Below are 57,671 nucleotides of genomic sequence, written 5' to 3'. Positions count from 1 at the left end.
AGGGAAGGCTAAAATGATATCAAATGTACGAGAGATAAGCATGTCAATCCATCTTCCATAGTAGCCAGCAATCAGTCCAAGCAGCGTTCCTATGATGATAGAGCCTACTACCGAGAATGTTCCTACCCATAAAGAGATTTGTGCTCCATATACTACACGAGTATATACGTCTCGACCATTGTAATCCGTTCCAAACCAATGCTCGGCAGAAGGCGGCATATTTCTCTCTTTTAAGGCACCTTCATCAAAAGGATACGTAGTGATAAGAGGGGCAAGAATTGCAATCAGAACAAAGAAGATGATGATCCCAAACCCTAACAAAGCCATCTTATTTTTCCGTAACGTTCGCCAGGCATCTCGCCAAGGAGACGTTGCTTTTTCAACTTGCTCTTTAGAAGGGACAACTTGAATCTCTGGGGTTACTTGTGCCACTGTTGAAAAACCTCCTTAGCGATATTTAATACGTGGATCAACATAGGCATAGAGTAAATCTACAATCAAGTTGATCAATACGAAAATGAAGGCAATCACAAGAATGCCGGATTGGATAACAGGATAGTCACGGTTACCGATCGCTGTATAAATGTAACGCCCAATCCCCGGCCATCCAAAAATAGTCTCCGTCAGAATTGCACCGCCTAAAAGCATTCCTAATTGTAAGCCAATCACTGTCAATATAGGAATCAGGGCATTTTTTAAAGCGTGCTTGTACACCACGAAAAACTGGGCCAAGCCTTTAGCTCGGGCGGTACGAATGTAATCAGAACGCATCACTTCCAGCATGCTTGAACGGGTAATTCGAGCAAAGATTGCCATTGGAATGGTTCCTAGTGCAATACCAGGTAAGATAAGGTGCAAAATCACATCCTTGAATTGGTCCCATCTCCCTGCCAATATCGTATCGAGCATATAGAAATGAGTAATGGCCTCAACAGCATCTCGTGGATTATCTCGCCCTACTGAAGGCAACCATTTCAATTCTTGTGCAAAAAACCATTGCTCCATTAAACCGAGCCAAAACACGGGCATAGAAACACCAATTAAAGCAATTAGCATGCACACATAGTCAAACCAAGAGTTTTGTTTCCAAGCAGATATAATTCCGGCATTAATCCCTACAATAAGAGCGAACAATAAGCTAATAATAGCTAACTCTGTAGTAGCAGATAGATAAGGAACGATCTCCTTGGCAATAGCTGCTTTGGTATGGAGTGATACACCTAAATTACCTGTAATCACATCTTTTAGATAGGAAAAATATTGAACGTACCATGGATGATTTAATCCCAATTGTTCACGTAGCTCTTCAACGGCACTCGGACTCGCCTTCTCTCCTAAAATCGTTAAGGCTGGGTCCCCGGGGATGGCGTGAATAATGGAAAACACGATAATGGACATGCCCAAAAACACAGGGATCAGCATGAGCAATCGTCGTATAGTGTAAGCTAGCAAATGCCATCTCCTCGCTTTCCTTGCTTATTTATTAACAGGTTGCAATGTATAAAGGATTGGTAAAGGAAAAGGGTAAGAGGAAAGCTCAGCTCCTACCCTTTTGAATATGAATGCTTATTCGATATCTACCTCTTCTAAACTTTCATTACCTTTTGGATGCGGGACATAGCCTTTAACGGTTGCTTTTGCTGCGATTGGAGGCGTCGAGTGCACCAACGGGATAAGAATAGCTTGATCAAAGATGATTTGTTGAACTTCGTTGTATATCTCAGTACGTTTTGCCACGTCTACTTCAGATTGTGCTTTCACAAGCAGGTCAGTAACTTTCTCATCCTTGTAGAAGGAACGGTTACTACCGCCTATGTTATTTTTATTAAAGTGGTTGTTTAAGAAGTTGTCAGGGTCGCCATTATCTCCCGTCCATCCAAGCAGATAAAGCTCCTGCTCCCCTTTTTTGGTTTTATCTAGATAAGTTGCCCAATCCATGGAAACGATCTCGGCATCAATACCAATTTTCTTAAAGTCCTGTTGTATTGCTTCTGCCATTTTTTGTCCATTAATAATGTATGGACGAGGTACTGGCATCGCCCAGAATTTCACTTTGAAACCATTTGGATAACCTGCTTCTGTCAATAATTGCTTCGCTTTTTCTAGGTTATATTCACGATCCTTAATCTGATCGTTATGGCTCCAAATAGAAGGTGGCAATGGATTGGTAGCAGGCTGGGCGAAACCGCTGTAGAAGGCTTCAATCATTCCTTGTTTATCTACGGCATGCCCCATTGCTTGGCGCACTTTCACGTTATCCAACGGTTTTTTCTCAATGTTAAAACCTAACCACCCAGCATTCATAGAAGGACGTACAAATAACTGTAGGTCTTTATTTTCTTTCACAGATTTGGCATCATCAGGATTTAAACCATCCATAATATCTATCTCACCGGATGTAAGCGCTGTTAAACGAGCAGAGTTATCTGGAATCACTTTAAAAATAACCTTGTCTAGCTTGGGAAGACCTTTTTGCCAATAATCTGTATTTTTTGAAATAGTAATACTATCATTGCGGTTCCATTTTTCGAATTTGAATGGGCCAGTTCCAACAGGCTTCTCATTAAATTCCTTCATCCCCTTCTTCACAGCATCTGGTGAAGCGATAGCAAACGGGAACATGCCTAAATTCTGCATGAGAGGTGCTAGAGGGCGATTTAATGTAAGGACCACAGTGTACTCATCTTTCACATCTACAGACGCGATGACATGATCCTTGTCACCCTTATAGCCGCCGAACATGTCATTGTAATATTCATAGCCTTCTTTATCGTGGTACGGATTGTTTTTATCCATCCAACGCTCAAAGTTAAATTTAACAGCTTCTGCATTAAAAGGTGTACCATCGTGGAATGTAACACCTTTTCGCAAATGGAAAGTATATTCCTTACCATCTGGTGTAATGTCCCACTTTTCAGCAAGTCCTGGTATTACTTCCGTATTTTCTTTTTTGTATTTCACTAATGTTTCCATAATGTTCTCTGTAACACGTGCTGACTCTCCATCGGTAATTGTGATGGGATCAAGGCCTACAGAATCTCCACCCCGACCTACAATTAAGGTTTTTCCACCTTTTTTATCTTCTTTTTTTGTTTCTGCTGTCTTCGTTTCACCCTGTTTAGCGGCGTCATTTGTATTACCGCCACACCCGGTTAATGCTACAGAAAAAGCCATTATTCCTGAAAGAGCTGCTACCAGCTTCCTTTTCTTCATATTTTAATCCCCCTTGTTTTCTATATTCATGAAAAGAAAGCAACATATAGGAACTGCTTCCTTCTTCATGCATTCATAACGTTTTCAGCTTGTAACAAATCAATTTGAAAAAGTGGTTTTGTCAAAACAGTACGTTCTTTTTATAAAAATATGCTCAATTATTTTCATAAAATTTAGAATATTAACTATATAAGTGACAAGCTACCAGATGATCTTCCCTTAATTTGAGCATCTCAGGACGTTTTTCCCTGCACACGTCCATCACATGTGGACATCGTGTATGAAATGTACAACCAGACGGTGGATTAGCTGGACTTGGTAAATCACCTTGCAAAATAATCCTTTCCTGCTTTTTATCAGGATCTGCTACAGGAACCGCTGATAACAATGCCTTTGTATACGGGTGATGTGGATTAGCGTATAGCTCATCTTTATCCGCAATCTCCGCAATGCGGCCCAAATACATTACACCTACACGATCACTGATATGCCGAACAACACTCAGATCATGAGCAATGAACAGGTACGTCAGGTTATATTCTTTTTGTAAATCCTGCATGAGATTAAGCACTTGTGATTGAACAGATACATCCAAGGCTGATACTGGCTCATCAGCCACAATTAATTTGGGATTTAAAATCAGGGCACGAGCAATTCCGATTCGCTGACGCTGTCCTCCACTAAATTGATGGGGATAACGTCCAGCATGATAAGTCGATAAACCAACTACCTCTAGTAATTCATGAACACGCTTACTTCGTTCTTTTAAGGAATTGACACCATGGACAATCAAAGGTTCTTCTAAAATTTTTCCAACTGTATGTCGTGGATTTAGAGACGCAAACGGATCCTGAAAGATAATTTGCATATCCTTTCGAATCTCCCGTACTTCCTCCCTTTTCATCCTGGCGACATCTTTTCCTTCAAACAACACTTCACCACTTGTTGGTTCTATTAATCGGAGAATAGATCTACCTGTTGTAGACTTTCCACAACCGCTCTCTCCTACCAATCCTAGGGTTTCGCCTCTCTTAACATGAAAAGAAACATCATCAACTGCTTTTACAGCACCGATCTCCTTGGCAAAAACTCCACCCGTGATCGGGTAATATTTTTTCAAACGATTAACTACTAATAAATCCTCCACCAATCTGCACCCCCTTCAGCTGTTATTATTCATGTTGAAAACAACGCGCTCGATGTCCTGTCCCCACTTCCAGCAGCTCTGGCATCGCTATCCGACATTTGTCCATTACATGCTCACAACGCGGTGCAAACCGGCAGCCTTCTTTAATAGTGCCTGGGAGTGGAACATTACCTGGAATAGAGTAAAGGCGCTCCTTCTTTTCTTCTAAATGTGGGATGGATTGAAGTAAGCCTTGCGTATATGGGTGTTTCGGATTTTTCAGAATATTTCTGACATTTCCTTCTTCCACCACATTTCCGCTATACATAACAACCACTCTGTGGCACATTTCTGCCACCACACCAAGGTCATGGGTGATCAACATGATTGCGGTCCCCATATCCTCATTTAGACTGCGCATCAAGTCAAGTATCTGGGCCTGAATGGTAACATCAAGAGCGGTAGTAGGCTCGTCTGCAATCAATAGCTGCGGACTACAGGCCATCGCCATCGCAATCATGACCCGCTGACGCATACCGCCAGATAATTGATGCGGATACTCATGAATAATTTCCTCTGCACGGGGAATTCCCACACATTTTAGCATATCGATGGCACGCTTTGTTGCTTCTTTTTTAGAAACCCTTTTGTGTAGGATGACTGCTTCTCTAATCTGGTCCCCAATTTTGTAAACAGGGTTCAGAGAGGTCATTGGCTCCTGAAAAATCATGGCGATTTCATTTCCACGAATCTCTCGCATTCGTTTTTCACTAGCAGTTAAAAGATTCTCACCCTTAAACAAAATGTTACCGCCCACAATTTTTCCTGGAGGATTAGGTACTAATCGCATGACGGAAAGTGATGTAACGCTCTTGCCACAGCCTGACTCGCCCACAATACCTAACACTTCACCTTGGTTGATAGATAAAGTAATTCGATCAACGGCCGGAACTCGTCCACGATCCGTAAAAAAATGGGTCTCTAGATTCTCAATGTGTAAAATCTTTTGCGTCAAAGTGACCGTACCTCTCTATACCATTGTTCTTATGGGTTATTTTTTGATAACTTAGATAATTATTGCATTTATTTATAAAACTAGCAATATCAAAATAATATAGTATGAACAAAAATTAATTTTGTATAATTAAACCAGTTATTTTTTTCCTAAAAAACTTGTTTTCTAGCTAAAAAGGCAACTTGCGAGCACATCAGCACAAATTGCCTTTCCAGTCAATCCTATTGGCTCCCCACTAGTTTCATCTCTTCGCATTATGGTTCAAAAAATCCAGAAATCCAACTTACAGTAGCTTCTGTCCCCTTTTTTACCCACTTTCCTACTGATTCTCCTGCTTCACTTACATAATTAACGACTCGCTTCGGTTCCGTTCGCACTTGTTTACCCATAACCGCTATCTCTACTTGATTGTTATCAACTTTAGTAATAGCAAACGTCTGGGATTGTTCTCGTAAGCTTCCATCCACTTTATTTATGCCCCGTTCAGCGGTTTGCATGCCGAGCACAATGCCAATTAACAGAAGAATAACCATACCTACAAATCGTATCGTATGCGCCATTCAAAGTCTCACTCCTTACTCTTACTACTTTTTGGCGTTTGCTCCTTGTTCACTCTCTCTGCTTTTTGGTAATATTCCGCAAAAACATCAGCAAATGCTTCTGCTGTATTGTAAGATTCCTCAAGCGTGTTGTTGATTCCGCCAACCTCTAGTAATAGACTACCCGGAGAGATAGACTGGTTATACTCGGCATTTCCCTCATGTGCACCTTTTGCGATTACACCACGAGATAATCCTGGGTATTTTTTCTCTACCAAAGCGTTTAATTCTTTAGCCATGCGTTCATTTTGCATGAAATTACGATTACGTGTTCCGATGACAAATAGGATTCGAGCGTACGTTTTTCCGTTTATCGTTATTGCCGTTTTGCTACGTGACACATTCCCATCCCTATGGATATCAAAATAATACTCCAAGGCAGGATATTGTTTAGCAGCAGCTTTCACAGCTTTAAATGACTCAGCATATGCCATCGGATATGTCTTTTTCTGATCGATCAACTGTTGAATAAAATCATTCTCACTTACAATGTTATTTACCCCTTTTTCTTGCAGTAACTTTCCAAATCGTTTGCCAACTAACTGAATATTTTTTGTTGGATGGTCAACTGACGTTCCTACGGTAGGTGCGACATGCGTCCATGATTCTCGATTATGTGTATTGTAAATAAAAACACGTTTTTCTCCAGTTATACTAGGTGGACTTGGCGTTTTCGTTTCATCCTTTTCGATTTGTCCTGGCTGTACTGCGTCTCTTGATTTCGTACCTTCTTCTCTATTCACATCCTGAACAACTGCATTCGGTGCCGCAGATTCCACGTACAAATCCACTAGCTCTAGTCCTTGACCTGGCACAATAATGCGTGCATCATCATAAGTAAGCAATCCTGGCAACTCTCTGCCTAACAGACTGCGTAAATCTCCGGGATAAATACCAGTAATAAGTTGAAAGAAGAAGCTTTGCATCGTGGAGCTCTCAGGTTCTCCCTGCGCCTGAACGGTACGATGCAAGCTAGGGATTTCCATGCCCATCGCATCTAGAAACGTAATGCTTGATACGTTGGAAGCGGCTCGTTGAATACTACTAGAGTACAGAAAATTCTGGTGATTGGAGCTTACAAGCAAAAGACTCACAAGCACAAATAACAGAGCTGTACCGGCAGAGAGCGCAAAAAAATAGCGTTGTAAAAGGGTGACCATTTCATTTCTCCTCCTCTGACGTTTCTCTGCATATGCTTTATAGTATGCATGTCATAGAGTAGATAGAACGATCACCCTAGTAAAATAACGTTTAATTTGTGAAGCTTTTTTATTAGTTGTTATTATATGGAAGCAACCTGCTTTTTTTAATGTGTATAGGCACTCACATTATCCTCTGAAACTGCTCTATGCAACGCTTGATTAAGTCCTGTTGCTACTATATTAGAAATCCCTTCCATAAAATCATCTATTTCCTTAGGTGTTACAACTAATTCTTGCCCAAGTGGCCGCAGTACCTCATGAATTAACTGTCGTTTCTCATCCTCAGATAGCTGCCCAACTAATCCCATGAAGGTTCCCCTTTTTTCCATATCAGGCAAGTCTTCCTCCGTATAAGGTTCCTTACGCTCCGGCATTTCCGAGGCAGTGAGTCGATTGAATGCACGATTTTGCTCTTGCATCGATTGATTAAAATGGCCTAATAAATAGGTAATCGCGTCATTTACGATGGTGGAAGCAAATACCACCGTTGGAACTCCAATAGAGATGACGGGAACCCCTAATGTGTCTTGGTCAATGGATTTACGCTTATTTCCTACACCCGATCCTGGATGAATTCCCGTATCCGCAATCTGAATGGTTGTATTGACACGATGTAGAGCACGGGAAGCAAGGGCATCAATCGCAATCACAAAATCTGGCTTGCTCTTCTCTACCACGCCAAAAACAATCTCACTAGTCTCAATACCCGTAATACCTAATACACCAGGAGACAACGCGCTAACTTCACGATATCCCTCTTGAACTGATTCTGGTGCTAGTTCAAACAAATGGCGAGTCACCAATAAATTTTCAACAACCTGCGGGCCTAGTGCATCAGGCGTTACATTCCAATTTCCAAGACCAATGACTAACGCCTTCTTCTCCTCTGTTAATCCGAGTTCATGTAGAAATCTAGCAAACTCTCGGGCAAATCGCTTGGTCACTCCCCCCTCCAGCTCGGAGTCATTATCTCTTAGTTTTGGCACCTCAATCGTCACGTAATTCCCCGGTAGCTTACCGATTTGTTTACCTGCATCTTCATTCTCAACCTGTACTCTTGTCACGGTAATACCAGGCTCAGAACTATCTGTTGATAGGAAAACCCCCGGAATATCACTTTGATTCTGCTCACGAGCTATCTCATGTGCTTCTACTGCCAAATCAGTCCGGATTGCATACTTTGATAAATCAATGTTATGTACATTCATTTTATTCGCCTCCAAGTAGGGAAAAGTAACCGTACAATAAGCTAATTTGGCTCATTTTTAAGTCCTTCTTGTTAAGAACCAGATTATCGTGAGTTCTCTTCTTATTTCTTAGTACTAGGTTGCTTGCTTCTGTCATTTTTATTCGCAAAATCATTCCTTGCAAATGCACCAAACGCATGCTAGAATACTATTTGTTGCATTTCTTTTGCTATGGTCTTTTCTATTGTTTTAAGGAGGTGAAAGTATGCCAAACATTAAATCCGCTATCAAACGTACAAAGACGATTGAAAAACGCCGTGCTCAACGCGCTTCTCAAAAATCTGATCTTCGTACAACAATCAAGAACTTTGAAAAAGCAGTTCTTGCTACTGACGTGGAATTAGCTAAAACAACCCTTCTTGCAGCTGTTAAGAAAATTGACAAGGCTGCTACGAAAGGTCTTATTCATAAAAACGCAGCTAATCGTCAAAAATCTCGCCTGATGAAAAAACTTAACGTTCTTACTGCTCCTGTAGCATAATTTCGTTTTGACAGGCCAAAAAACCCCGCAACCTTTGGTTTGCAGGGTTTTTTTATTTAGTGGGAAAACACCTTCTAAGTAAGATCCCTCATATCTCGTTCAGTTGGTGGGCGAACCACGTCTACACAACACTCCTCACAAGCTCCATAGCTTAGATAGTTTTGTTGTGCCTGCCTCAATGACAAATCCCCATTAGCACATCCTACTTCATCTGGTCGTTCCCAGCAATTTGGATCGTCTTGCCAAAAGCAAATTTCACAAATATCATGAAGTTCACTCTTCAATGTGATATATCCACAGCATGGACATGTTTTTTTCATTTCCATTTTCCCCCGCACATCACTTGTAAACTCTACTTTGTCTTATTGGAATTCTATCATAAAAAAAAGCCCTACATCGAGTATACGCACTCTGTAGAGCCCTCTTGATTTAATTTCAATAACACTACTGACACTGTCAGCCATTTCCTACATACTAATAGCCGAGTCCTCGTCGTGGTTGTAAAAGCCCTGTCTACTCTTTATCGCTGCAACTCTTGCCCTACCTTCGTTATAAATACCTCCAGAGCTAATCTCTTATCAGTCTGTCCTGATTTCATCCGGTAATCTTCTTCTGCAAGAATCCCTAGCAATCGCCGTAAACTAGCTTCTGAAAAATGCCTCGATTGCTCCATCGCCTTTTTAATCGCATAAGGATGCATCTTTAGCATACCAGCTAGTTGCTGCTGCGTATAACCTAGTGGAGAACGGGTCTTAACATGATATATTAGTCTAAACTGTCTTGCTAATAACGCCATCAATTTAATCGGCTCTTCTCCCATCTTCAAGCAATCATATAGAGTACGAAACGCATCTGCTACCCTACCAGTAACAACAGCTTCAACGAGAAAAAAGACATCCTGCTCTAACGTCCGCGAGGCCAACAATTCAATTGTTCCACGGGTGATTTCTCCCGTTTGATTGTCAGTCGTCTTCACATAGAGCGCCATTTTTTCGATCTCTTTAACTAATAGCCGTAATTCTGAACCAACACGCTCTGCCAACAACATAGCATTCTCTCGTTCAATCTGTGCACCAAATCGTTGGGCAGTCCGTTCAATCCACCCATATAAATCGGCGTCTTGTAACGTTTGAAATCCAAGAACAACTGCGCGTTGTTGCAATTGCTTGGTTAATTTTTTTCGTTCATCCAGCTTATCTGCCTGTACGTCCAACACTAGTGAACTACTTGGTGTCGGGTCCTTTAAGTAATCTAGGAGGCCGTCTGTGTTATGTTCTACTTTACTTGGTGGTTTTGCCCCAGTTAAAAAATATGCATTACTGGCAATAACCAGACGATAGTCAGACAAAAAAGGCAATGTATTTGCTTCTAGTAATATATCTTCAAAAGGTGTTTGAGCACAGTCGTACATTCCTATATTTAAGTCAGCGTATGTCGGGTCAATCATCTCTTTACGAAGCAAGGCCATAAATTCCTCTTTTAGATAAGTCTCCGGCCCATACAGTACATATACCGGAGCAAATCGCTTCTGCTTAATCTCCCGCATCGCCGTGCGTAACGGCATTCCGATCTCCCCTTTGTTACTCGCAAGTCCCTGGATTTTTTCAGTTCCCTTATTATAACACGCTTAGGCTTGCACGCAAAAAAACCACGACCTTCTCAGTCATGGTTTAACCAAGCAACATTCGCTTTTATGTAAACGCTAGAGAGAAAACCCCGGATGTTTTCTCTCTACACGGGAAGCAGGGGGTGCTTGATACTTTATCTTACGCAAAACGCACTTTTTGGTGTCAGTCTTATGCAAAATTTGGCGTTCGTCCTATCTTTGCATGATGACTGAATCTAAGAAAAGGGAAGGAAGACTACGCTATCCCCAAGCTTCGAAATGCTTATCGTTCCATAAATGAGAAACATCCTATTTGTTAATACAACTGAGGTTTCTTTTTTTAGCCCGTTTTCTTTCACCCAATGGCCCCTGAATGCAAGAATATACTCTGCTGTCTTTGCAAGCATTCTTGAATCGGTGCCTTCTGTTTTCCAGTATCTGATGGATATTGATCGCCAATCATTATTTATGCCAATTCCATCCATTTTGTAGATTGGTCCACTCTTCTAGGTGCTTTTCTGCATCTTTTTGTTGCTTTTCCTGCTGCTTCTCCCATTCTTTCATTTGTTTTTCCCATTCTTTTTGTAGCTCTTTTTGCTTCTTCTCTAATTCTTTCTGCTGTTTTTCCCATTCTTTTTGCTTATCTTTAGCTTGCTGCTCCGCTTTTTGCTTTTTTTCTTCTTCTCGTTGTTTCTGTTCCTTCAGCGCCCGCTCAATGGCATTTTGAATAACCTTTTCTAACTCTTTCTGATTTTTAACATTTTGTAAATCAGGATGCTCCTGCAAAAATTCTCGCACTTCCTTAGACGCTTCTTCCCACGCTTGAACCTTACCTTCTTGATCAAGCTTATTATAATTGTCCACCTGATCAGGAATCAAAGAGAATAGTGCATCTTCTGATAACGACTGCTCATGAGCAGATGCTTTGCCAGAAGTCGAAGCGTGGTTATCTTTTATTGTAGGAGCAATAGCCATCTCATGCTGTGTTTGGTTTCCATCCGTTTGGTTACCACCCTTCAGATGACCATCCTTCTGAGCCATTGCTATACTATTTTCGGCATCAGACTTATTATCGTTAGGCCTGTTCTGTTGGTGTTCCTGCTTGTTCTCCTCCAGCTTTTGATTTCCTTTTAACTCACTAGAGGTATCATCTGGTGTACTAACCGGAATCTCTTTTGAAGCATCCTGTGAATTTTGTCCCTTCTCGTTTACAGCTGTGTTTTTATCAGAAGTAGTAGATTTAGGTTTTTCTGTTTTTGGTACATCCTTCGTGATCAAGTCACCCGATGATTTTTTTGATACTTCCTCTTGTACATGACCAGAAGCCCCATTCGTAAGAACAATTGTTTCATTTTTGTCCTTATTGGCCATAACAAAAATTCCTAGCAACAAACAAGCTGCCGCAACTCCGCTCCCTACCTTGGCCATCCACAATGGCAAACGGCGGTTTTTAGCTGCTGATTTGTCTTGTTTCTGTTTTAACTCTAGACGAGGTGGTGCTGTCTGTGTAACAGCCACTGGTTCAGGGGTTACTCGGGACTGCTCCAATTGAGGTAAGAGCGCATCAACAATACTAAACGGTGGTGTAACTCTTGGCAGGTTTGCCAATCCATCAGAAACTTTTTGTAAACGTTCGTACTGGAGCATATACTCTGGGTTCTCAGCTAACTTAGCTTGTAACATTCGTTTTTCTTCCACAGACAAATCATCGTCCAAATCTCTTTGCATCCAATCATGGATGTCATCCTGCGTCATCCTCTTATCCCCCCCTTCTCATATTCCTGCAGCAGTGTCTGCAATTGATGTCTAGCCCTAAACAGATAAGATTTCACCGTGTTGAGCGGTACGTCCAAAGTATCAGCAATTTCTTGATAGGAAAAATCTTGCAAATAGCGAAGCACAACAACTACTCGATAATGCTCCGGTAATTTGGCAATTGCTCGATGAACATCCTCTGACATGCTATGTAACAAAATCGTATCTTCAACATTTTGTTTGTCTTGTAGCGTCAGTTCATATTCATCGATGGATAAGGTCTCCTTTTTTGCCCGAAAGCGATCCATACAAATGTTGCTGACAATACGTTGAACCCATGTGGTAAATTTGGCTTTTTCCTGAAAGGTGCCAATTTTTCTAAAGACGCGTAATAAAGCTTCCTGGGCTACATCCATTGCATCGTGTTCGTTACCCGTAATATAGAAAGCGCTCCGATACACAGTGTTCTCAATGGAGCGAAGCAGTTCCACCAAAGCTTCTTGATCTCCTGCCTGCGCCTTTTTGATCAGGTCAGCTTCAATCATTAGCGCTCTCTCCTTCCTTTCAGACGTAGGCAACTTCATGAAAGTTGCAAACATAATCCATCATCATTTTAATTATTCTGGTTGTAATGTAGGAGTAATTTTGTATCCATTTTCATTAATCGTAATAGTAATCGCTCCATGGTGATCCGTGCGATAAATTTGTGTATTCTGTTGTTTAAAACGCTCTATTACTTGTTCGGAAGGATGGTGGTACCGATTGTTAGTTCCTACTGAAATCAATGAAACACCAGGGGTAATGGCATTCAGGAATTCCTCACTGCTTGAAGTCTTACTCCCGTGATGCCCTACCTTTAAAAGATCAATCGGAGGTAATGTATAGCGTTGTAACAATTCTTGTTCTCCCGATTCTTCCAAATCGCCTGTTAACAATATGTTTACACCATACGCAGATAAGAGCAGGACAACAGAGGCATTATTTTCAGAACTCCCTTGTGTCTCTTTAGGATCAGGGGATAGCCAAGTCCACGTAACATTCGGATTATCCTGCCAGGTATAGCCTGAATATCCCGTATAAATACTGATTTGTTCCCTATGTAAAGCTTGGAACCATTCTGCCTCAGCCTTTGGTTGTCTACCATTGGTAAGTACACGATCCACCTTTAGAGACGGTAGCAGTGCTTGTACCCCTCCTACATGATCATGATCACCATGCGTCAGCACTAGACAATTGATGCGTTCCACTCCTTTAGAGCGCAAATAAGGCAGTACGATATCCTTGCCGACTTCAAATGGATTTCTTCGTTTTTGCCAAGGCTCTTTTCCAAAGGAGATCGTTCCTCCTGTATCTATTACATATACGAAAGAATCGTCTATCTCAACTATTATAGAGTCTCCTTGCCCCACGTCAATAATGGTAATTTCTACCTCACCTTTTTTCCCCCATGGTTCGCGTGCAATAATAACCAACAAAACGAAGATAAATGCTGTCACAAAAAGATCCTTTTTACGGTGATAACCGAAATGCCACATCGCCCAAAAACCAGCACAAAACCCTATATATAGTACATGCCACCACCAAACAGGATGTGCCCAATGCCGCAATGGAAATTTTGTTTGATGAAGGAATGTAAGAAAGGAATGAACAGAGGTTAAAAGATAATCAGCTACAACGGAGGGTATGTAAGTCAATGCAATATGTACATGAGAAAAAAGCAGCAACATGTATCCAAGCGGCAAAATAACATACGAATAAACAGGTACCAATAATACATTAACCAGCCATGAAATCGGTGAAAACAAATGAAAATAATGAATGAGAAAGGGGAATGAGATTAGTTGGGAAACGAGTGTAACTGCTAGTGTGGAAACCACCCAATTTGGCATAGGCCATTCTAGTTGTACTAGCAAAGGTACAAAGACCAATAACCCCATCGTAATAAAAAAAGATAATTGAAATCCTAGATGAAATAATTGATATGGGTCGTACATTAACATAATGAGCCCAGTGACACCTAGTATCTCTAGACCTTGCGCAGATTTTTCCCTAGACCGTGCTAATAATCCTAGAATCCCCATAAAACCAGATCGTACAGCTGATACTCCCATACCTACCAGGCCCACATACATCAATATAAATAGTATTCCTATCACATAAGAAGCTTTTTTGGGAACACCAATCCTTTGTAATAGCCATAAAAAGCCGCTAGATACGACCGTGATATGCAATCCAGAAATAGCAAGCACATGAATAAATCCTAAATCTGCATAAACCGTTTGAAGATCGGCTTCTACCTTCGATTGCTGACCTAATAAAAGTGATTTAAAAAAGCCTATGATTTCAGGCTTCATTATTAGTTTCTCTAATTGTCTGGCTTCCGCTCTTTGCCATCTAGTAAAAAAGGCCCGCCAGTCACCTTTGCCCTCCTGAACCTCCATGGCCATAAAATCTATTTCAGCCAATACCGCTACTTTTTGGTAGTGAAGATAAGATCTGTAGTCAAACGCATGAGGATTACTCGCTGTACCTGGGTGCTTTATTGTAGCTTGAGCCTGAAATGTATTACCCGATTGCCAACGTTTTATGGTATCGATTTGTTCTTCTTGCTGTAGTTTGAGACGAACAAGAACTCGCTCCTCTATGTGAAGTGTCTGGGGTTGGGTCTTCATTCTTTGCTCACTTTTCACATGACTAATTCGTGCATAGAATCTCACCAAATCCCCATCTCGCTCTACGGGAGAATCAATTTTTCCTTGTAAAAAAACAGGTTCTTCCACTGTTGTATAGTGCACCAGCTCAGAAACATTACGACCATCGTACCAGTTAAAATAACATGCACCAGCAAGGATTGGACCCAATATTAACAAGCTCCATTTCCTCCTCTGGCCCTTCAACCAGATCGACGCCAATATTAATAGAACAAATCCGATCCATAAATAAGAAGAAGGTGGAAAGAGATTGAGCCTTCCCAAATTACTAAGCCCAATACCTACAATCCAACATAGTGATGTAAGAAAAAAATGATAGGTTGCCACCCATTTTCCACCTTTCTATCCATTCGTCAATCCATTATAGGAGTGAGAATAAGGACAAAATAATAGAGAAAACGGGAAGGGTTATAGTATAATAGAGCAAAATTATAATACATAGTAGTAAGAACAGTGTTTGGTGTCAAAGGAGAGAAGCAACATGGCGAGAAAAAGTTGGGATGAATATTTCCTAGATATTGCCGATCAGGTATCCAGCCGTTCCACCTGCCCCCGCCTTCATGTGGGTAGCGTAATTGTCAAGGATAAACATATTATTGCAACGGGCTACAATGGCTCCATCCATGGTCATGATCATTGTGATGATGGTGGATGTTTGATTAATGAAGCAGGACGTTGTGTACGAACAGTGCATGCCGAAGTTAACAGTGTTTTACATGCAGATCGTGATAGCCTGAAGGGAGCTACCGCCTACGTCACACATGAACCTTGTGAAAATTGCGCTAAGACACTTGCTCAATCAGGTATCGCACGGATCGTGTACCGTCATGCATATGCCAATAAATGGAATGAGCATTTCCTAAAAGGTATAGAGGTCGTTCACCTACCTTTTTCGGACGCTAGAAACAATTAAAATACGTTATCGAAATAGGTTCTCTTTCTGATAAGAGGACCTATTTTTTGTTTATAAGTAAGATATAGAGGCTTTTCCATTCGAGCAAAAGTGATGATTTTTAGGAGAAACGAAAAAACAATACAAGGTTACCGTTCAGATTTTTTTGTCCACCCTCCCTACTTTAATCGAGTCAACTGTCGCATTGCGCTTGCTTGGAATCCATGTTAGATTAAGATAGTGTATTTTCAGGGGACCACCCTGTGAGAGGAAGAGTCTAAGAGAATGTGTGGAATTGTTTCGTTCTTCAATAAGCATCAAGCACCTGCACAACTAGAAACGATAAAAGCAATGACCGACGTGATTTTGCACCGCGGTCCTGACGACGATGGTTTCCATGTAGAAGATAATATTGCATTAGGCTTCCGCCGTCTTAGCATCATTGATGTTACTGGCGGTCATCAGCCTTTGTTTAATGAGACAAAAGATATCTGGATTATCGGTAACGGAGAAGTTTATAACTACAAAGAACTACAGACATGGTTAAAGGAACAAGGTCACGTGTTCCAAACCGATTCAGATATTGAGACCATTCTTCATTTGTATGAAGAGGTTGGCTTTGATGCACCGAAAAAGCTTCGTGGTATGTTTGGCTTCACTATTTACGATAGCCGTAAACGACTTATGTTCGGAGCACGTGATCATTTTGGAATCAAACCGCTCTACTACACGGAAACAGCAGATTCAATTGCTGTAGCCAGTGAAATAAAGAGCTTACTTGAACTGCCAGGTGTACCTCGTGCAGTCAATCAACAAGGTTTCTATCATTATCTAACCTTTCAATATGTTCCTGACCCTGAGACAATGTATGAAGGAATATATCGCATTCCTCCAGGTCATTTCTTTATCATTCAAGATGATAAGATAACAATTGAACAATATTGGGACGTTCACTTTGAACCGGATGAAAGTAAGCCATTCTCATATTTTGTAGAAGGTACCCGCTCCATCTTGCTAGATTCTGTAGATAAACACCGAGTTAGTGAGGTTTCTCGCGGTGCATTTTTATCCAGTGGTGTGGACTCCAGTAGTATCGTGGGCATGTTACGTAAGTTTGAACCAGTCAAAACCTTTTCGATTGGCTCTGATATCCCAGGATACAGTGAGCTAGATTACGCGCGTCGTACGGCAGAATATCTAGGTACAGAGCATCACGAGATCACCATGAATGCAGAGCGTTATCTGCAGGAATTACCTCGTCTCATCTGGCATCAGGATGAACCAGTAGCAGATCCATCCGCTATTCTCCTATATTTCGTAGCAGAGATGGCTAGCGAGCACGTTACGGTTGTGCTATCTGGTGAAGGGGCAGATGAATTCTTTGGTGGATATAACATCTATCGTGAGCCTCACTCCCTTCGGATGTTTAAGCATATGCCAGACTGGATGAAATCCTCCATGCGTAGCGTTGCTGAACATTTTCCAGATAGCATGAAAGGGAAAAACTTCTTGATTCGTGGCTCTAAAACCGTTGAGGAGCGTTTCTTTGGAAATGCTATGATCTTCAGTGAAGAGATTAAGGAGAAAGTAGTAATGGAGAATATTAAACATGCTTCCCATTACAAATCTCCACTAGATATCACCCAAAAAATTTATCAACGTGTCCAAGGTTATGACGACGTAACCAAAATGCAGTATTTAGATATCCATACTTGGCTTCGCGGTAACATCTTAATGAAAGCTGACAAAATGACGATGGCAAACTCTCTGGAGTTGCGCGTACCGTTCATCGATCCAAAGGTATTTGAATTCGCAGCGACCATTCCGACCAAATACAAGATTGCAGAAGGTACAACCAAGCATGTTTTAAGAGAAGCAATGAAGGACTTTTTGCCTCCTGAAATCAAAACTCGTCCAAAGCTTGGATTCCCAGTTCCTACCCGTCATTGGTTAAAGAATGAATTCTACAAATGGGCGAAAGAATTGATTTTTGAAGCAAAAGTAGATCATTTAATTAATAAAGCTTATGTTTTGTACATGCTAGATGAACATAAGGAAGGTCACGGTGATTATAGCCGTAAGATCTGGACCATTCTAATCTTTATGCTGTGGCATCAGATCTTTATCGAACAGAAGTATTCCTTCCAACCCTATGTAAGCCCTGCCGTTCAAATTCGCAAGCAAAATAATGCATCAAGCATAGCCAGATAGTAACTTCTTACCTCGAAACCTTTCAATCGACTAGATTGAAAGGTTTTTTTGCACTCCCCTCTATCTTTTTATACGATGTCCTTAAAGATGTGAAGGAGCGATAATAATGGTTATGGAATTGTGGGATCGTTATCGAAAATGGATCTTTGTGAGTGCTACCCTTTTATTTATTGGTCTTAGCTTTTGGATATACCCCACTGACGAATCAAGCACTGTGTCTGGACTTACTCCTGTTGCCTTTGCAGAAAAGGAAAGCGCTGCAAAGACCGAATTACAAGCAACTAAGCAAATAGAACCTGAACTAAAAAATTCTACGGTAAGCAATAAGACAACCACAGGTAAAAAAGAGAATTCTGAAGAAAAGATACTGTCTGATACAAGGGACTCTTTAGCTATAGATACCTCTCTTGCTAAAGATGAGCGAATAAGTGACTCAAATCATTCATTTTATATTGATGTTAAAGGAGCTGTCACACATCCTGGTTTATATTCTTTTGATTTAAATGAACGAGTCATGCATGTTATTCAAAAAGCTGGTGGTTTCTTAGCACAAGCTGATCAAAAACGAGTTAATCTGGCACAAAAGCTAACCGATGGAATGGTTTTATATGTTCCTACTTTACAAGAGTCAGCCACCGCTTACCCTAACCAACCTGCTAATTCATTTCTTCAACCCAGCTTGCCTCTCCAAACCATTTTGCCAGCTTCTTCACCTCCATCTTCATCTAATAAAATCAATATAAAAACCGCTACGTTGGAACAACTGATGAAATTACCAGGAGTCGGGAAAACCCGAGCAGAAGATATTATTTCCTATCGCGATAAGAAGGGCTTTGCTAAACTAGAAGATTTGATGAAAATTTCGGGTATAGGTAAGAAGACCTTTGAAAAAATAAAAAAGGTTGCAATTTGCGAATAAATATTTACTGAATATTCAGTCATATGTATAATAGAAGGAACAAGGCTTGTGAGGGGACGATCACCCGTGGAGCAATTAACACTTGTTTTGGTAGATCGGATGGGGCTTCTTTTGGTATTGACTTTTATCTTGACACATATCCCCCTGTTTCGCCAATTATTAGATCGGGAAATTCGCTTTCATCTAGCCTTTAAATGTATGTCATTGATCCTGAAACAATTATGTATGCCATGAGAGAAGATCGTTCATTGCTCCTATACACAACTACGGCTACATACACCTCTACAATTACATTAAGGAGGGATGGTATGTCAAATCAAAAGAATCAGTCCAGTCTTATAAATTATACGGAAATAGCTAAATCAACTAAGTTTCAAATTTTAATGAAACAAAAAAATGGATTTGTATTACCTATGACGATCTTTTTCTTCATCTTTTATTTTCTATTACCCATTCTGACTTCATATGTACCTTCCATAAACCAACCAGCGATTGGCGCAGTAACATGGGCTTGGATTTTTGGCTTTGCGCAATTCATCATGACATGGGTGCTCTGTATGCTTTATTCTAGCAAAGCTAAAAAGCTAGACGCCATGGTTGAAGAAATCAAACAAGATATAGGAAAAGGAGTGGAAATGTAATGAATATACTAGCCTTTTCGCTCTTTTTACTCATTGTATTAGGTACTTTAGTTATTACCTATTTTGCCTCTAAACGTACAAATACAACCAGCGAATTTTACACAGCTGGTGGTGGTTTAACTGGTTGGCAAAATGGCTGGGCAATCGCTGGTGATTATATGTCTGCGGCTTCTTTCCTTGGGATAGCAGGAATGATCGCCTTATTTGGATTCGATGGATTTTTTTACAGCATCGGATTTTTGGTCGCCTATCTTGTCGTTCTATATATCGTGGCAGAACCGTTACGCAATCTTGGGAAATATACTTTTGCAGACATGATAGCTGCCAGATTTAATGATAAGCGTGTACGTGGAGTAGGAGCACTAAATACCATTACCATAAGCATTTTTTACATGATTGCACAGCTTGTAGGTGCAGGTGGACTTATAAAGCTTTTACTTAATCTAGATTACACAACCTCTGTATTAATTGTTGGTACGTTGATGACTATCTATGTTGTATTTGGTGGTATGACAGCAACAAGTTGGGTACAGATCATTAAAGCGGTTCTTCTGATGAGTGGAACCTTTATTATCTCGCTAATTGTTTTTGCAAAATTTGGATTTAGCTTCAGTGCTATGTTCAATCATATTCAGACAGCAACACCATTAGGGGAAACATTCTTACATTCCGGCAACAAATTTACCAATGGGTTGGATACCATTTCATTAAATTTAGCACTGGTGCTGGGGACAGCCGGTTTGCCACACATTCTCATTCGTTTTTTTACAGTGAAGGATGCTCCTACTGCCCGTAGTTCTGTAGTTTATGCCACATGGATTATCGGAATCTTTTATGTCATGACAATCTTCCTTGGCTTTGGTGCTGCTGCTTTCGTAGGTCATGAAAGCATCCTTGCGGCGGATAAAGGAGGAAATATGGCGGCACCTCTACTCGCAAAAGTATTAGGTGGAGACATCTTATTCGCTTTTGTTTCAGCTGTTGCTTTTGCGACTATATTAGCTGTAGTCGCAGGATTAGTTTTATCAGCAGCATCTGCTTTTGGACATGACTTTTACACGCACATCCTACGTAAAGGTCAAGTAACGGAAAAGGAGCAGATGACGGTAGCACGTTGGGCGTCTGTTGGGGTTGCTATTATTTCTATTATCCTTTCCTTGTTCGCTCAAAAAATGAACGTAGCTTTCCTTGTTTCTCTTGCTTTTGCGGTTGCGGCTAGTTCCAATCTCCCTGTAATTATCTTTACTATTTTTTGGAGAAGATTTAACACTGCGGGTGCAATTAGTGGTATCTTGGTTGGCCTGATGAGCTGCCTTGTCATCGTCTCTATAGGTCCTAATATTTGGGGGGCTCCTGGTAAAGCAATTCTAGTTGGTACTCCTCTCCTGTCATTAACAAATCCAGGTATTATTTCAATTCCGTTAGGTTTCTTGGGAGCATTTTTAGGAACCTTCTTATCTAAAAAGCAGGATGCTGCCAAGTTTGATGAGATTTATGTAATAGCAAACACAGGCATCAAAGAACAAGCATAGATGCTACTGCCTCAATAGCATTTTGAAAAAAGCTGGCATCCTTCTCGTGCACAGCTTTTTTCTTAACATCCTGCCATGCAAATTATTCTAATACTCATGTACTAACGAAGGAAATGTACCTCCTTCTTTTTTCCACTGGGCTTCATACGAATCTCAGTTCCCAGTTCCAATGTTGTTATGTTATCGTTAAAAGGAGTTCTTTATGAACATTTCAGAATTTTTCTTTTTTAGTGCAATTATTATTGGAACAATTGCGAAAATTTATAGCGTAGAAAGATATTCTTGTTATTTTATTGGGTAGGTTTGTTATGAAAATATAAACCTTACCTCTTTTAAAAAAACATGAACCCCTCCTTTACCACATAAGATATAAAGACCTCTTTTAGAACGAAAATGCATTGCTTGTACAGTTCTTTACAAAAAAGAAGTATGGAGGGATTATCATGCGACTTGGTTTTATTGGAACTGGGAGTATGGGGGGGATGCTCATACAATCGTTCATTCGTTCTCAGGCTGTACTACCCAATCAAATAAGAGCCTATAATCGAACTTCACACAAATTGTCAGCTCTACAAGAACAATTTCCAGGATTGCAAATCGCTACGAACAATGTTGATGTCGTTGCTAATTCCGATCTTATTTTTTTATGTGTCAAGCCAAAAGAATATCGAACAGCATTAGCCGAATTTTCTTCTGCTCTTTCCAGTGAACAGGTTTTAGTTACAATTACCAGTCCTATAGTGGTAGAAGACCTGGAGAATTTAGTCCCTTGTCAGGTCATACGTGCAGTTCCAAGCATCACTAATCAAGCTTTAAGTGGTCTTGTATTGCTCGAATACGGCAGTTCTGCCACTGATGAGTCAAAAGAACGTTTGCTCCAGCTTCTATCACATATAGGTCTACCCTTGGAAATTCAGGCTCCGTTTTTGCGAATCTCAGCAGATATAGCCAGTTGCGGACCTGCCTTTCTCAGCTATACACTGCAACAAATAATTCGGTCTGCTGAAGAAGAAACTGGTCTACCCCATAAAACAGCCGTTCATTTGACAACACAAATGCTAATTGGAGTAGCTGAGTTATTAAAACAAGGTCATTTTACCTTGCCAGAGCTACAGGCACGCGTCTGTGTACCAGGAGGAATTACAGGAGAAGGACTACGAATTTTACAAGGCTCCTTACCTGGTGTATTTCATCATGTGTTCCGCATTACACAAAAGAAATTTGAAGAAGATCAACATGAACTGAAAGAACAGCTGGAACATCGGTAGTCCAATATTGAAAGAATCATTTGTAACCATAGATAGTCGCGATGGTCACTAATCCATTACGTACTCCTGACACTAGTAGCATGGGGACTTTGTTACGTGGAATCTGATCTATTGACCTCGATTATTCATCTTACATTTCAATATGATCTACTATGAACTACTTATTACATGTACATAGGTAAATAGAGGAATGAAAGAGTGTCCACAATCCACAAAGGAAAAAAGCCCCCCTCCTTCTGCTAATTTCTAGCATCAGGAGAAGAGGCTTGCCTTTTTACATGAGACAGATGATTAACCTACTACAATATTAACCAACTTACCTGGGACGGCAATTACCTTACGTACTGTTTTACCGTCAATAAGGGCAATTCCTTTTTCGTGAGCAAGTACATGCTTCTCTAGTTCATCTTTGCTAAGTCCGTTAGCAACTACCAGCTTGTCACGTACTTTACCATTGATTTGGATGACGATTTCCACTTCATCCAGTACCAGTGCTTGTGGATCAAACGTTGGCCATTCCTGCATGTGTACGCTGCTAGTCTTACCAATCAATTGTTGCCACATTTCCTCGGAGATATGTGGTGCGATTGGCGCAAGTAGAATGACAAGGCTCTCCATTGCAAAAGCAAAGGTACCGCGGTCTGCTTCTGCTGGATAGCTGTACATCTTATTAACTAGCTCCATTATCGTACTGATCGCTGTATTAAAGGTGTAACGCTCACCAATATCTTCTGTTACCTTCTTAATGGTATGATGCGTGGTGCGATACAATTCTTTGGCTGCATCATCATTCGCTGCTACTTGATAAGGAGTTTTGAACAATTCTTGATTACTCTCTACCAGACGCCATACACGGTTCAAGAAACGGAAGCTTCCTTCTACTCCAGTATCTGTCCAATCTAGGTCTCGTTCAGGTGGAGCCGCGAACAGAATAAACAGACGAACCGTATCCGCTCCATACTTCTCGATCATTTCATCTGGGCTTACGACGTTGCCTTTTGATTTAGACATTTTAGCACCGTCTTTTAATACCATTCCTTGTGTTAGCAAGCTACGGAATGGTTCATCGAAGGAAAGCATCCCTGCATCGTGTAGCACTTTAGTAAAGAATCGGGAATACAACAAGTGCAAGATCGCATGCTCAATACCGCCAATGTATTCGTCGACTTGCATCCACTTGTCTGCGTTCTCTTTAGAGAAAGGCAGCTCATTGTTGCTTGCATCTGTGTATCGTAAATAGTACCAGGAAGAATCGATGAAGGTATCCATCGTGTCTGTCTCGCGTTTTGCAGTGCCACCGCAAGTTGGGCACGTCGTCTTCAGGAATTCATCAGAACTAGTCAAAGGATTACGTTTTCCATCAATGACTACATCTTCTGGTAATAACACAGGAAGTTGTTCTTTTGGTACAGGAACTACGCCACAACTATCACAATAAATGATTGGGATAGGAGCGCCCCAATAGCGTTGTCGAGAAACCAGCCAATCGCGTAGACGATAAGTGGTAGACAATCCGCCTTTGTCTTGTTGCTCCAGTACATCAGCAATCGCTTTAATCGCTTCTCGGTTTGGCATTCCATCAAATTGAGCAGAGTTCATCAATGTGCCATCTTCTGTATAAGCGGCATCGACACCAATTTCTTCAGCAAGGATTTCTGGATTTTCTGGATTAATAACTACTTTAATCGCCAAATCATACTTTTTCGCAAATGCAAAATCACGCTCATCATGAGCTGGTACACCCATTACAGCACCTGTTCCGTAATCAAGCAGTACATAGTTGGCTACCCAAATCGGTACTTGCTCTCCAGTTAGTGGATGCTTTGCGTATGCTCCTGTGAACAAACCCACTTTTTCAGCATCAGTCGCTGTGCGAGTAATGTCACTCTCTTTCTTCATTTCTTCGACAAAAGCAAGCACAGAGGCTTCTTGCTCTTTACCAGCGATCAATTTTGGCACTAATGGATGTTCTGGTGCCAATACCATATAACTTACGCCATACAGCGTATCAGGACGGGTTGTAAATACTTTTACTTGCTCGTCATTTAGCTCTGGAATTGTGAAAGTGACATTAGCCCCTTCGCTTTTCCCAATCCAGTTTTTTTGCATCGTGCGTACTTTTTCTGGCCAACCAGTCAATTTGTCTAAGTCAGTCAACAGACGTTCCGCATAATCAGTAATACTAAAGAACCACTGTTCCAAATCCTTCTTAGTCACTTCTGAATCACAACGCCAGCACAAACCATCAATAACCTGCTCATTCGCAAGTACTGTTGAACATTCTGGGCACCAGTTTACAAAAGCACGCTTGCGATATGCAAGCCCTTGTTCTAGGAAGGTTAAAAATAGCCATTGCGTCCATTTATAATAATCCGGGGAGCAAGTCGCCACTTCACGACTCCAATCAATACTTACACCCAGACGATTTAATTGCATTTTCATAAAGTCAATATTTTCATATGTCCATGTAGCTGGCTGTGCTCCGAATTTAACCGCAGCGTTCTCAGCTGGCAGACCGAATGCATCCCATCCCATTGGATGCAATACTTGGAAACCATTCATACGCTTCAAACGAGCAATAACATCCCCGATTGAATATACACGCATATGACCCATGTGCAAACGCCCAGATGGATACGGAAATTGCTCAAGGCAGTAAAATTTAGGTTTGGAGGAATCCTCCACCGTTTTGTTTGTTTGTTGTTCGTTCCATTTTTTCTGCCATTTGACTTCCAGCTCTTGTGGATTGTACGGCATAGACATTTGCTACATCCTCCTTCTACTCTTTCACAAATCCTTATTCTACATTAAAATCATGTTCACAAGGTTACCCGTGTCTATTATCATCAGCAGACAAATACCGTCGCTACTAAGACACACAAAAAAACCTCACATCTCTAACAGCCGAAAAAGCTGCTAGGGACGAGAGGTTGTTTTTCTTCTCGCGGTACCACCCTAGTTAGCAAAGCAACTGTTTAACACTATGAAACGTTACCCAGTCCCCTGCTCCCTTCCTTTTCCGTAACGTGGACAGACGCTTTTGCCTACACAACTAAAGTCTTTCAGCAAAAAGGCAATGAGGGGAGTTCCAAAAGAATCGGGTTGACTCGCACCTACCGTCAACTCTCTTGTACCAGATCTAGCCTTTGTACTAGGCCTCATTATCGCTTTGTTCATATATGAGTCGATTATAGTCGTTTATACCGGAACATGTCAATCATGAGGACGTTTGGCTGAAAAAAATAGACGTTCGCTTTCAGCAACAGGCGGGAGATTTACAAAATCAGCAGTAAGCTTAATTTCTTCAAAGCCAGCTTCTCGTAACCACAATATGATCTCCATTGGCTGATAGGCTCTTTGGTATTGTGTTTCTTCCCGTTTTTGATAACATCCATTTTCTAAACGAATAAAGAAAGTAAGGTCATGCTCCACTTCTAATCGCTCTTCATCTGTATAGCATTGCCAGATGTAGTTAATCTCTTCATCTACATGTGTAAACGTGTTATTTCCAAAAAAGGTGAGAATTTTATAAGGACTATGTACATCAAAAAGGAACGTTCCACCTGGTTTTATATGCTGGTAGACACGCTGAAACGTAGCTTGCACAGCTTCTTTTTCCGTAACGTAACTAAGACAATCGCAAAATGAAATGACCGAATCAATCGGGCTGACTGAGAGTTCTGTCATATCCTGTTCAAGCCACGTTACATCAACGTGCGCTGTTTTCATTTTTTCATAGGCAATTGCAAGCATCTCTGGCGACAAGTCAACACCTGTTACCTGATAGCCTTTTTGGGCTAGAGGAATGGCAATACTGCCTGTACCACATCCCAAGTCAAGAATTGTCTGTGGTTTACCGTGTATCTGCCAATAGTCCTCCGCCCAATCCAGCCAGTCCTGATAAGGCGTATCCGCCATCAACGCATCGTAGACTGTAGCTAAATGCGTATATGACATAGCCTTTTCCTACACTTCTACAGTGACGCGAGGTGCATCAGACCATAGTTTTTCTAGATTATAGAAATCACGCTCTTCTTTATGGAAAACGTGAACAACTACATCACCACAGTCAACTAATACCCAACGACCTTGCTCTTCCCCTTCAATTCCACGAATATTATACCCATTTTTGTGCACCTGATCACGAATTTCGCGAACAATTGCTTGTACCTGACGCTCATTGTTACCGTGACAAATGATGAAGCGATCTGCCATAACGGAAATTGTATGGATGTCGAGTACCACAATATTTTCTGCTTTCTTATCTTCACACGCTTTATATGCTAGTTGAAGTAATTGATTGTCTAATTGTACCATGAAAGGCCTCCTCATTCTTTTACAAGATCATTATAAGCAAGCAATGTGAGCGCATATACCCGCTGTTTTTTTTCAATTAAAAAACGTATCGTTCCTCCGAGTGCAAGAGCAAGTGCTTGATTCAAATCCTGCTCTGCTAGGCATCTAATCTCCTCTACACCAGGATAATTGCGATTGGGTTCAATGTAATCAGCGAGACAAACGATTTTCTCCAGCAAGGACATGTTCTCACGTCCTGTCGTATGATAACGAATCGCTTGCAGTATCTCAACATCTTGTATCTGTAACTCCTGTTGTACCACAATCGCTCCTACAAAAGAATGCCATAATTCTTTATCTCCTGATAGCAGATCCTGTGATAAATCATAACGAAGCAGATAATCCCGCAACCGAGAAATCTCCCAGCATTTGCAGTAATCATGCAACAATCCCGCTAACTCAGCTTTTATCGGATCTGCTCCGTAACGAACGGCCAGCTCTTTGGCTACTTCTGCTACGCCTAAGGTGTGCTGGTAACGCTTTTCATGCATTTGGGCTTTAACCTGCTTAAGCAAGGCTTCTCTATGTTGGATCAGCTGCATATAACCCGCTCTCCTTTATATAGCATTCCACCGCTGAAGGAACAAGATAGCGAATACTTTTTCCAATTTGGATCTGTTCGCGGATATACGTAGATGAAAGCTCCCAAAGCGGAATCTCGATAAAATCCACATACGCTGTCCATCTTGAAGGTTGCGGTGCAAAATGAGGCCGATGAAACCCAATAAAACGTACCAGCTTCACCAACTCTTCTATGGCATGCCACTGTGGTAGCATCTCTGCCATGTCCCCTCCAATAATAAATGAGAACTGGTAAGCAGGATGTAAATCCACCAATTGTTGCATAGTATCTACGGTGTAAGAAGGACCTTTTCGATCCAACTCTACCGTCGTGATCCGAAACTGTGGATGATTACGTATCGCTAGTCGTACCATTTCTGCTCGGTGCGTAGCGTTTGCCACATTTTTTTTCTGTTGTTTATGGGGCGGAATATGAGCAGGCATAAACCAAACCTCATCAAGTTTTGCCTGCTCTCTCGCCTGTTCTGCAATTAACAAATGTGCATTATGAATAGGATCAAATGTGCCACCCATTATCCCAATACGTTTCATATGCTTTCTTTAATCCTTATGGTAGCACAATCGTTTTGTTCTCTTTTGACTCTTTGTACAAAACAACGGTATGACCGATTAATTGTACCATTTCCGCACCTGCACCAGTAGCCAATTCTTCTGCTACTGCATGCTTGTCATCCATATTATTTTGCAAAATGGAGACTTTAATTAGTTCGCGTACTTCAAGAGCTTCTTGAATCTGCTTTACCATATTTTCATTTACTCCGCCCTTACCTACTTGAAAGATAGGTGCAAGATGGTGGGCCATAGAGCGCAAATAACGTTTTTGTTTACCAGTTAACATTTAATTTCCTCCTTGTTGCAAGTGCTGCAACACTATTTCTCTCATTTTATCAGTTGGCGCCGCTTCACCTGTCCACAATTCGTAAGCAAGCGCCCCTTGATTTATAAACATGCCAAGGCCCGAGTGATGAGTTGCTCCGATTGCTTTGGCATACTGTAGCAATTGTGTTTCTAATGGATTATAGATTAAGTCGCTTACAATTAGATCAGATCGTAAGCACTTCCTATCCACAGGCATTTCTTGAATATGAGGGTACATTCCAATAGAAGTCGTATTGATTAAAAGAGTGCTATCTAGAATCGCTTGCTCCGCTTGAGCAAATGAATATACACGTATAGGGATTTGAGATCCAAGCGCCATCGCCAACAATTCTGCACGTTCTAATGAGCGATTAACGATCCGAATTTCTTTTACGCCTCGTTCTACCAATGTACATGCAACTGCGCGGGCAGCACCGCCAGCACCTAGTAGCGTAACAACTTGCTCTGTTAAATCAACCCCTGTTTCTTCCAACAACGAGCGAACATACCCTGTTCCATCTGTATTATAACCAATCAGGGTGCCATCTTCATTTACAATAGTATTAACGGCTCCAATCCGTTCTGCCAAGGGATCAATTTTATCCAAATACGGAATAACGGCTACCTTATGCGGAATAGTGACGTTAGCGCCTCGCATACCTAAAGCTCGAATAGCCTCGACCGCTTCTTTAATCTGATCATCATTAACTTCGAAAGCAGCATAAGCAAAGGGCAATTGTTTTTGTTCAAAAGCCGTATTATGCATCACCGGAGACAAGGAATGTCCCACAGGACGTCCAAACAATCCAACCATTGTCGTTTTACTATGTAACAGGAAGACCCCTCCCCCAAGTAAAGTTAGAAAAGCCCCTCCGCAAAGAAGGGGCTTGCTTGTTGTTCAAGTGATCGACACGGACTTGATTAAATTAAGCCTTTTCGTAATCCGACACTTACACCCTTAGGCACATGTACTTCTACGACCCCTTTTACTTTTCCCTGAAGCGCTATCCAGCCTAACCCAGCAATAACGATATCAGTTGGTACATTTGTATCAATTTTTAACGTATAACGGGTGAATGGCAATAACGCTTTAGCCGCTTCTCCTGAAGGCGGTGCAAGCATCTCCCCATGATGCTTCTCCAGCACTTCTTCCGCATTATCTAACTTTGTACGGTGAATATATAGATCATTAGCCAAATAGCAAGCAAATGGCTGACGTTCTCCTCTTACATAATCAACCCGTGCCAATCCACCCAAGAACAATGTCTGTTTATCGTTTAATTGGAAGACACGCGGATTAATCCGTGATTTTGGAGTAAGTTTACGTAGATCCTCTGGTGACACTAGGTGACCAATCTGATCGCGATTAATAATACCAGGTGTATCAAATATAGAACGACCATCCTCTAAAGGAATCTCGATCTTATCTAAGGTAGTTCCTGGGAATGGCGAAGTGGTAATTTCCATATCAGCCGCTCCGTAATCATGTAAAATCCGATTAATCAGAGTGGATTTCCCTACATTAGTTACACCCACAATATAAACATCGCGCCCTTTACGGAATTCTCCAATGCGAGCAAGTAATTCATCAATACCGGTTCCTTTTTCAGCACTTACGAGAACCACTTCATTTGGCTTTAAGCCGCGTTCTTTCGCTTCATGCTGAATCCAGTTTTTCACACGATTAAGATTGATATTACGAGGTAGTAAATCTACTTTATTTCCTACCAGCAAGATTGGATTTTGTCCAACAAAGCGTGGTAATCCCCGTAGCCAAGAACCTTGGAAGTCGAATAAATCAACTACCATAACCACTAAGCACTTTGTGGAACCAATTCCATTTAAAATACGGAGAAAATCATCATCATGCATCTCTACAGGTGCTACTTCATTATAGTGTTTAATACGAAAACAACGCTGACAAATGACTGCATCACGCGTCAATGCAGAAGCTGGTGCATAGCCTGGCTTCCCCTTGTTTTCTGTCTGTATCTCAACTCCACAGCCCGCACAGCTGATTGGGCCCTCGAAGTCCTGATCTACTTCTTGTTGTTGTACCACGAAATCATTCCTTTCTTGCTCATCCAATGCAGGGCAAGTCGTTCCATTTTCCTGTTAAATCGCGTAAAAAAACCATCTGAATTTTTGACTGGGACAACTAAAATCGTATGAAAACCTAATAAGTTGCCACCTAGCACATCTGTAAACAGTTGATCGCCAATAACCACTGTCTCCTCAATGCGAACATTCATGATCTCAATCGCACGTTTGAACGCCTGATTGGTAGGCTTTCGCGCAGCCGGAATATAGTGGCATTGTAAGGGTTCACAAAATTGTAAAACCCTCGCCTTATTATTATTGGATACAACCGTCACTTGAATTCCTGCTTCATCCAAACGCTTAAACCAATTCATTACCTCTGGAGTAGCATCTGGTGTGTCCCATCCAACTAACGTGTTATCCAAATCAGTTATCACCGCTTTGATGTTACGTTTTCGGAGTTCATCTATATTAATGGAAAAGATGGATTCCACATACTCATTAGGGGTTAACTTCTGTAAAAGCAAATGCCCGTACCTCCCGTTCACCGTTCACTGGTCTTGCATGCACCACGAACGAGATATCGGGACTAACTATACCATATTTGGAAGGCTTGTTGCAAAACAAAATCAAATCTGCTATAAAGAAAGGTTCTCTTTTTCAACTAATTTGCAAACACGCTCTGTCGGTTGCCAACAATCAAAACGATAGGAAGGTTTCGTCTCATACCCCAGTCTGCTACAGGAGTAGGTGGTTTTTACACCCTTATCACCCTTGTTCACACAAAAATGCTGACACGTCGCACAGCAATGAAACCGATTCGTATCTGCCATTTTGTTCATCCCTCTGTCCTTCCAAACCAATGATAGCGATTTCGAGCAACCCAAGCATATGCTTTTTCACCTATATAAGCAGCACCTGGTAAATAGAAAAGAGGCGATAGCCAGCAAAAATAAGTAAGAACAAGTAATTTTCTCACGGCATAAAATGCTCGCAACCGTTCTCCTGAGGGGAGGTGGACTTCCATCGCTTCTCCACATGCCTTATCTTGTAGATGACAAACAGGTGCCTCCTCATAATGACGCCACTCTATTCGTTGTTTTTTCCCGGGCAACAATAAACTAGATAACCGTTCACGAATAAAGCAACACATGTTGCAATGTTCATCATAATAAACGATGATCTTACTCATGCTATACTCCTTTCCATGCAGGGAGTGAAAAAATACTTAGCTGTTCAAATCTTTCCTTCTGCTCCTCTTCCCGCAGAAAATTAGAAAAACCAACTCCAATCAATCTAACACCACGCGAGAAATCAAATTCATCCAATAAAATTTCTAACCATTCTTCCCAATCCCAAGATGTTCCTGACACTACTTTACGCTGTTTACTTTTTGTTGTGAAGTCAGTAAATCTAACTTTCAACGTAAGCGTCTGAGGTTGAACTCCCTCTTGCTCCACTTCTTCTTTTATATGGGCAAGCAATTCTCGGGCAATTTCAGCGATTCGGTCACGCTCCTGCAAATCGTACACCAGGGTGGTTTCCCTACTAATTGATTTAACAGGGCGATCCATCTCGATTTCTCGTTGATCCACTCCGCGTGCACGCTCATATAGCGCATGTCCCCACTTGCCAAATAGTTGAACTACTTCCTCAAGAGGCAACCCCCACAAATCTCGGACAGTCTCAATCCCCTTTTTAGATAAAACCTCCTGTGATTTTTTACCAACACCATGTAAGACACTGATTGGTAGCGGAGCCAGAATATCCAAAGCACTTTCTGCACGAATAATGACAAAAGCATCTGGTTTTCTCAAATCACTGGCGATTTTAGCGAGAGACATATTGTAGGATAAGCCGATACTACAGGTAAGGCCGGTTTCTTGTTTAATGCGTCTTTTCAGCTCTTTGGCAATGGGAACTGCGTTTTCGTAGTGAGACACATCTAAATAAGCCTCATCTAGTCCAATGGGTTGATATAACTCCGCATACTCCGTATAAATCCGCCTAATTTCCTCGGATTTTTCATGATAACGAGCAAAGCGACAAGGAACAAAAATACCATGTGGACACTTTTTACGTGCAATAGCAACAGGCATAGCAGAACGCACACCAAACGAACGAGCCTCATAACTACAGGTAGCTACTACGCCTCGATTGCCCGTACCTCCCACAATGACAGGCTGATTGCGCCATTCTGGATGATCCAATTGTTCCACACTAGCATAAAATGCGTCGATGTCCACATGAATAAATTTTTTCATAGCCGCTCCACCCAAACATATATTCTCATCCAATTCTATTGCTATTATAGAACACTGAGTGTAGCGATTCAATTCACTTGGTTGCTCGATTTACATTTTGGGTAGTATCCCAGGGTTTGTTTAACCATCTACGCATGGCAAAACACCCACGGAACCATTCATCCATTCCTTGTGCAATCCATACCCCAAGTAAGCCCAGCCCAAAATAGATACCAAGTGTATAGCTAAAGACCACTGCAATCCCCCACATTGCAAAAATGCCAATGATCACTGGAAACCGAACATCACCCGCAGACTTTAACGAGCCCATTAAAACAATGTTCATCGCTCTACCTGTCTCGGTAAGGACCATGATCCATAGGACGGGAAGGGCCACTTCAATAATAGCTGGATCAGTCGTAAACATTTGTAAAATAGGCGAGCCTAATAACGCGATAATCAATGTCGTTGCAAACGAAGCACACATCGAAATTTTTAATGTACGCATCCCGCGACGTAAGGCCTTATCATATTGTCTCCCACCAATATAACGGGCAACCAGCAACTGTGTACCTTGTGCAATTGCAAGTGTGAATAGATAGCAAATCATAGAAATATTCAATACATAGACACGTGCCGCCAGCGATGAAGCTCCCATCACCGCAATAAATCCCGTAATGATTACTTGTGATAGCTGATAGGACAAATTCTCACCAGCAGAAGGAATCCCAATGGATAAAAGTCCTTGGATGTCCTCTTTTCTTATAATAAAGATATCTTTAAATCGAATGCGTAAAGCAAGCTGACGAAACACCAAATATAATAAAGCACCTACCGCAAAGGCACGCGCCACCACCATTGCCCAAGCCACGCCAGTAACTCCCGTAATAGGCAATCCAAAAATACCTGTGATCGCGATGATATTACCACCTACACTAATCATGTCCATCAATAGGGTGACCATCAAGGAGTCCTTCGTGTATCCATGACTTCTAAGTACAGCACTTAATGCTAAAGCAATTGATTCTAGAAACAACGATGCCCCACAAATTTGTACAAACAAAAGTCCATAGTTTAAAACATCTCCCTTAAGCTCAAAGAGACTAAGGAATTGTTTACCAAACAGTACCACAATCACAGCAATAGCCATTCCAAACCAAAAATTTAAGCCAAAAGCAGAACGTGCTAACTGCCTTGCTTGATCTAATCGATTAGCTCCCAGTCTTTGACCAATCAGAATAGTCGCACCAATTGACGTCACGTTAAAAATCAAAATAAAAATATTTAAGAGCTGATTTGCCACCCCTACACCCGTAGCTGCATCATCTGAATAATGACTTAGCATCAGAGTTGCAATAATCCCCATCCCCATATGTAGCGCTAGTTCAAAAAAGATTGGCCACGTAATTTGAAATAGAGTTTGACGTTGATATTTGTTGGTTTCTGTACTCACATTCACCCTTCTTTACTCCATTGACATCTATTCGTTCTAAAAGATTTGTTCATTATAACTCGATGTTAGGTGGATGGGAATAGAGATACGGATGTAGATAAAAAAATGAGCTACCCACAAGGTAGGTAGCTCCAAAATATCCATTTTTACAAGTTTTTCTCCACTACACTGTTCATCCTGATCAAGGAAATCTTGTTACATGTCTTTATATGTTACGTGTTTCTTATTTAAAAGTTTTAAAACGCTCATCTAGTGGTTTGTACTCTTTTTCCTTAGGAGCCATTGTTGGTTGACCAAATGGCATTTGGGCAATTAGTTTCCAGTGACCTGGAACATTCCATTCCTTTTTCACATCTTCATTAATTAATGGGTTGTAATGTTGTAAGGTAGCTCCTAAACCTTCCATTTCAAGAGCGGTCCAGATAACAAACTGATGCATACCAGAAGATTGTTGGGACCAAATCGGGAAATTATCTTTATACAGCGCAAAATCCTTTTGTAGTTGCTCTACAACTTGTTGGTCTTCAAAAAAGAGTACTGTTCCGTATCCATTACGGAAAGATTTCATTTTTTCTTCTGTTGGAGCAAAGTTGTTGTCGCCAACTACCTTACGCAAAGCTGCTTCCGTCAAATTCCATAATTTATCATGTTGTTCTCCTAATAGAAGCACGATGCGAGCAGTTTGCGAATTAAATGAAGACGGCGTATGTTTTAGAGCAAATTCAATCACTTCTTTGATTTTATCATCCGAAATGCTTACTTCTTTACTGATACCATAAATAGAACGTCTTCCTTCGACTGCTGCATAAAAATCTTTTGCCATGATACTAGCCTCCCTGTTGTTAGAAAAAATAATGCTACTCAAAACTTTGCCCTACTGGCGTCAACTTATACCGATGCAACAGTAAAACGTTTGTTAACAAAATGCGGATTTTCAAGCTCATCAAGTACTGCAATCGCATAATCTTCCATGCTAATAGAACTTTCGCCTTTTGCATTTACTAGTAAATTTTCCTCACCTTTTTGATAACGTCCTGTACGTTCACCTGGTTCAAACATAGCTGAAGGACTTAAGAAGGTCCATTGAGGTAGATTAGATTGCTTTAGAATCTCCAGATTTTTACCTTGGTTCGTTGCTGTAGCCAAATATTCTTTAGGGAATTCTGGGGTTTCATATAGACGAACCGTTTTCGCTTCATCTACAAACAAGCTACCCGCTCCTCCAACTACAAATAGCTTTGTTTGCGGAGCATTTTTTAGCGCCTCAATCAAAACATTTCCTGCATCTACATGTAAATGCTCTTCTCCTGGTTTTGCACCAAAGGAATTTACAACAACATCAAATTTATTTAAATCCTGAGTAGTTAGGTCAAATACGTCTTTTTGTAGCACAGCTACCTTTTGATTTTGATCAAGCTTGGATGCATCACGAACGATAGCTGTTACTTCATGCCCTCTTTGCACCGCTTCTTGCATGATCAATTTTCCTGCTCTTCCTGTTGCTCCAATAATAGCGATTTTCATATTAAAGGCCTCCTTAATTCGGAATCAATTGTAAAACACGGTAGCTCATTTGAATAAATCAGATCAGATCAAGTCATTGGACAACCGCTCTTCTTGTAACTATTTTAGTTACAACTTTCTTTTTTGTCAAATGTTTTTTTATAGATTGCCCAAAACTTGGTCAATTGTGCATCCAACCTAAAACACCGCTATCTTATGTTTAGGATTGTACGTAGCAAAAAAGCGTGTAAACAAAGGAACCTCCTTGCTTACACGCCACGGTTTTATTTATCATTCTCTTTGCTGTTTTACTAGCTGTACAAACTCCTTGCATATCCCAAGCATCTGTTCGTCATGCATCCACATACGTTCAGGATGCCATTGGACTGCAATAGTAAGACCATCTTTGCTTTCGAATCCTTCTATGACACCATCAGGAGCCACAGCAGTCACATGATAACCAGTAGGTAATGTTTTAACAGCCTGATGATGAGAGCTATTCACCAAGACTGTTTCGGCTCGTAAAGCCCTCTTTAAAAAACCATCTGACACCTGAATGTAATGAGAGCCATATTGCTTAGAACCGATTTGCTGATGCTGCAACGCGTTCGGATACACACTCTCAATATCTTGTACTAAGGTACCTCCGATTGTTATTGCTATCATTTGAGCCCCTCGGCATACCCCAAGCATCGGCTTACGATTATCTAGTAGAGTACGGATTAGCCGAAGCTCAGCTTGATCACGTTCATAGTCTACTTCTCCAAGCCGCTGATGAGGTTCTTCTCCATATAGATGAGGGGCAGGATCAACACCACCGGTCAATAGTACGGCGTCAACAGCCTCAAGTACCTCATCGATTGGATAGAAACCCTCGTGTAATAACGGCAAAAGAAGCGGTATTCCTCCGCTTCTAATAATGCCTTCCACGTAACAATGACTAGCGTAGAAGAAATGATCCACTCGATTGTCTGAAACGTACATTTTGGAACTAGCGATTCCGATCACCGGACGCAAGCCTCTCGCTCCCTTTCTACTCGCGGCGGGCGTATTTGTAATCAACGAAGCCTAATGCGTCGATTACCACGCCTTTCACATCATCCTTTTGTAACCATTTATATGTGTAATAGTAGATCGGAGTGACTGGCATTTCATTCATGAGCATTGTGTCAGCCTGTTTTAATAGCTCTTTACGTTTCTCCTGATTACCTTCTGCTGAAGATTTAGCTAGGAGCTCAGTATATGTTGGATTCGACCAACCAGATTTGTTGCTACCACCCTCTGCTTTAAACACTTCTAAGAAGTTAATTGGATCATTAAAATCACCAATCCAACTAGCACGTGCAATCTGGAAGGCACCTTCCTTCATTGCTTCACGCACTACCTTTAACTCCATATTTTTCAGTTTCACTTCTACATTCAAGGTTTTGCGCCATTGATCCTGAATAGCCTGAGCAAGTTTTGCATGCAACTCATCTGTATTATACAAAAGCTCTATTTCCGGCAATTTTGTCAGTTTCTCTTCTTTTAAGCCTTCTGCCAGCAATTGTTTAGCTTTTGAGATATTATTATCTGTAAAATAGCCACTTGGGTTTAACGACATGGATGGAGGCAAAATACCAAGTGCCGCTGTTCCACCTGTTTGCACAATATTATCAATCAGTTCTTGACGATTCATCGCGTAGGCAAATGCTTGACGTATTTTTTTATTGTTGAACGGAGCCTTTTTTGTGTTAAATACATACCAGTACGTTCCCGCTGTCGCTTGGGTATGCAATTTATCTTTCAATGCACCAATCGCATCAGATGGAATGTCTCCTAGTGGAGAACCAGACCAATCTAACTCATTGTTATCATACATGCTCAATTCTGTCGTAGAGTCCTCAATCATGTTAAACTCTAACTTCTCCAATTTCACATTCTCTTTGTCCCAATAAGTAGGATTTTTTTCAAACGTAATCTTGGATTTATGTTGCCATTCTTTCATAAGAAATGGACCGTTACCAACTAATGTGGACGCATCGTTTGCCCATTTTTCATTAGCTTCTACTACCTTCTGGTTTACAGGATAGTAGGTCACAGAGGACAGTAACTCTAGGAAGAATGGTGTTGGATTTTCTAGTTTTACTTCCAGAGTTTTATCATCAAGTGCTTTTACTCCTACTTGATCTAGAGTAACCTCTTTAGCATTGGCTTTTTGTCCATTCTTAATATAATAAAGCTGGTAGGCATACTCAGAACCCGTTTTTGGATCTAAGACACGTTTCCAAGCGTATTCAAAATCCTTAGCAGTTACTGCATCACCATTTGACCATGTAGAGTTGCGCAACTTGAACGTGTAGGTTTTCAAATCGTCTGAGATAACGTAGCTCTCTGCAACTGATTCATGCAGCTTGCCATCCTCGCCCAAGCGAATCAGACCATCAAAAGCAGAACGAGCAACAGCCATAGAAATTGCGTCTTGTGCTAGACCTGGGTCAGCAGTTGGTGGTTCTGTCTTAATATTGAGGCGTAATTTCTGTTCCTTCGTCCCAGCATTTGCTGTCTTTTCAGGTTTTGAAGTTGAATCTGAACTGTTTGTACTAACTACACCACACCCAGTTAATACAGAAGTTAGAAGTAGGATAGTACAGAGGGAACGGATGGGAAATCGCTTCATCGGCTTACACTCCTCATTTTTCAAAATAACAAAAAAACATTACGTTTCTTTCTTCACGAGGGTTCATGAGGAACAGCATCTTTACACTGGATAAGAAATTGATTTTTTGTATAATCATTCATATCATAAGAGTAATAATTCCTTGTCCTAATGCGCTTTCTAGGCATTCCCCTCGATGAAAACTTTTTTCTATTATAGTGGATTCATTTATTCATGTATATACAAATGTAATCAAAGGGTGGTGTTATTTCAATGATAAAATCACTAGGAGCACAGATGCTGGAAGCGACGGAAACGGCTGGTGGCGAATGGGCAATATATAAATAGGATCTTTCTACAGGTGAATCTTTTATGCATAAAGAAAACCAACCTTTTTTACGCTACCAAACAAACCATTGCCAAGCTAGGAAAAATGGCCTTTGACCGATACAACGTGTAAAAGGATCATCTTATTTCTACACAAAAAGACGACCGTATCAACACGGACGCCTTTTTTCTGTTCATGATTTTTTAGGCTTATGCTTGATGCTTCTACGGCTCTGCTATAAGTCTTTGTACTTCCTCTAGCAGATCTTGTACGCCTGGTCTGTCAAACTGAGAACTACCGATGTAGGCATAGCGGATCACATGTTCCTTGTCCAATAAATACGCACTAGGAACAGCAATTCGAAAAGAATCCCACTTAAAAGGAGTAAACACCTCATACGCTTTCATTACTTCACGAGTCGAGTCTGAAAGCAAGGGAAACGGCATCTTGGTGCTATCTGCATACTGTATGAGATTTTGTAATTTTTGACCCGCAATAATAACGATAGGTACACCTAGTTTGTCAAAACGAGAACAGGCAGGCTGTAAGGCTTCCAACTGTTTACGACAATTTGGACACCAGGTTCCTCGAATAAACAAGAGTAACAAAGGCTTACCCGTATATTGATCTAACCGGATTATTCCCTTTGTTGATTCCAATTCAAAATCTGGAGCTTTATGCCCGATAGACAGTCCCTTTTTTCCCATATGATCTCCCCCCTCTACTCTCTTGAGCGGTTAGTCATTTGTTGCCACACTGTCCCACTTGCTTCTTCTCCACCCTCAATTCGTTCAATAGCTAACTTAATTTGCAAGCTAATTTCGAACTCGCTATCCTCTTCAGCCTGATGTAGCGCTGGCAAGGCTGATTCATCCCCCACCTCATATAAAAAACGAGCGGCACGCCAGCGAACCAACTTATTTGAATCACGCAAAGCTTCGATCATGGCTGGAATCGCTTTAGGATTTCCTAGGTCAGACAAGGTGTCACCAGCTGTTCTCCTAACGGAAGCTGAAGCATCCCGCAAAGCTAGATACAATAAAGGGAGAACCTCTTCTGTTCCAATCATCCCCAAATAAACAACAGCCAAGCGACGTATAGAAGCCTTCTCATCCTCCAGCGCTTTGTTCATCAGTGGGAGATCCTCTTCCGTTGGCTCCATTCGCTCTAAAACAGCATAACGTTTACGCCAATCAGGATCAGTAAGCATTTCTATTGTTACCTTTTGCGGTGGTTGCGGTTTTGGCGGCTCCTGCTGTCCTCCTTGAGCTAATGCTACTTGTAGCAGCACTTGTAATCGTGCTTCATCATAAGCAGCATCCAATTCCTGAGCCACTTCCTCACCTACTTCTTTCGCATTTCCATATCGTGCGCCCTGTTCAACCCACTGACGCTCTGTAATTAAGTTAGGGGAAGTAACTCCAGCCTGCATTGCCATTTTTGCAAACCGTTCAGGAAGTCCCGTGCGGGTTTCTTCTCCATTTGCAACAATTTTTACTTGCATAGGAATATCTCTAAACATTTGCACATATACTTGTAATTCTCCAAAGGCAGGTGCTTCTTCCTGATTATCCGCCCAATCACTGCCGCTCATTTCTTCTGCACCCAATATCTCCTTAGCTTCCGCTAGTATTGGTTGCCAGGCTGCATTTGACAATCGTTCCAACGCAATAAAGTCTACAACCTGAAAGACCCCTTTAACTCCTTCTATCCCTAACAGCTTTTGGATATACTGCGGGGCCTGTCCTTTTGTCTTTTGGGTAAAATTATGTTGAACTCCATTCGGAAGCTGTTCATCTAACGTCAGCTTCATCGTATTGGGACTTGGTGTAGGTTCAATGGAGCGTATTTTCATTAGCTCAACTCCTTTTCGTAATAAGTAGCCTATCTCAAGTAAGCTTTGTATCCAACGTTACCAGTATGCTTTTCGCTAGTATAGCATATGATAATCGAGCCACTAAAACTTCACTGACAGTTTAGAGCACCCCCGTTGCTTTCGAGTTTTCTTTTATGTAAAACAAAAATGGGTCACTTTCTCACCCATTTTTACTGTGGTTATTTTCCCTATTTAACTAGCAATTCGTATGTTACTTCTGTTACATATGGTTCTGGTGTATCAGGAAGTGTCATTTTTCCACGTAACTGTAACTGATGAACTCCAATTCCTAATGGTTTTAGCATCAGCCAAAAACCATCGGTAGCTGCATTAGCCTTTTTACATGTACCAACAGGAACCTCTATATCAAGAAGATTATTATAAGGTAGCTGGATAGGAAAAATTGGGGACGAAACACGATACACTTCTGTTTTGATTGGATACCCATCCAAAACAACATTTGCCTCTACAATATGGTCTGCTAAATATTTTGCACCACCGGATAAATCTAGAGGCATCCCTGTTATTTTGGGTAAAAAAATGTCATTACTCACTGCACTACATACAGGGAAAAAGATCGGCTTTTTATGAGGAATCGTACATGTACGAACCGCTGGACGTCCACTGTAACTTCCAGCCAAAAACCAAACGGGTCTTTCGTGTTGTTTCATTTGATGCACTTCTGAATAGTCGCCAGTTAGGTCCAATAATGGATGAATAGCCTTTGGAATGGAAAAAGCCCATTGCCACCATTCTATCGCCCAATCACTATAGCTTTTATAAGCCGGCTGCGAAGTTGGAGGAAAGACCCGCGGGTCAACAATAAGTTCATGACTCATTGATTTCACCTCCTGTTTTATCTTATTTCAATGTACATGAAGCGAAACGGCTGATGGTCAGGTTCGATTGTCTTTTTTGCCTTTTTTCAAAAAAACTAGTCGTATGTGGTATCCTTTTTCTTTTTTTAGAATAGAATAGTTCGTGCTGTTTTTAATCTCACATTTGAATATCTCTCTTTTACCATTCATATTATTTTTTCTAAATGTTCAAAAATAATTAACAATTACACCCTACCTTTTTCCTTATTTTGGATCATAATAGTAAGTAGAATACCTCTTGTATTTCCAAACTTTTTGAAACTTATTTGTTTCTGCATCGTATAAACAAGTAAGAATATAAATAGGAGTTGAAAAAGTGATGAGGACGTACACATTTTTGTTCGAAACAAAAACGAACAGATGGGAAGAACGAGTAGAAGCGAACAGCATGTTGGACGCCGCTCGCAAAGCAAAAGAATTGGCTATTGAAAAATCAAAAGCCCTGGCGACCAAAATTATGTTCTCTTTTTACCACGTTCGAGCAGTATAAGAAGCTATCTTCTTTGCAATAGATATGGCAGGTGATCCACTACATGTTGTCAACAGCATATGTCCAATGAAACGCTCCCTTTCATTTAGCAAGGGAGCGTTTTGTTATATAAAAAGCAGGCATACCTCTCCAATCCTTAAAACACTTGTTCTGAGAGACTTGTTCTAAGAGAACTCATTTTTTCATAGACTTTTCTATTTTGCCTTCTGATGGTATACTTTAATAATTAGAAATTTATCTAAATATCAAATTATAGAGAGGGTGCCAGCTAAGAAATGGGATTAAACGTAACTTTTAAAGCTTTATCAGACCCAACTAGGCGCCAAATTCTTGATCTACTTCGGGAAAAAGACTTAACAGCCGGAGAGATAGCTGAGCATTTTAACATGACAAAACCAAGCATCTCACATCATCTCAATCTTTTAAAACAAGCGGATTTGATTCGGGATGAACGAATGGGTCAACACATCATGTATTCACTTCACACAACCGTTTTTCAAGATGTAATGAAATGGATATTACGTTTTTCAGAGGAGGAGCGTTAGGATGAAAAAACATTGGTTTTTTATATTGATTTTTAGCATCACCATTCTCATTAGCATCTTTAGTCTCCCTTATCTGCCCAACGAAGTAGCGATGCACTGGAACGCAAGCGGAGAAATAGACCGCTATAATTCTAAATGGTACGCTGTTGGTTTCGCACCGTTTTTAATGCTCCTACTCTATGTCATGATGAACGTGCTTCCCAAATTTGATCCACGTCAGGAAACATACACTAAGACAAAGAGTACATATCTAACCATTAGATATTTATTCATTGTATTTATGCTGGTCATGCATTGTATGGTTATCTTAACTGGTCTTGGTTACAATTTAAACATCGGTCTGATTGTTAACATGCTGGTAGGTTTGTTGTTTGTCCTGATTGGCAATGTAATGCCTCGTATGCAACCATCGTATTTTGTTGGGATTAAGACTCCCTGGACGTTAGCTAGTGATGAAGTCTGGCGTAAAACACATTTTATCGGTGGTAGATTATTTGTTCTGGGAGGCATTCTTGTCATTGTAAGTAGTTTTTTACCTCCCTTTATTCAAAGCTGGGCACTCTTAGTGATTCTAGTAGGAACGGTAGTCATCACATATTTCTTATCCTACCTGTACTACCGTCAGATCAAGCCATAGACACCTTATCACCTCAAACATAATTCCTCTCATTTTATGTATGTAAAAACCACCGTCCAGCTAGTAAAACAAGTTGCTATGGTTGCTCAACAACAATACTCAAGCTGGCAAGAGTTTGGAACAAGCTTTCTGATAGGAAGACAATTCTGGTGGGCACAGACAACTAGTGAGAGTGCTGAGAAAATGGCACGTTTTGTACGGAATTTGATCCTGCATCCAAACAGCCTATGGAATCGATTAGATTGGAATCTATCATTGGACTAGCTAGGAACATCTCCACAATCTATCATAACCTCCCTCTCAAAAAGAAGAACTCTTTACAGTTGCGAAATAGACTACTTTTCTCTAATTAGAGAATTTAGGAAGTCTATTTCTTTTTTTGACTAACAGAGACTATTGTCAGGTTGTCCTGAACTTCAATATTCTTTACCCTTTAGAACGCACAAAAAACACGATGAATTTCTTCAGCGTGTTTTTTATAAAGTATGGCGGAGGGAGAGGGATTCGAACCCCCGTGACGTTGCCGCCTAACGGTTTTCAAGACCGCCCCGTTATGACCACTTCGGTATCCCTCCGTGTAGTAAATGTTGGTAACAACCTCTCAACAAAAATTATTATACCTGATGTAAATTTATTTAGCAAGAGTGAAATAAAAATTTTTTTATTTTTTTAAAGCCCTTGAAAAATCGATTATACACTTGATAACCACTCTCATTGAATGATGATTCATTATATGATACCATCTACATTATACCAATCATCCAATATTTGGATGTACACTGTTGTTAGGATGGTAATACTCGCTATAAAATTAAATCAACCAACACGTCACCTGTTCAACAAGTAATCATTCCATTTGAACAACTAATTGAAGCAATTAAACAACAAGATGCAGACACCACGGAAGTAATTGCCTGCTCATATATGATTACGCTAAAGCAGGTCCTACAAGATGCTTGGGGAGGAGATGAGAAAAAATGAATACGCAACAATATAACCCGAATACCAGCCATACACATGAGTCCAAAATTCGCACAATCCTTACCGTGCTTGGAATTATTTTAATTGCTGCCAATCTCCGTGCTGCAATAACATCAGTTGGACCTCTGATTAGTGATATCCGCAATACCACAGGTCTTACTGGCACAGTTGCGGGAATGTTAACAACCCTACCTTTGATTGCTTTTGCAATATTATCTCCTGTTACACCAAAACTAGCACGTCGATTTGGTATGGAAAAAACTTTATTTATTGGTCTACTTGTACTTAGCCTGGGTATTATCTTACGTTATCTGCCTTCGACTATTTTGCTATTTGTTGGTACAGCATTGATTGGGTTAGCAATTGCAGTCGGCAACGTTTTGTTACCGAGCTTGATCAAACGTGATTTTGCTTATAACGTAGGAATTATGACCGGTGCCTATTCTCTATCAATGGGTATCTTTGCGGCACTAGCGTCCGGACTTAGTGTACCAATTGCACATGGATTACAACTTGGGTGGAGGGGCTCTCTATTAAGTGTTGCCTCTCTGAGCCTTGTCGCTGCATTAATATGGATTCCTCAGCTTCAACACCCTCACCTTCCAAAAGAATCATCAATAAATAAGGTTACTGGAAAAAGCATTTGGCGTTGCCCTCTTGCCTGGCAAGTCACACTCTTTATGGGTCTGCAATCGTTAGCTTTTTATGTAAGCATTTCATGGTTACCAGCTATCTTATCTGATCGTGGTTATAGTGCGGAATCAGCAGGGTGGATTTTGTCTCTCATGCAATTTGTTAGTTTGCCTGTCAGCTTTCTTGTTCCAATGATTGCTGGTCGAAGTAAAAATCAAAGTGGACTTGCTGTTCTCATTTCTCTGTTTGGTATGATTGGCTTTGCTGGGCTCCTTATAGGCAATAACGCTTTGTTGTTTCTATGGATTATCTTTATTGGATTAGGTCAAGGGGGGAGTATCAGTCTGGCCCTCACCATGTTTGCTCTGCGTGCTCCTAATGTTATGGTATCAGCAGAGTTATCTGGTATGGCCCAGTCAATAGGTTATGCACTGGCAGCTTGTGGGCCTATTTTGTTTGGATTTTTACACGATGTCACGGATGATTGGAGTCTTCCTCTCATTGGGATTGTTGTGGTTATCTTACTACAGCTACTCGTGGGCCTAGGTGCAGGTAGAGCTGCTTATGTAACACAGCTAGATAAATCGGAAAAAACCAATCATTCCTCATAAATAGTCTCTGATATAGGGCAACCTTTCATTAGGCTTGCCCTATATCAAATTCAAATTACGTATTTAAACGAACCTCGATAGGTGCTTTTCTCCACTCTTTTTCCCTGTACGAGTCACTGTATTGATATAAAACAGTTATTTGTTACCATTTCACTTCTCACGCATAAAATGTATGACGCTTGATTAGAGGGTGATTTCTTTGTCTTATCACATCCGTGTTTCCATATCTAAGCTAACGTTATATTTATTCAATGGAAACCAACTCATTCGATCATTCCCCGTAGCTTTAGGTAAAATAGTTACCGCGACACCGTACGGGAATTTTACCATTGTTAGCAAAGTTCCCTATCCGAATTCTTACCCAGGCGGACCTTTAAGTGTGTTTGGCACATATTGGTTAGGCCTCAGCAAACCTCACTATGGAATTCACGGTACCAACAATCCAGCCTCCATCGGTAAATATGTATCACACGGTTGTATTCGTATGTATAATCGTGACGTAGAGGCTCTTGCTAAACTAGTGTCAATTGGAACACCCGTCAGTATTCGCAGAGTGTGATAATAAAGGCTATTTTGTTAAGAAAAAATGGAGCAAGGAGCCAGATTGTGCAATAGATACTTTTCGATTTTTCTGTGTCATCTATCCGCAAGGTGTAAAACAGAGTCTCTTCATTCTTCTTTCTTATCATAAGATTATGCTATCTAAAGTTTTTTTCTTTGCGGATATCTTGCTCTCTTTCCATAAATGTGTACGTTTTCCTTCGATATGAACATGCCCCATGAACCTTGTCCCATACTTTAGTCAGACAATTCGGACATCTGTATCTTTGACGTTTTACCTCTATTTTTCTTGGCTCTCCGTCTACAATATCGTCGAATACCTGAATGCGGGTTTCGGTTTTATGAAACTTTTGGTTCCTACAAACTGAGCATTTTTTAGGAGGTTCGGTGTAAACATTCATTAGTAACCACGCTCCTCATCGAAGTATATAATTGAAAGAAATTATATCCTATTTTATTTTAATCTACTACCTAAAGTAAATCTAACTGTAATTTCCATTGCGACATGGGAAATAACTTCATACGATCCAAATGTCTATTAAGCTAAGTTATGAATCTGCTTACTCTATTTTTGATGTACGATACAAATGAAAAAGCACCCTGTAAAGGTGCGATTACAATCATTTGTATCATTTGTGTATCTATGGATTATGTTTCAATAATAATTCCGTTTAATTTGAGATTCACTGGATTAGCAATTGTGTCTCCAACTGGGCAAGTCTGCTCCAAAAATTCTACGAATGATTCTACCCGTTCTTTTGGAGCATCCGTTTTGATATGAAATGTGTATCGAATCTCCGAATACCCACGCCGGACATCAGATTTATTCATGAAGCCATCCGTATCGAGATCCCCTTCTACCTCTACCCAAAAATCGTCAAGACGAATATTAAATTTTTTGGCATATACTCTAGCTACGATAGATTGGCAGGCACCTAATGCGGAAAGTACCACTTCTACAGGATTCATCCCGGTATCTGTCCCACCCAAGTTTTTCGGTTCATCAATCGTCATCTCAAAATTTCTGGAGCGGGCCTTGACGACCATTCCATCCTGCAAATGTGAAGTTGCTTTGAATGTTTGAACAGGCATTCTGAACACTTCCTTTTGTTAGATAAATGACTGAATAACTCAAATCATATCACTTTTCTCCAATTATCATAAGATGAAAATGTTGCGCTACTTCCCTGTTATTTACCCATCAGAATAAAGGCATTACCAGCTGACAAAGCTTATCACAAATGTAATATTTGCAGATCCCCCTCTCGTACGATTTTATTATCTAGTGAGCCATGATTATTACTACTTTGTCTATTTTTCTAATAATGTAATAAAAACATTAGGTGCAACTTCGATGTCTTTTACTTCTAAAAATCCAAACTTAGAATAGAGTTTTTTTGCTGGAATATTCTTTGCACCAGTACTAACAGTTACTTTCTTTCCTTTGACTACATTCTCAATTACATAGCCAACCAAGCTTCCGGCTACACCTTTTCGGAAATGATTGGGGTGAACAACTAGTCGACAGATATCTATATGATTTTGATCAGCCGTATAAGAAATAGCCCCCACCAATTCTTCCTCAATCATATAGCCTAGAAAGATTTCGTTACATGTACGAATGGTTTCAACTGTATCTTTTAACTGTGGAATTCCGTAAAAATTAATAATGTCTGCCTCTATTTCATATGCAGGAATTTGTACGTTAAGAATTTTTTGAGCTATTACCTCGTCACCTACATGAAGATTAGTAATCATATTACCACATCCCTTACCTTCTCTTACCTTTAAGTAAACCATCAACAAAAAAAGTTTCAATACTTGAACTTTTCTATGTATTCGTTCTAGGGATAAAAGCAACAAAAATACGGAACAATGATCAATATTGGGGGAGTGTTCGATTGACGTCTTTCTTGTACTCCCCCACGATCAAATCATCTCCCGCCCTGCGTCTGTTTCGTTCGATAAAACTCATGAAACAGCTTCATCAGTGCTCGTTTTTCGATACGCGATACATATGAACGCGAAATCCCCAATTCGCGGGCAATTTCCCGCTGTGTTTTTTCCTTGTCTTGATCTAGGCCAAAACGCCCGATGATGACCTCTTTCTCACGTTCATCTAAAATATGAATATGCTGATAAATCTTGTTACTTTCCAGCTTTAATTGCACGGCATCTACTACCTCATCTGTTTCTGTACCCAGAACATCTATCAAGGTAATTTCATTCACCCTATGAGGTTATCTGTATGATCAGAGCCCTTCTGTAGTATGCAGAACATTCGAACGATATGTATATTTCGATCACATATGATCTTCTACAGATATCCACTAAAATCCTCATTCATTAGTATGAGCGTTCCTCTATTAATCAAGTTTTCTAATCAATCCTTCGATTACTCCACTTTATTCTTACAATTCCGCCTTGATTTTTGGATTATTTATATTTTTCTAGACATTCAAAATTTGTATTTTCATCTAATGGTACGAACCCTTTCAAAAATAGAAGACTCAACATATACTACATTAGCGCCAATAAACCCTATTATGGAAGTGGTGATTTATTTGCCCTTTAGTAACAAAGTTGTAAATGGCGATTTTGAAACGGGAACCCTGTTCCCGTGGAGTTTTACAAATGTATCCATTACTAATCTGCAGAGTCATACCGGTTTTTTTAGTGCATTATTATTTGGAGATACAGCTAATAGTTTATTGTTTCAAGCAATTCCTGTAACACCTGGAGATAGTTTTGAATTGTTTTTATCCATTGCAAAATTAGGGAATTTAGTAAGTCCTCAAGTAAATATTGCACTTCTCTATTTAGATGTAGCAACTATCCCTGTTGGTATTGGACTAAATCTCACAATTCCCGTAGGTCACCTTCCGGATAACACAGCTAATATTTGGACTACCATCTATGAAACAACTTCTGTTGTACCAGCGACGGCTACTCAAGCTTTACTTATAATTAATAAAATTGCTGCTCTATCTACTGCAGATATAGTTGTTGATGACATCGGAATATTACAGACTAGTGGAGGGGCGACGGGCGCGACGGGCGCTACTGGGGCTACTGGTGATACTGGGCCTACCGGCGACACCGGCGCTACTGGTGACACCGGCGCTACTGGTGACACCGGCGCTACTGGTGACACCGGCGACACTGGGCCTACCGGCGACACTGGCGCTACTGGTGATACTGGGCCTACCGGTGACACTGGCGCTACTGGTGACACCGGCGCTACTGGTGACACCGGCGACACTGGGCCTACCGGCGACACGGGCGCTACTGGTGACACCGGCGCTACTGGTGATACTGGGCCTACCGGCGCTACTGGTGACACCGGCGCTACTGGTGATACTGGGCCTACCGGCGACACCGGCGCTACCGGCGACACTGGGCCTACCGGCGCTACTGGTGACACCGGCGCTACTGGTGATACTGGGCCTACCGGCGACACTGGCGCTACTGGTGATACTGGGCCTACCGGCGACACTGGCGCTACTGGTGACACCGGCGCTACTGGTGACACCGGCGCTACTGGTGACACTGGGCCTACCGGCGACACCGGCGCTACTGGTGATACTGGGCCTACCGGCGACACTGGCGCTACTGGTGACACCGGCGACACTGGGCCTACCGGCGCTACTGGTGACACCGGCGCTACTGGTGATACTGGGCCTACCGGCGACACTGGCGCTACTGGTGATACTGGGCCTACCGGCGACACTGGCGCTACTGGGCCTACTGCCGACACTGGGCCTACCGGCGCTACTGGTGACACCGGCGCTACCGGCGACACTGGCCCTACTGGTGATACTGGCGCTACCGGCGACACTGGCCCTACTGGTGATACTGGCGCTACCGGCGACACTGGGCCTACCGGCGCTACTGGTGATACGGGCGCTACTGGTCCTACCGGAAGCTTTTCAAATTTCCAGGTTTCTGAAAATACCCCCAACACTGTTGGTAGTTCCTCAATTGTATTAAGTAGCATCCCAACCACATTAAAAACAATCACTATAACGGGAAGTTCCGCTTCAAATCGTATCTGGTTAAATGGAGCTATTGGCTGGCAAAACGGACCAAGTAATCCAGTAGTCCAATTTCAAATACTGCGTGGTACAACGGTCATTTATAGTACTGGTGATCAAAGAACCGGAACAAACACGTTGGGTACCACGAGTATAAGTCATGTTGATTTGACCTCTGGTACCGGAAATGTTACGTACTCATTGACTGCCCATATTGTTGGTGGTGGTACTGCAACAATTATTGGGGGAATCACCTTTACTGGAGCTTTATTATAGTTACGTGTGCTTCCTAACAGCCACTCACTTATGGGGTGGCTGTTTCATTATCTAGTCATTTTCACAATTAAAATCATTGATTTAGTATGATTGAGTTTGGTACATCATGAGATGAGGTAATAAAAGAAATAAATTATAGCAATCAAATTATTTAATTTCTAAATTATTTTCCATACTTTTATAATGGGATGTACTAAGATGAACAGGGGGTTAAAATTTGAAACAACTAAAGGCATTTTTAGATAAGCATAAAATTGAGATGCTAGATGATTTAATCAAATGTATCCAAATACCAAGTATAAGTACCACTGGGTCATATGAAGAAGAGGTTCATTCTTGCGCTCAACATTTAACCCAGCATCTATGCCAAATTGGGTTTGAAAATGTACAGCTATTACAAAAGAATGGTCATCCAACAGTTTATGCTGATTGGCTTCATGCAAAAGGAAAGCCTATTGTACTCATTTATGGACATTACGATGTTCAACCGGTTGATCCCTTAGAAGAATGGCACTCCCATCCTTTTCAACCGGAAATAAGAGATAATTATCTTTATGGCAGAGGAGCTACAGATAATAAAGGACAGCTATTTATGCAACTAAAAGCATTAGAAGCACTTTTTCGTACTAACCAAGCATTACCTATTAATGTAAAACTTTTAATTGAGGGTGAAGAAGAGATTGGGAGTACTACTATGCCGGAGATTCTTCAAGATTATTCTGAATTATTGATAGCTGATCTAATTGTCATCTCAGATACTGCTATGTTAGAAGAGCAAGTTCCAGCAATTTGCTACGGTCTAAGAGGCATACTAGGTTTTGAACTAAGTGTGCAAGGTCCAAACAGAGATTTACATTCTGGTAGTATTTATGGAGGAACTGTACAGAATCCTATTCATGCTATAACTCAGCTATTAAGCTCTATGAGAGATGAAACAGGCTTTATTACAATCGAAGGCTTCTATGATCATATAATGGAGCTTTCTGAAGAGGAGCGGAAAAATTTTCAATCCCTTCCTTTTTCATCTGAACAACTCAAAGCAGACCTTCATGTATCAAATTTATTTGGTGAAGAAGGATTTACACCTTTAGAAAGAGTATGGGTAAGACCCACTCTAGAAGTAAACGGAATTAGTGGAGGCTATCAAGGAAAAGGCATAAAAACAATTATTCCAGCAAAAGCAACAGCAAAAATAACTTGTCGCATAGTCCCCAATCAGAATCCTCATGATTTAAAAGCATGCATCCAAAAACATATTGAGGCTAACACTCCGCCTGGAGTAAATATAGAAATCTACTGGGATAGTCATTCGAATCCTTACTTTATCTCACCCGACCACCCTTTGATCTTACAAGCTGCTCAATCATTAGAATATGTATTTCAAAAACCTGTACAGTTTATTCGTGCGGGAGGATCAATTCCAGCGGTAGAAATGCTGCACAATCAATTTCAAATACCTATTATCCTAGTTGGATTTAGTCATTCGTCTGCTAATGTCCATTCAGCAAATGAAAACTTGTCACTGCAGAGATTTGAGGATGGTATTCTAGCACTTTGCCATTACTACCTACAATTAGGCAATGACATCGGGGACTAATCTATGACTTGCTCAGGTTGACTCTCCACCTTCCTCCCAAAAAAATGCAGTAATAATTCAATATACGTAGCTACATACATAAGAGCCGAATCCTTCATTTGGGAAAGTTCGGCTCTTTACCTTGTAACCAATGATATTCGCATTGTCTTCATAACCATACACTTTCAATTGTTTTCCTTTCCTTATTTTACATCCGTCCCCGAAATGTAAGGTCTATGTAAAATAAATGAATGCTAATCAATTTTTGTTTTTGCTCGTTTGGATTAACATGTTACTAGATTTAGAAACTTAACTTGAGTGATACCAAGTTATTTTCCTTTCTCTTGAATAAAGGTAGAGATAATGATTTAAAATAGTAGAGAGTTCCAAGTCGGTAGCCATTCTGTTCTTAGAATGGCTTATTTCTTTTGATTCTACTGAGCTTATGTTATGCGATGGCTAGAAAATGTCTTAATTCATTATTCCGTAGCTACTTCACTACTTCCCTCGTCGAATTCTTTGGTGAGAACCTGGTGGTTTTGTCGAAAAAGCCCCTGCACTTATGCATGGACTTCACAAGTAAAAATGGATGCTTTTTCATTTTTTCAAGATTGCCATAATCATCTAAAATATAACAAAAAGTTGGAGCAGTATTAACAAAAATATTGGTTGTAGATGGAGCTGAAAAACTTATTTAAATACCCGCGTTTTCTGTTTGTAGAAATTAAGCAGCATATCCACCCAAGACTGTTATAGATAGTCATGCTGCTCCTGTTGCGAAACAAAAGAATAGGAAGAGCGTCTATTACTAATGAAATCGATACATAAAGATAGGAAGATGGATAATGAAACGACTTTATATCAGATTGACGGTTTTCTTTTTGATGGTATGCACTTTGCTTCCCCAATCGTCCCAGGCGATCGCTCCGCCACAGCAAGAACCAACCGTCATCTATCAGATGTCTGTTGATGGGAAAACAAGTAAAGTGATTGCACAGCTACCATCGATGCATCGCGGAAGTATTTCACCATCAGGACGTTTTGTCTATACAGAAAAATTCGGCTATGGTAAGAATGATCCGACTATTCCGTATCTGTATGACATCAAAACGAAACGACTAACCAAATTGTCCGGCTACGCTAAATGGTCTCAAAAGAATGATGTGTTGTACATGACGGAAAATAACGGATTGGTTCGTTTTGATCCGCTTACTTCAAAGAAGACAAGACTCGTAGAAGGAAAAGTTGACTACTCGGTTGTAGATTTTCTCATCTCACCGGATGAACAGTATCTCGCTTTTATGAAAATGGATAGGAAGAGCGCAAATCCTCAAGAAAGTGTTCATCTGTACCTCCAGGACCTATCGAGCTTGAAAATGAAAATCAATGACCGCTTTGCAGCCATTTCAGATTATTCATTAAATCAAGAGGTGATGTATTGGCTACCCAGTTCGAAAAAGTTATTTTATCGGGCTAACGGTTCTATCAAAGAGTTAGATCTGCCAACCGGCTTGAAATACACTCATAACCTGACTACATTCCCTTCCTTTTCAAATGATATGAAGTACAAATACGAAATAAAGGAAAAAGAAGAGTACTTTCTGGATATACAGACAGGGAAAAAAGTCATCCTACAAAGCCTACCATTCATGGAAGGATACCTGAATAAATTGCATTGGTCTCCGAAAGGGCATCTGTTGGCTGCTGAGGAATATGTCAGACCATCCAACTCTCAAGATTCCTATTCCATGATTCGTTTTTACAAGAACATTCCCGCCTTTACTTATCCTTTTGGTGGAACTAATGGATCTCATAAACTAAGCATATACTTGCATTCCTCTGATAACATTCAGATCATTGGATGGAATCGAGATGAGAAATCGTTCTATGTAGCAGACTTCGCATCCGTTCATGCCAGGGACTTTGCCTCTTTATAAACAAAATAAATTTTTCCCCCCTTGATGTAAATTAGTCAAGGGGGTTGCTGTATACCTGTTCCCACAGGCAATGCATTCTATGTAGAAGTAATCTATCTGCTGCTAACCTTCCCCTCTAGCCGTTAAAAAAAGAACGATCCCCACATCGTAAGGAATCGCCCCCTATAAGTTTACGTATGATTCTTCCCAAACAATTGGCGTTTATCTCAGCCTATCTTATAAGTGATACTTTTAAGAGTTAAAAACTCCTATAAATCTTGTGATAGACGCACCATATCTACACACTGTATGCCATTTTCAAAAATCGGTTCGTCATAATGTCTTATAAAAAAATCTCTATCAATATGAGTCATTCTAAAACCACATTTTTGATAAAGCGCTAATTGAACAACGCTTGAATTACCAGTTCCAATTTCAATTGTTTTATAATTATTCAGTTTTGCGCTTTCAATCGCATGTCGCACAAGTTGTTTTCCATATCCTTTTCCATGCTGTTCTTCTTCAACTGCTACATTTACAAGTTCTACTGTTTCTGGACGAGTAGGGATAAGCACATATGCACCTATAACTCGTCCATCTTGTTCCATAATATAGCATTGACCTCTCGATACGTATTCCATCACAAGCATCTCAGATGGATCTGCTAACAACAGTAAATCCATCGGTAAATCCTCAGATTCATGTATCATTCTAATATTCATTTCTTCACCTATTTCCGAAAATTTTATATATTATCAAAAATTGTTTCTAAAAAATATTTTACATAGATTTCGTTACAAGTGAATCAAGAATTTTGCTAGCCATCAAAACATCCTCTTAAACAAGAATATGTGTTCCCGTTTTTTGATTATAAGAAGATTATGCAACGAAAAATAACGACAAGAATACAAAAGCAAAATTATATGATGACAATTTGATGGAAAAGTCTAGAAAAAAAACGACAAGTAGTCTATTGTTATACTGTTAAAAGCAAGAGGAGTAGCAGTGATATTGTTGGCTATAACCATTCACATGGTTTATAAAGCAATAAAAACTTATCTTAGCCAATAAAATCTTTACTCTGAATTGCCTGATTAGAAAAAACTCAAGGGTTTGTTATTTCCTTATTTTTAAGGTTATGGTTACTTATTTATTCTGTACGACTTGACCACTAGCAACCCTAAGCTCATCTGCCAATTGCCCAATCCTAATAGCCTTATCCTTCATCCCCATCTGATTGTAAAAAGCCCATTGCCCTTGTAAATGGCTAATAATTTCGTTTGCTATTTCTGGTTTCACTATTAATTCCTCCTCGTCATATTTAGTTAGATCATATTTCTCAATCAAACCAATAAGCTTACCTGGATAACCTGGATCAGTGGCATATCCGCCTTTGTGGATTGCGTAGCAAGCTGTCTTATAATCAACACCTAACACGCCATGATACCGTGTAGGCTTGTCCCTCGTACCGTTACGTATTAGTTTGGAATGATCTGCAATAGACTCTCCCCAGTTGTTGTAAGCTCGGAAATTAGCTGTGATGGTTGTCCATTGACCGTTATAATTCTCCTTTGTAGGCATGGCACAGACGCCTGCTGGACCTATTCCTTTTATACCAAACAGGTTATTCCCTTGCTTAGTTAGTCCACTCTCTCCCCAAGCCGATTCAAGGATTGCTTGAGCGATGGTAAGGGAAGCAGGTATCCTTGTTTTCTTCATGTCAGCTACAGCACTAGGTGCAATCTTATCTATAAAGTCTTGTGGTTTCATTACTCCACATCTCCCTTCTGAAACTAATTTTTTATTCCTAAATGAATCCCCGATAGTAGCCGTTGCCCCATATAAGCAATCTTGTAGCTTCAAGTATATCTTCCCCATACAGTAAAGCGTTGATTGCATTATAAGTTACTCCCATCACAACAATAGCGAGAGGAATGTAATCATCCGGGAACCAATTCCGCGGTTTCAGCCATTCCCCTGACGCCATTACTAGCAATCACTTCCCCAAACACTAAACCAATCTCGTAGCTCTGCAATTCTAATGAAAGAAAAAATGAAAGAAAATAGGAATAACCAAGATCTTTTTAAACATCACCTTTAAATAGGCGAAAGCATATCTTATCTTAGGTTTATTTATTTCAAAAAGAAGGTAGGTTTTTACATGGCTATTTCTTATATGGACTATACCTCACCATCGACTCAATTTACCTATGACTTGAACAACAACCCAATATTTAGAAAAGATTCCCGAAACTACATCAATGAGCTGTCTATCATGCAATTAAATACATTAGGAAATGTCTCTTTACTGGACATCTTTCTTAGTATCAGCAATATTGTTGAACCACACTACCATCAAAATGCTTCAGAGCTTGTCTATTGCATTTCTGGTTCTGCTGTGGTGTCCTTAATTAATCCATTCACAAATGAACTTCTAAACTTTCCCATTACACCTGGTCAAGTAGCTAACGTACCTCAGGGATGGTGGCATTATGAAATAGCATCTGTGGATAATACTCATTTACTAGCTATCTTTGATGCCCCTATTCCAGAAACAATTTTTGGATCTGACATTCTAAGATTGACCCCGCCAAGTATACTTGCCCACACCTATTGTCTTAACGAAGCTAAAGTCAAAGATACACTTGCACCAATTCAAAGTACTGTTGTAATCGGCCCCCCTAAAAACTGTAACTTACGTCAGGCTCAAGGGAAAATGCAACAACAACAACAATACCAAAATCCCACCTATGCTTATCCTTATCAAGGTTATTATGCAGACTATGGACAACAACAGTCATATATCACAGAGCTTCCTCCCAAAGAAACATTATAAAAAGTTTCAACAGCTTCATGAACAATTAAGTCCTTATTAATTTCCGTTGGGAGGTCACTAAGGGCTATTCCTATTATCACTTCTCTTTTTAATAGAGAGCCGTAGCCTACCATGAAAAAACACCTCTCCTATTGGAAAAGGCGCTACTTGGTTATTCTTCAGATCCAGTACAGTACGTTGTCGCTTTACTCCAGGTTGTATTTTACTTGGTACCTGAGTATAGGTTTTGTCACTTTCCAAGATCAAATATACATAAATAGTCGTAATAGCCATGATTGATTCACACCCTTTCCTAAGGACTAATAGACAAAAGAAAAACGCCTCTAAAGCTCTTTTAATCAGCTTCATTGGCGTTCAATTGACTTTTAACTTTATCTCTAATTTGCTTAGACACCTGCTCCATTTTTTATCACCGGATTTGATTTAAGAGCAGTAAATCGGAACCTTTGAATCCATCACGCAGTTTTTCCAAATCAGTAGACTTTACGACGTCCAAACCAGCTAAATCCTTCTTACCTTAAGTACCACTATTAGTATGATTACATTCTTCTACTGGTTTAACTGCGTTTCCTTCTTCATCTGTGCACCAGGACTGCGATTGAAAAGCCAAAAAAATAGCAATCCATCTATTTTCTTCTTCAAAATGAATTAATACTCCCCCATCTTGCCAAATACCATTCTCTTGAGAAAACTCGCCAACACTTCCTTGATTCATATGAATGTTATGCATCCCATTCCCTGGTCTGAAATGGAAGTATTCATCCTCTTCGTTTTCAGGACCAAATCGTTCTCCATAAACATAAATTATTGCCTGCTTCTTTTTTGCCTCCAAGAAATAGTGATCAACTTTTTCAAACAGATCATTATCTGGACCTGGTTCTACTGCACTAAGGGGAATCATATTTTTGGGAATTAGTATATTTCCTCTAATATAGTCAAGTGCAATATCATCACGATTATCCTGTGTGATAGGAGTATAACCAACTCTCATATTAGGAAGTTTAGTAATTTCATGTGATTTAAAATCTTCACCTACATAATACAAGACTTCTGATGGTCTTTTTTTTGATTTAATATTAATTGCAAGTCGATATTTTGTTCCTTCCTCATCATTAACAAGAACCTCGATGTGCCCTTTCCTTTTACCTAACTTAGACTCAACATTTTCAACAGCTTTACACTTCAGAACACCATAACCATGATCCAAAGGCATATTATTCATCTCCTCTATAGGTTCCATATCACATAAGTAATTATTTGATAATAAAACTATTTTATTCATAAACATCCCACTTAAAACAGGCTACTCGATAGATCAAGTAGCCTGTTTTTTTGTTAGTTGTCTAATATCCACGTACCTATCTTTCCTTGTTGATCAAAGAAAAAAACACCAACGTGGGTG

The 57,671-nt window shown here is 40.5% G+C and carries 57 protein-coding genes, 1 tRNA gene, 1 pseudogene and 1 other annotated feature (1 of these 60 cut by a window edge); of the genes and pseudogenes, 18 read left to right on the top strand and 41 right to left on the bottom strand.

Translation table 11 applies throughout. From position 1 onward, the window contains the following. The 8 genes from ACQV1I_RS07575 to gpr all read right to left on the bottom strand — a co-directional run. Positions 1–432: the beginning of an ABC transporter permease gene (locus ACQV1I_RS07575; protein WP_116333228.1), read on the bottom strand. The gene continues 468 nt to the left of window position 1, outside the view; only the first 432 of its 900 coding nucleotides appear in the window; it begins with the start codon at positions 430–432; its stop codon lies off the left edge, out of view. Between the two features lie 15 nt (positions 433–447). Then, the gene (locus ACQV1I_RS07570; protein WP_094700305.1) at positions 448–1,452 is read right to left on the bottom strand and encodes an ABC transporter permease; all 1,005 of its coding nucleotides are present in this window, start codon (positions 1,450–1,452) and stop codon (positions 448–450) included. A gap of 114 nt (positions 1,453–1,566) precedes the next feature. After that, on the bottom strand, positions 1,567–3,213 hold the full coding sequence (locus ACQV1I_RS07565; RefSeq protein WP_116333227.1) for an ABC transporter substrate-binding protein: 1,647 nt from the start codon (positions 3,211–3,213) through the stop codon (positions 1,567–1,569). Positions 3,214–3,394: 181 nt separating this feature from the next. Continuing rightward, entirely contained in the window at positions 3,395–4,363 is a 969-nt protein-coding gene (locus ACQV1I_RS07560) for an ABC transporter ATP-binding protein (protein ID WP_176452386.1), read from the bottom strand. A 22-nt stretch (positions 4,364–4,385) separates the two neighbouring features. Next, entirely contained in the window at positions 4,386–5,354 is a 969-nt protein-coding gene (locus ACQV1I_RS07555; protein ID WP_094700302.1) for an ABC transporter ATP-binding protein, read from the bottom strand. A gap of 254 nt (positions 5,355–5,608) precedes the next feature. After that, the gene (locus tag ACQV1I_RS07550) at positions 5,609–5,914 is read right to left on the bottom strand and encodes a DUF3679 domain-containing protein (RefSeq protein WP_094700301.1); all 306 of its coding nucleotides are present in this window, start codon (positions 5,912–5,914) and stop codon (positions 5,609–5,611) included. 8 nt (positions 5,915–5,922) lie between these two features. Further along, positions 5,923–7,113 (bottom strand): stage II sporulation protein P, encoded by a 1,191-nt coding sequence (gene spoIIP / locus ACQV1I_RS07545; protein ID WP_094700300.1) that lies wholly within the window; start codon positions 7,111–7,113, stop codon positions 5,923–5,925. 146 nt (positions 7,114–7,259) lie between these two features. Next, positions 7,260–8,363, bottom strand: a complete 1,104-nt coding sequence (gene gpr, locus ACQV1I_RS07540) for a GPR endopeptidase (protein WP_116333226.1) — start codon at positions 8,361–8,363, stop codon at positions 7,260–7,262. A gap of 244 nt (positions 8,364–8,607) precedes the next feature. On the opposite strand from gpr, the gene rpsT reads away from it, so the two are divergent. Continuing rightward, positions 8,608–8,883, top strand: coding sequence for a 30S ribosomal protein S20 (gene rpsT / locus ACQV1I_RS07535; protein ID WP_094700299.1), 276 nt, complete (start codon positions 8,608–8,610; stop codon positions 8,881–8,883). 74 nt (positions 8,884–8,957) lie between these two features. Here rpsT and ACQV1I_RS07530 read toward each other — a convergent pair whose 3' ends face one another. The 5 genes from ACQV1I_RS07530 to ACQV1I_RS07510 form a co-directional block, all read right to left on the bottom strand. Then, positions 8,958–9,203, bottom strand: a complete 246-nt coding sequence (locus ACQV1I_RS07530; protein ID WP_116333225.1) for a CPCC family cysteine-rich protein — start codon at positions 9,201–9,203, stop codon at positions 8,958–8,960. A gap of 200 nt (positions 9,204–9,403) precedes the next feature. Beyond that, positions 9,404–10,447: a DNA polymerase III subunit delta gene (gene holA / locus ACQV1I_RS07525; RefSeq protein ID WP_116333224.1), complete on the bottom strand. Its 1,044-nt coding sequence runs from the start codon at positions 10,445–10,447 to the stop codon at positions 9,404–9,406. Between the two features lie 504 nt (positions 10,448–10,951). Further along, on the bottom strand, positions 10,952–12,244 hold the full coding sequence (locus ACQV1I_RS07520) for a hypothetical protein (RefSeq protein WP_116333223.1): 1,293 nt from the start codon (positions 12,242–12,244) through the stop codon (positions 10,952–10,954). Continuing rightward, positions 12,241–12,789 carry an RNA polymerase sigma factor gene (locus tag ACQV1I_RS07515; protein ID WP_003338255.1) on the bottom strand — a complete coding sequence of 183 codons (549 nt, stop codon included), beginning with the start codon at positions 12,787–12,789 and terminating at the stop codon, positions 12,241–12,243. Before ACQV1I_RS07515 ends, ACQV1I_RS07520 begins: the two co-directional genes overlap by 4 nt. 72 nt (positions 12,790–12,861) lie before the next feature. Beyond that, positions 12,862–15,282: a DNA internalization-related competence protein ComEC/Rec2 gene (locus ACQV1I_RS07510; protein ID WP_116333222.1), complete on the bottom strand. Its 2,421-nt coding sequence runs from the start codon at positions 15,280–15,282 to the stop codon at positions 12,862–12,864. A gap of 154 nt (positions 15,283–15,436) precedes the next feature. Here ACQV1I_RS07510 and ACQV1I_RS07505 point away from each other — a divergent pair, with 154 nt between their 5' ends. From ACQV1I_RS07505 to comER, 7 genes are all read left to right on the top strand, one after another. Beyond that, positions 15,437–15,868, top strand: coding sequence for a deoxycytidylate deaminase (locus ACQV1I_RS07505; protein WP_018672937.1), 432 nt, complete (start codon positions 15,437–15,439; stop codon positions 15,866–15,868). A gap of 264 nt (positions 15,869–16,132) precedes the next feature. Next, positions 16,133–18,058: an asparagine synthase (glutamine-hydrolyzing) gene (gene asnB, locus ACQV1I_RS07500; protein WP_094700294.1), complete on the top strand. Its 1,926-nt coding sequence runs from the start codon at positions 16,133–16,135 to the stop codon at positions 18,056–18,058. Positions 18,059–18,164: 106 nt separating this feature from the next. Next, the gene (locus tag ACQV1I_RS07495; protein ID WP_116333221.1) at positions 18,165–18,977 is read left to right on the top strand and encodes a ComEA family DNA-binding protein; all 813 of its coding nucleotides are present in this window, start codon (positions 18,165–18,167) and stop codon (positions 18,975–18,977) included. 66 nt (positions 18,978–19,043) lie between these two features. Further along, the gene (locus ACQV1I_RS07490) at positions 19,044–19,211 is read left to right on the top strand and encodes a hypothetical protein (protein ID WP_161555055.1); all 168 of its coding nucleotides are present in this window, start codon (positions 19,044–19,046) and stop codon (positions 19,209–19,211) included. Positions 19,212–19,285: 74 nt separating this feature from the next. Next, complete coding sequence (locus tag ACQV1I_RS07485) at positions 19,286–19,618, top strand: DUF485 domain-containing protein (RefSeq protein WP_094700292.1); 333 nt, start codon at positions 19,286–19,288, stop codon at positions 19,616–19,618. Continuing rightward, entirely contained in the window at positions 19,618–21,150 is a 1,533-nt protein-coding gene (locus tag ACQV1I_RS07480) for a solute symporter family protein (protein ID WP_094700291.1), read from the top strand. The genes ACQV1I_RS07485 and ACQV1I_RS07480 overlap by 1 nt, the downstream gene beginning before the upstream one ends. 443 nt (positions 21,151–21,593) lie before the next feature. Continuing rightward, a complete protein-coding gene (gene comER, locus ACQV1I_RS07475; protein ID WP_094700290.1) occupies positions 21,594–22,418 on the top strand; it encodes a late competence protein ComER in 825 nt (274 codons plus the stop codon). Between the two features lie 291 nt (positions 22,419–22,709). Here the strand turns inward: comER and leuS are convergent, their stop codons facing one another. The 20 genes from leuS to ACQV1I_RS07375 form a co-directional block, all read right to left on the bottom strand. Continuing rightward, positions 22,710–25,181, bottom strand: a complete 2,472-nt coding sequence (leuS, locus tag ACQV1I_RS07470; RefSeq protein ID WP_116333220.1) for a leucine--tRNA ligase — start codon at positions 25,179–25,181, stop codon at positions 22,710–22,712. A 152-nt stretch (positions 25,182–25,333) separates the two neighbouring features. Beyond that, positions 25,334–25,592 (bottom strand) — a binding site (T-box leader). A 39-nt stretch (positions 25,593–25,631) separates the two neighbouring features. Continuing rightward, positions 25,632–26,375 (bottom strand): class I SAM-dependent DNA methyltransferase, encoded by a 744-nt coding sequence (locus ACQV1I_RS07465; RefSeq protein WP_116333219.1) that lies wholly within the window; start codon positions 26,373–26,375, stop codon positions 25,632–25,634. Positions 26,376–26,384: 9 nt separating this feature from the next. Then, positions 26,385–26,735 carry a ribosome silencing factor gene (rsfS, locus tag ACQV1I_RS07460; RefSeq protein ID WP_003338264.1) on the bottom strand — a complete coding sequence of 117 codons (351 nt, stop codon included), beginning with the start codon at positions 26,733–26,735 and terminating at the stop codon, positions 26,385–26,387. Positions 26,736–26,746: 11 nt separating this feature from the next. Next, positions 26,747–27,316: a bis(5'-nucleosyl)-tetraphosphatase (symmetrical) YqeK gene (yqeK, locus tag ACQV1I_RS07455; RefSeq protein ID WP_116333218.1), complete on the bottom strand. Its 570-nt coding sequence runs from the start codon at positions 27,314–27,316 to the stop codon at positions 26,747–26,749. Continuing rightward, positions 27,297–27,887, bottom strand: a complete 591-nt coding sequence (locus tag ACQV1I_RS07450) for a nicotinate-nucleotide adenylyltransferase (protein WP_116333279.1) — start codon at positions 27,885–27,887, stop codon at positions 27,297–27,299. Before ACQV1I_RS07450 ends, yqeK begins: the two co-directional genes overlap by 20 nt. Before the next feature lie 16 nt (positions 27,888–27,903). After that, on the bottom strand, positions 27,904–28,194 hold the full coding sequence (yhbY, locus tag ACQV1I_RS07445) for a ribosome assembly RNA-binding protein YhbY (RefSeq protein WP_018672947.1): 291 nt from the start codon (positions 28,192–28,194) through the stop codon (positions 27,904–27,906). Further along, positions 28,195–29,049, bottom strand: a complete 855-nt coding sequence (locus tag ACQV1I_RS07440) for a shikimate dehydrogenase (protein WP_116333217.1) — start codon at positions 29,047–29,049, stop codon at positions 28,195–28,197. Between the two features lie 86 nt (positions 29,050–29,135). Further along, positions 29,136–30,275, bottom strand: coding sequence for a ribosome biogenesis GTPase YqeH (yqeH, locus tag ACQV1I_RS07435; RefSeq protein WP_094700285.1), 1,140 nt, complete (start codon positions 30,273–30,275; stop codon positions 29,136–29,138). After that, entirely contained in the window at positions 30,254–30,781 is a 528-nt protein-coding gene (locus ACQV1I_RS07430; protein ID WP_094700284.1) for a YqeG family HAD IIIA-type phosphatase, read from the bottom strand. The genes yqeH and ACQV1I_RS07430 overlap by 22 nt, the downstream gene beginning before the upstream one ends. 111 nt (positions 30,782–30,892) lie before the next feature. Then, the gene (locus tag ACQV1I_RS07425; protein WP_372486577.1) at positions 30,893–31,096 is read right to left on the bottom strand and encodes a hypothetical protein; all 204 of its coding nucleotides are present in this window, start codon (positions 31,094–31,096) and stop codon (positions 30,893–30,895) included. Next, positions 31,093–31,446, bottom strand: a complete 354-nt coding sequence (locus tag ACQV1I_RS07420) for a thiol-disulfide oxidoreductase DCC family protein (protein WP_116333216.1) — start codon at positions 31,444–31,446, stop codon at positions 31,093–31,095. Before ACQV1I_RS07420 ends, ACQV1I_RS07425 begins: the two co-directional genes overlap by 4 nt. 1 nt (position 31,447) lies before the next feature. Beyond that, positions 31,448–32,518, bottom strand: a complete 1,071-nt coding sequence (locus tag ACQV1I_RS07415) for a DNA polymerase IV (RefSeq protein WP_116333215.1) — start codon at positions 32,516–32,518, stop codon at positions 31,448–31,450. Positions 32,519–32,591: 73 nt separating this feature from the next. After that, positions 32,592–33,950, bottom strand: a complete 1,359-nt coding sequence (locus ACQV1I_RS07410) for an MATE family efflux transporter (RefSeq protein ID WP_116333277.1) — start codon at positions 33,948–33,950, stop codon at positions 32,592–32,594. A 223-nt stretch (positions 33,951–34,173) separates the two neighbouring features. After that, positions 34,174–34,773, bottom strand: a complete 600-nt coding sequence (locus ACQV1I_RS07405; protein ID WP_116333214.1) for a nitroreductase family protein — start codon at positions 34,771–34,773, stop codon at positions 34,174–34,176. Between the two features lie 65 nt (positions 34,774–34,838). Continuing rightward, on the bottom strand, positions 34,839–35,474 hold the full coding sequence (locus ACQV1I_RS07400; protein WP_094700282.1) for an NAD(P)-dependent oxidoreductase: 636 nt from the start codon (positions 35,472–35,474) through the stop codon (positions 34,839–34,841). 270 nt (positions 35,475–35,744) lie between these two features. Beyond that, a complete protein-coding gene (locus tag ACQV1I_RS07395) occupies positions 35,745–36,470 on the bottom strand; it encodes a gamma-glutamyl-gamma-aminobutyrate hydrolase family protein (RefSeq protein ID WP_116333213.1) in 726 nt (241 codons plus the stop codon). 16 nt (positions 36,471–36,486) lie between these two features. Next, positions 36,487–38,112, bottom strand: coding sequence for a peptide ABC transporter substrate-binding protein (locus ACQV1I_RS07390; RefSeq protein ID WP_116333212.1), 1,626 nt, complete (start codon positions 38,110–38,112; stop codon positions 36,487–36,489). A gap of 531 nt (positions 38,113–38,643) precedes the next feature. Then, positions 38,644–39,126 (bottom strand): peroxiredoxin family protein, encoded by a 483-nt coding sequence (locus ACQV1I_RS07385; protein WP_116333211.1) that lies wholly within the window; start codon positions 39,124–39,126, stop codon positions 38,644–38,646. A gap of 14 nt (positions 39,127–39,140) precedes the next feature. Further along, entirely contained in the window at positions 39,141–40,274 is a 1,134-nt protein-coding gene (locus tag ACQV1I_RS07380) for a conserved virulence factor C family protein (RefSeq protein WP_116333210.1), read from the bottom strand. A gap of 209 nt (positions 40,275–40,483) precedes the next feature. Further along, the gene (locus ACQV1I_RS07375) at positions 40,484–41,134 is read right to left on the bottom strand and encodes a hypothetical protein (RefSeq protein ID WP_094700277.1); all 651 of its coding nucleotides are present in this window, start codon (positions 41,132–41,134) and stop codon (positions 40,484–40,486) included. A 358-nt stretch (positions 41,135–41,492) separates the two neighbouring features. On the opposite strand from ACQV1I_RS07375, the gene ACQV1I_RS07370 reads away from it, so the two are divergent. The 4 genes from ACQV1I_RS07370 (at position 41,493) to ACQV1I_RS07355 (ending at position 43,109) form a co-directional block, all read left to right on the top strand. After that, positions 41,493–41,663, top strand: coding sequence for a hypothetical protein (locus tag ACQV1I_RS07370; RefSeq protein ID WP_018672963.1), 171 nt, complete (start codon positions 41,493–41,495; stop codon positions 41,661–41,663). 275 nt (positions 41,664–41,938) lie between these two features. After that, the gene (locus ACQV1I_RS07365; RefSeq protein WP_018672964.1) at positions 41,939–42,208 is read left to right on the top strand and encodes an autorepressor SdpR family transcription factor; all 270 of its coding nucleotides are present in this window, start codon (positions 41,939–41,941) and stop codon (positions 42,206–42,208) included. A gap of 1 nt (position 42,209) precedes the next feature. After that, positions 42,210–42,845, top strand: a complete 636-nt coding sequence (locus tag ACQV1I_RS07360) for an SdpI family protein (RefSeq protein ID WP_094700276.1) — start codon at positions 42,210–42,212, stop codon at positions 42,843–42,845. A 36-nt stretch (positions 42,846–42,881) separates the two neighbouring features. Then, complete coding sequence (locus ACQV1I_RS07355) at positions 42,882–43,109, top strand: DUF1266 domain-containing protein (RefSeq protein WP_242066270.1); 228 nt, start codon at positions 42,882–42,884, stop codon at positions 43,107–43,109. Positions 43,110–43,331: 222 nt separating this feature from the next. On the opposite strand, the gene ACQV1I_RS07350 is transcribed toward ACQV1I_RS07355, so the two are convergent. Beyond that, positions 43,332–43,420: transfer RNA gene (locus ACQV1I_RS07350), tRNA-Ser, on the bottom strand. A 402-nt stretch (positions 43,421–43,822) separates the two neighbouring features. Here ACQV1I_RS07350 and ACQV1I_RS07345 point away from each other — a divergent pair. Then, positions 43,823–45,070 carry a CynX/NimT family MFS transporter gene (locus tag ACQV1I_RS07345; RefSeq protein WP_116333209.1) on the top strand — a complete coding sequence of 416 codons (1,248 nt, stop codon included), beginning with the start codon at positions 43,823–43,825 and terminating at the stop codon, positions 45,068–45,070. Positions 45,071–45,269: 199 nt separating this feature from the next. Then, complete coding sequence (locus ACQV1I_RS07340) at positions 45,270–45,629, top strand: L,D-transpeptidase (protein WP_094700274.1); 360 nt, start codon at positions 45,270–45,272, stop codon at positions 45,627–45,629. Between the two features lie 650 nt (positions 45,630–46,279). Here the strand turns inward: ACQV1I_RS07340 and ACQV1I_RS07335 are convergent. The 3 genes and pseudogenes from ACQV1I_RS07335 to ACQV1I_RS07325 all read right to left on the bottom strand — a co-directional run. Then, on the bottom strand, positions 46,280–46,723 hold the full coding sequence (locus ACQV1I_RS07335; RefSeq protein ID WP_018672971.1) for an OsmC family protein: 444 nt from the start codon (positions 46,721–46,723) through the stop codon (positions 46,280–46,282). Positions 46,724–46,942: 219 nt separating this feature from the next. Then, positions 46,943–47,389, bottom strand: coding sequence for a GNAT family N-acetyltransferase (locus ACQV1I_RS07330; protein WP_018672972.1), 447 nt, complete (start codon positions 47,387–47,389; stop codon positions 46,943–46,945). A 176-nt stretch (positions 47,390–47,565) separates the two neighbouring features. Beyond that, positions 47,566–47,859 (bottom strand): annotated as a pseudogene (locus ACQV1I_RS07325) (sigma-70 family RNA polymerase sigma factor); the annotation flags it as partial. Positions 47,860–48,195: 336 nt separating this feature from the next. Here ACQV1I_RS07325 and ACQV1I_RS07320 point away from each other — a divergent pair. The 3 genes from ACQV1I_RS07320 to ACQV1I_RS07310 all read left to right on the top strand — a co-directional run bounded on the left by ACQV1I_RS07320 (position 48,196) and on the right by ACQV1I_RS07310 (position 53,454). Then, the gene (locus ACQV1I_RS07320) at positions 48,196–49,941 is read left to right on the top strand and encodes an NTTRR-F1 domain (protein WP_201747384.1); all 1,746 of its coding nucleotides are present in this window, start codon (positions 48,196–48,198) and stop codon (positions 49,939–49,941) included. 217 nt (positions 49,942–50,158) lie between these two features. Then, entirely contained in the window at positions 50,159–51,538 is a 1,380-nt protein-coding gene (locus ACQV1I_RS07315; protein WP_116333208.1) for a dipeptidase, read from the top strand. Between the two features lie 824 nt (positions 51,539–52,362). Next, positions 52,363–53,454, top strand: a complete 1,092-nt coding sequence (locus ACQV1I_RS07310; protein ID WP_116333207.1) for a hypothetical protein — start codon at positions 52,363–52,365, stop codon at positions 53,452–53,454. A gap of 248 nt (positions 53,455–53,702) precedes the next feature. On the opposite strand, the gene ACQV1I_RS07305 is transcribed toward ACQV1I_RS07310, so the two are convergent. The 3 genes from ACQV1I_RS07305 to ACQV1I_RS07295 all read right to left on the bottom strand — a co-directional run bounded on the left by ACQV1I_RS07305 (position 53,703) and on the right by ACQV1I_RS07295 (position 55,429). Next, the gene (locus ACQV1I_RS07305) at positions 53,703–54,155 is read right to left on the bottom strand and encodes a GNAT family N-acetyltransferase (protein ID WP_116333206.1); all 453 of its coding nucleotides are present in this window, start codon (positions 54,153–54,155) and stop codon (positions 53,703–53,705) included. Between the two features lie 424 nt (positions 54,156–54,579). Further along, a complete protein-coding gene (locus ACQV1I_RS07300; protein WP_094700268.1) occupies positions 54,580–55,203 on the bottom strand; it encodes a glycoside hydrolase family 73 protein in 624 nt (207 codons plus the stop codon). 37 nt (positions 55,204–55,240) lie between these two features. Further along, entirely contained in the window at positions 55,241–55,429 is a 189-nt protein-coding gene (locus ACQV1I_RS07295; protein ID WP_141213050.1) for a hypothetical protein, read from the bottom strand. A gap of 165 nt (positions 55,430–55,594) precedes the next feature. Between ACQV1I_RS07295 and ACQV1I_RS07290 the strand changes: the two genes are divergently transcribed. Beyond that, on the top strand, positions 55,595–56,269 hold the full coding sequence (locus ACQV1I_RS07290; RefSeq protein WP_116333205.1) for a cupin domain-containing protein: 675 nt from the start codon (positions 55,595–55,597) through the stop codon (positions 56,267–56,269). Between the two features lie 517 nt (positions 56,270–56,786). On the opposite strand, the gene ACQV1I_RS07285 is transcribed toward ACQV1I_RS07290, so the two are convergent. Then, entirely contained in the window at positions 56,787–57,482 is a 696-nt protein-coding gene (locus ACQV1I_RS07285) for a YukJ family protein (RefSeq protein ID WP_094700264.1), read from the bottom strand. Positions 57,483–57,671 lie beyond the last annotated feature (189 nt).

It is taken from the genome of Brevibacillus sp. JB24b (assembly GCF_051713385.1).
Taxonomy (GTDB): Bacteria; Bacillota; Bacilli; order Brevibacillales; family Brevibacillaceae; genus Brevibacillus_B; species Brevibacillus_B laterosporus.
Note: the sequence above shows the minus strand (reverse complement) of the source record. Positions and strands in the feature narration are given on the sequence as shown.

Excerpts from the sequence above, each read along its gene's own strand:
- ACQV1I_RS07565 (WP_116333227.1), bottom strand. The coding sequence starts at position 3,213 with ATGAAGAAAAGGAAGCTGGTAGCAGCTCTTTCAGGAATAATGGCTTTT.
- ACQV1I_RS07550 (WP_094700301.1), bottom strand. The coding sequence starts at position 5,914 with ATGGCGCATACGATACGATTTGTAGGTATGGTTATTCTTCTGTTAATT.
- spoIIP (WP_094700300.1), bottom strand. The coding sequence starts at position 7,113 with ATGGTCACCCTTTTACAACGCTATTTTTTTGCGCTCTCTGCCGGTACA.
- gpr (WP_116333226.1), bottom strand. The coding sequence starts at position 8,363 with ATGAATGTACATAACATTGATTTATCAAAGTATGCAATCCGGACTGAT.
- rpsT (WP_094700299.1), top strand. The coding sequence starts at position 8,608 with ATGCCAAACATTAAATCCGCTATCAAACGTACAAAGACGATTGAAAAA.
- ACQV1I_RS07530 (WP_116333225.1), bottom strand. The coding sequence starts at position 9,203 with ATGAAAAAAACATGTCCATGCTGTGGATATATCACATTGAAGAGTGAA.
- holA (WP_116333224.1), bottom strand. The coding sequence starts at position 10,447 with ATGCCGTTACGCACGGCGATGCGGGAGATTAAGCAGAAGCGATTTGCT.
- ACQV1I_RS07520 (WP_116333223.1), bottom strand. The coding sequence starts at position 12,244 with ATGACGCAGGATGACATCCATGATTGGATGCAAAGAGATTTGGACGAT.
- ACQV1I_RS07515 (WP_003338255.1), bottom strand. The coding sequence starts at position 12,789 with ATGATTGAAGCTGACCTGATCAAAAAGGCGCAGGCAGGAGATCAAGAA.
- ACQV1I_RS07505 (WP_018672937.1), top strand. The coding sequence starts at position 15,437 with ATGGCGAGAAAAAGTTGGGATGAATATTTCCTAGATATTGCCGATCAG.
- asnB (WP_094700294.1), top strand. The coding sequence starts at position 16,133 with ATGTGTGGAATTGTTTCGTTCTTCAATAAGCATCAAGCACCTGCACAA.
- ACQV1I_RS07495 (WP_116333221.1), top strand. The coding sequence starts at position 18,165 with ATGGTTATGGAATTGTGGGATCGTTATCGAAAATGGATCTTTGTGAGT.
- ACQV1I_RS07485 (WP_094700292.1), top strand. The coding sequence starts at position 19,286 with ATGTCAAATCAAAAGAATCAGTCCAGTCTTATAAATTATACGGAAATA.
- ACQV1I_RS07480 (WP_094700291.1), top strand. The coding sequence starts at position 19,618 with ATGAATATACTAGCCTTTTCGCTCTTTTTACTCATTGTATTAGGTACT.
- comER (WP_094700290.1), top strand. The coding sequence starts at position 21,594 with ATGCGACTTGGTTTTATTGGAACTGGGAGTATGGGGGGGATGCTCATA.
- leuS (WP_116333220.1), bottom strand. The coding sequence starts at position 25,181 with ATGTCTATGCCGTACAATCCACAAGAGCTGGAAGTCAAATGGCAGAAA.
- ACQV1I_RS07465 (WP_116333219.1), bottom strand. The coding sequence starts at position 26,375 with ATGTCATATACGCATTTAGCTACAGTCTACGATGCGTTGATGGCGGAT.
- rsfS (WP_003338264.1), bottom strand. The coding sequence starts at position 26,735 with ATGGTACAATTAGACAATCAATTACTTCAACTAGCATATAAAGCGTGT.
- yqeK (WP_116333218.1), bottom strand. The coding sequence starts at position 27,316 with ATGCAGCTGATCCAACATAGAGAAGCCTTGCTTAAGCAGGTTAAAGCC.
- ACQV1I_RS07450 (WP_116333279.1), bottom strand. The coding sequence starts at position 27,887 with ATGAAACGTATTGGGATAATGGGTGGCACATTTGATCCTATTCATAAT.
- yhbY (WP_018672947.1), bottom strand. The coding sequence starts at position 28,194 with ATGTTAACTGGTAAACAAAAACGTTATTTGCGCTCTATGGCCCACCAT.
- ACQV1I_RS07425 (WP_372486577.1), bottom strand. The coding sequence starts at position 31,096 with ATGAACAAAATGGCAGATACGAATCGGTTTCATTGCTGTGCGACGTGT.
- ACQV1I_RS07420 (WP_116333216.1), bottom strand. The coding sequence starts at position 31,446 with ATGAGTAAGATCATCGTTTATTATGATGAACATTGCAACATGTGTTGC.
- ACQV1I_RS07415 (WP_116333215.1), bottom strand. The coding sequence starts at position 32,518 with ATGAAAAAATTTATTCATGTGGACATCGACGCATTTTATGCTAGTGTG.
- ACQV1I_RS07405 (WP_116333214.1), bottom strand. The coding sequence starts at position 34,773 with ATGGCAAAAGATTTTTATGCAGCAGTCGAAGGAAGACGTTCTATTTAT.
- ACQV1I_RS07400 (WP_094700282.1), bottom strand. The coding sequence starts at position 35,474 with ATGAAAATCGCTATTATTGGAGCAACAGGAAGAGCAGGAAAATTGATC.
- ACQV1I_RS07390 (WP_116333212.1), bottom strand. The coding sequence starts at position 38,112 with ATGAAGCGATTTCCCATCCGTTCCCTCTGTACTATCCTACTTCTAACT.
- ACQV1I_RS07385 (WP_116333211.1), bottom strand. The coding sequence starts at position 39,126 with ATGGGAAAAAAGGGACTGTCTATCGGGCATAAAGCTCCAGATTTTGAA.
- ACQV1I_RS07380 (WP_116333210.1), bottom strand. The coding sequence starts at position 40,274 with ATGAAAATACGCTCCATTGAACCTACACCAAGTCCCAATACGATGAAG.
- ACQV1I_RS07375 (WP_094700277.1), bottom strand. The coding sequence starts at position 41,134 with ATGAGTCATGAACTTATTGTTGACCCGCGGGTCTTTCCTCCAACTTCG.
- ACQV1I_RS07370 (WP_018672963.1), top strand. The coding sequence starts at position 41,493 with ATGAGGACGTACACATTTTTGTTCGAAACAAAAACGAACAGATGGGAA.
- ACQV1I_RS07365 (WP_018672964.1), top strand. The coding sequence starts at position 41,939 with ATGGGATTAAACGTAACTTTTAAAGCTTTATCAGACCCAACTAGGCGC.
- ACQV1I_RS07360 (WP_094700276.1), top strand. The coding sequence starts at position 42,210 with ATGAAAAAACATTGGTTTTTTATATTGATTTTTAGCATCACCATTCTC.
- ACQV1I_RS07355 (WP_242066270.1), top strand. The coding sequence starts at position 42,882 with ATGTATGTAAAAACCACCGTCCAGCTAGTAAAACAAGTTGCTATGGTT.
- ACQV1I_RS07345 (WP_116333209.1), top strand. The coding sequence starts at position 43,823 with ATGAATACGCAACAATATAACCCGAATACCAGCCATACACATGAGTCC.
- ACQV1I_RS07335 (WP_018672971.1), bottom strand. The coding sequence starts at position 46,723 with ATGCCTGTTCAAACATTCAAAGCAACTTCACATTTGCAGGATGGAATG.
- ACQV1I_RS07330 (WP_018672972.1), bottom strand. The coding sequence starts at position 47,389 with ATGATTACTAATCTTCATGTAGGTGACGAGGTAATAGCTCAAAAAATT.
- ACQV1I_RS07310 (WP_116333207.1), top strand. The coding sequence starts at position 52,363 with ATGAAACGACTTTATATCAGATTGACGGTTTTCTTTTTGATGGTATGC.
- ACQV1I_RS07305 (WP_116333206.1), bottom strand. The coding sequence starts at position 54,155 with ATGAATATTAGAATGATACATGAATCTGAGGATTTACCGATGGATTTA.
- ACQV1I_RS07300 (WP_094700268.1), bottom strand. The coding sequence starts at position 55,203 with ATGAAACCACAAGACTTTATAGATAAGATTGCACCTAGTGCTGTAGCT.
- ACQV1I_RS07290 (WP_116333205.1), top strand. The coding sequence starts at position 55,595 with ATGGCTATTTCTTATATGGACTATACCTCACCATCGACTCAATTTACC.
- ACQV1I_RS07285 (WP_094700264.1), bottom strand. The coding sequence starts at position 57,482 with ATGCCTTTGGATCATGGTTATGGTGTTCTGAAGTGTAAAGCTGTTGAA.